The 52,056-nt window shown below is 71.0% G+C and carries 47 protein-coding genes; 23 read left to right on the top strand and 24 right to left on the bottom strand.

From position 1 onward, the window contains the following. The 6 genes from VG899_15505 to VG899_15480 form a co-directional block, all read right to left on the bottom strand. On the bottom strand, positions 1–1,032 hold a 1,032-nt coding region (locus tag VG899_15505), incomplete at its 3' end, for an aldehyde dehydrogenase family protein (protein HWA67767.1). A gap of 110 nt (positions 1,033–1,142) precedes the next feature. Further along, the gene (locus VG899_15500) at positions 1,143–2,027 is read right to left on the bottom strand and encodes a Rieske (2Fe-2S) protein (protein HWA67766.1); all 885 of its coding nucleotides are present in this window, start codon (positions 2,025–2,027) and stop codon (positions 1,143–1,145) included. A gap of 43 nt (positions 2,028–2,070) precedes the next feature. Next, positions 2,071–2,754: a glycosyltransferase gene (locus tag VG899_15495; GenBank protein HWA67765.1), complete on the bottom strand. Its 684-nt coding sequence runs from the start codon at positions 2,752–2,754 to the stop codon at positions 2,071–2,073. Then, on the bottom strand, positions 2,754–3,356 hold the full coding sequence (locus VG899_15490; GenBank protein ID HWA67764.1) for an SAM-dependent methyltransferase: 603 nt from the start codon (positions 3,354–3,356) through the stop codon (positions 2,754–2,756). The genes VG899_15495 and VG899_15490 overlap by 1 nt, the downstream gene beginning before the upstream one ends. Further along, entirely contained in the window at positions 3,353–4,075 is a 723-nt protein-coding gene (locus tag VG899_15485) for a PIG-L family deacetylase (protein HWA67763.1), read from the bottom strand. Before VG899_15485 ends, VG899_15490 begins: the two co-directional genes overlap by 4 nt. Beyond that, entirely contained in the window at positions 4,072–4,986 is a 915-nt protein-coding gene (locus tag VG899_15480; GenBank protein HWA67762.1) for an acyl-CoA dehydrogenase, read from the bottom strand. Before VG899_15480 ends, VG899_15485 begins: the two co-directional genes overlap by 4 nt. Before the next feature lie 349 nt (positions 4,987–5,335). Here VG899_15480 and VG899_15475 point away from each other — a divergent pair, with 349 nt between their 5' ends. From VG899_15475 to VG899_15465, 3 genes are all read left to right on the top strand, one after another. Beyond that, complete coding sequence (locus VG899_15475) at positions 5,336–6,295, top strand: MEDS domain-containing protein (protein HWA67761.1); 960 nt, start codon at positions 5,336–5,338, stop codon at positions 6,293–6,295. A 73-nt stretch (positions 6,296–6,368) separates the two neighbouring features. After that, entirely contained in the window at positions 6,369–7,760 is a 1,392-nt protein-coding gene (locus VG899_15470) for a hypothetical protein (GenBank protein ID HWA67760.1), read from the top strand. Continuing rightward, positions 7,757–8,506 carry an alpha/beta fold hydrolase gene (locus tag VG899_15465; GenBank protein ID HWA67759.1) on the top strand — a complete coding sequence of 250 codons (750 nt, stop codon included), beginning with the start codon at positions 7,757–7,759 and terminating at the stop codon, positions 8,504–8,506. The genes VG899_15470 and VG899_15465 overlap by 4 nt, the downstream gene beginning before the upstream one ends. A gap of 49 nt (positions 8,507–8,555) precedes the next feature. Here VG899_15465 and VG899_15460 read toward each other — a convergent pair whose 3' ends face one another. Both VG899_15460 and VG899_15455 read right to left on the bottom strand, forming a co-directional pair. After that, positions 8,556–8,867, bottom strand: a complete 312-nt coding sequence (locus VG899_15460) for a MerR family transcriptional regulator (GenBank protein HWA67758.1) — start codon at positions 8,865–8,867, stop codon at positions 8,556–8,558. A 3-nt stretch (positions 8,868–8,870) separates the two neighbouring features. Continuing rightward, positions 8,871–9,296, bottom strand: a complete 426-nt coding sequence (locus tag VG899_15455) for an Hsp20/alpha crystallin family protein (protein ID HWA67757.1) — start codon at positions 9,294–9,296, stop codon at positions 8,871–8,873. A gap of 196 nt (positions 9,297–9,492) precedes the next feature. Between VG899_15455 and VG899_15450 the strand changes: the two genes are divergently transcribed. From VG899_15450 to VG899_15440, 3 genes are all read left to right on the top strand, one after another. Beyond that, positions 9,493–10,215: a histidine phosphatase family protein gene (locus VG899_15450; GenBank protein ID HWA67756.1), complete on the top strand. Its 723-nt coding sequence runs from the start codon at positions 9,493–9,495 to the stop codon at positions 10,213–10,215. Beyond that, a complete protein-coding gene (locus tag VG899_15445) occupies positions 10,208–11,071 on the top strand; it encodes an NAD(P)H-hydrate dehydratase (GenBank protein ID HWA67755.1) in 864 nt (287 codons plus the stop codon). Before VG899_15450 ends, VG899_15445 begins: the two co-directional genes overlap by 8 nt. Before the next feature lie 66 nt (positions 11,072–11,137). Next, positions 11,138–11,371 carry a hypothetical protein gene (locus VG899_15440; protein ID HWA67754.1) on the top strand — a complete coding sequence of 78 codons (234 nt, stop codon included), beginning with the start codon at positions 11,138–11,140 and terminating at the stop codon, positions 11,369–11,371. Positions 11,372–11,537: 166 nt separating this feature from the next. Here the strand turns inward: VG899_15440 and VG899_15435 are convergent, their stop codons facing one another. The 3 genes from VG899_15435 to VG899_15425 are packed head-to-tail and all read right to left on the bottom strand — an operon-like array spanning position 11,538 to position 14,589. Further along, positions 11,538–12,365, bottom strand: a complete 828-nt coding sequence (locus tag VG899_15435) for a helix-turn-helix domain-containing protein (GenBank protein HWA67753.1) — start codon at positions 12,363–12,365, stop codon at positions 11,538–11,540. Further along, positions 12,344–13,582 carry a serine hydrolase domain-containing protein gene (locus VG899_15430; GenBank protein ID HWA67752.1) on the bottom strand — a complete coding sequence of 413 codons (1,239 nt, stop codon included), beginning with the start codon at positions 13,580–13,582 and terminating at the stop codon, positions 12,344–12,346. The genes VG899_15435 and VG899_15430 overlap by 22 nt, the downstream gene beginning before the upstream one ends. 11 nt (positions 13,583–13,593) lie before the next feature. Further along, on the bottom strand, positions 13,594–14,589 hold the full coding sequence (locus VG899_15425; GenBank protein HWA67751.1) for a LacI family DNA-binding transcriptional regulator: 996 nt from the start codon (positions 14,587–14,589) through the stop codon (positions 13,594–13,596). Between the two features lie 75 nt (positions 14,590–14,664). On the opposite strand from VG899_15425, the gene VG899_15420 reads away from it, so the two are divergent. Continuing rightward, complete coding sequence (locus VG899_15420) at positions 14,665–16,188, top strand: hypothetical protein (protein HWA67750.1); 1,524 nt, start codon at positions 14,665–14,667, stop codon at positions 16,186–16,188. Here VG899_15420 and VG899_15415 read toward each other — a convergent pair. Genes VG899_15415 through VG899_15400 form a run of 4 tightly spaced genes read right to left on the bottom strand, consistent with a single transcriptional unit; the run spans position 16,185 to position 21,185 of the window. Next, positions 16,185–17,678 (bottom strand): hypothetical protein, encoded by a 1,494-nt coding sequence (locus tag VG899_15415; GenBank protein HWA67749.1) that lies wholly within the window; start codon positions 17,676–17,678, stop codon positions 16,185–16,187. The two genes, VG899_15420 and VG899_15415, sit on opposite strands and share 4 nt — an antisense overlap. Beyond that, positions 17,675–19,141 carry a leucyl aminopeptidase family protein gene (locus tag VG899_15410; protein HWA67748.1) on the bottom strand — a complete coding sequence of 489 codons (1,467 nt, stop codon included), beginning with the start codon at positions 19,139–19,141 and terminating at the stop codon, positions 17,675–17,677. Before VG899_15410 ends, VG899_15415 begins: the two co-directional genes overlap by 4 nt. Next, complete coding sequence (locus VG899_15405; GenBank protein ID HWA67747.1) at positions 19,135–19,959, bottom strand: alpha/beta hydrolase; 825 nt, start codon at positions 19,957–19,959, stop codon at positions 19,135–19,137. Before VG899_15405 ends, VG899_15410 begins: the two co-directional genes overlap by 7 nt. Next, a complete protein-coding gene (locus VG899_15400) occupies positions 19,956–21,185 on the bottom strand; it encodes an alpha-hydroxy acid oxidase (protein HWA67746.1) in 1,230 nt (409 codons plus the stop codon). Before VG899_15400 ends, VG899_15405 begins: the two co-directional genes overlap by 4 nt. A gap of 120 nt (positions 21,186–21,305) precedes the next feature. Between VG899_15400 and VG899_15395 the strand changes: the two genes are divergently transcribed. The 7 genes from VG899_15395 to VG899_15365 all read left to right on the top strand — a co-directional run bounded on the left by VG899_15395 (position 21,306) and on the right by VG899_15365 (position 30,498). Further along, on the top strand, positions 21,306–22,838 hold the full coding sequence (locus tag VG899_15395) for a helix-turn-helix domain-containing protein (GenBank protein ID HWA67745.1): 1,533 nt from the start codon (positions 21,306–21,308) through the stop codon (positions 22,836–22,838). Positions 22,839–22,968: 130 nt separating this feature from the next. Continuing rightward, a complete protein-coding gene (locus VG899_15390; GenBank protein ID HWA67744.1) occupies positions 22,969–23,508 on the top strand; it encodes a hypothetical protein in 540 nt (179 codons plus the stop codon). Next, positions 23,508–25,748: an ATP-binding protein gene (locus VG899_15385; GenBank protein ID HWA67743.1), complete on the top strand. Its 2,241-nt coding sequence runs from the start codon at positions 23,508–23,510 to the stop codon at positions 25,746–25,748. The genes VG899_15390 and VG899_15385 overlap by 1 nt, the downstream gene beginning before the upstream one ends. Further along, positions 25,745–28,708 carry a branched-chain amino acid ABC transporter permease/ATP-binding protein gene (locus VG899_15380; GenBank protein ID HWA67742.1) on the top strand — a complete coding sequence of 988 codons (2,964 nt, stop codon included), beginning with the start codon at positions 25,745–25,747 and terminating at the stop codon, positions 28,706–28,708. Before VG899_15385 ends, VG899_15380 begins: the two co-directional genes overlap by 4 nt. Further along, positions 28,705–29,685: a hypothetical protein gene (locus tag VG899_15375; GenBank protein ID HWA67741.1), complete on the top strand. Its 981-nt coding sequence runs from the start codon at positions 28,705–28,707 to the stop codon at positions 29,683–29,685. Before VG899_15380 ends, VG899_15375 begins: the two co-directional genes overlap by 4 nt. Positions 29,686–29,698: 13 nt before the next feature. After that, the gene (locus VG899_15370; protein HWA67740.1) at positions 29,699–30,091 is read left to right on the top strand and encodes a hypothetical protein; all 393 of its coding nucleotides are present in this window, start codon (positions 29,699–29,701) and stop codon (positions 30,089–30,091) included. Beyond that, a complete protein-coding gene (locus VG899_15365; protein ID HWA67739.1) occupies positions 30,088–30,498 on the top strand; it encodes a hypothetical protein in 411 nt (136 codons plus the stop codon). The genes VG899_15370 and VG899_15365 overlap by 4 nt, the downstream gene beginning before the upstream one ends. On the opposite strand, the gene VG899_15360 is transcribed toward VG899_15365, so the two are convergent. From VG899_15360 to VG899_15350, 3 genes are read right to left on the bottom strand one after another with little or no spacing between them, the layout of a single operon-like run. Further along, positions 30,387–32,252 (bottom strand): CocE/NonD family hydrolase, encoded by a 1,866-nt coding sequence (locus tag VG899_15360; protein ID HWA67738.1) that lies wholly within the window; start codon positions 32,250–32,252, stop codon positions 30,387–30,389. The two genes, VG899_15365 and VG899_15360, sit on opposite strands and share 112 nt — an antisense overlap. 8 nt (positions 32,253–32,260) lie before the next feature. Further along, positions 32,261–33,712: an amidohydrolase family protein gene (locus VG899_15355; GenBank protein HWA67737.1), complete on the bottom strand. Its 1,452-nt coding sequence runs from the start codon at positions 33,710–33,712 to the stop codon at positions 32,261–32,263. After that, entirely contained in the window at positions 33,709–34,800 is a 1,092-nt protein-coding gene (locus tag VG899_15350) for a M20 family metallopeptidase (GenBank protein HWA67736.1), read from the bottom strand. The genes VG899_15355 and VG899_15350 overlap by 4 nt, the downstream gene beginning before the upstream one ends. 117 nt (positions 34,801–34,917) lie before the next feature. Here VG899_15350 and VG899_15345 point away from each other — a divergent pair, with 117 nt between their 5' ends. Next, positions 34,918–35,721, top strand: a complete 804-nt coding sequence (locus VG899_15345; protein ID HWA67735.1) for a hypothetical protein — start codon at positions 34,918–34,920, stop codon at positions 35,719–35,721. After that, positions 35,718–36,827 carry an o-succinylbenzoate synthase gene (menC, locus tag VG899_15340; protein ID HWA67734.1) on the top strand — a complete coding sequence of 370 codons (1,110 nt, stop codon included), beginning with the start codon at positions 35,718–35,720 and terminating at the stop codon, positions 36,825–36,827. Before VG899_15345 ends, menC begins: the two co-directional genes overlap by 4 nt. On the opposite strand, the gene VG899_15335 is transcribed toward menC, so the two are convergent. Genes VG899_15335 through VG899_15320 form a run of 4 tightly spaced genes read right to left on the bottom strand, consistent with a single transcriptional unit; the run spans position 36,824 to position 42,423 of the window. Further along, a complete protein-coding gene (locus tag VG899_15335) occupies positions 36,824–38,254 on the bottom strand; it encodes a helix-turn-helix domain-containing protein (GenBank protein ID HWA67733.1) in 1,431 nt (476 codons plus the stop codon). The genes menC and VG899_15335 overlap by 4 nt on opposite strands. 2 nt (positions 38,255–38,256) lie before the next feature. After that, on the bottom strand, positions 38,257–39,933 hold the full coding sequence (locus VG899_15330; protein HWA67732.1) for a CocE/NonD family hydrolase: 1,677 nt from the start codon (positions 39,931–39,933) through the stop codon (positions 38,257–38,259). 10 nt (positions 39,934–39,943) lie between these two features. Beyond that, entirely contained in the window at positions 39,944–40,885 is a 942-nt protein-coding gene (locus VG899_15325; protein ID HWA67731.1) for a cysteine synthase family protein, read from the bottom strand. After that, on the bottom strand, positions 40,885–42,423 hold the full coding sequence (locus tag VG899_15320; GenBank protein HWA67730.1) for an ABC transporter substrate-binding protein: 1,539 nt from the start codon (positions 42,421–42,423) through the stop codon (positions 40,885–40,887). The genes VG899_15325 and VG899_15320 overlap by 1 nt, the downstream gene beginning before the upstream one ends. A gap of 28 nt (positions 42,424–42,451) precedes the next feature. Here VG899_15320 and VG899_15315 point away from each other — a divergent pair, with 28 nt between their 5' ends. Genes VG899_15315 through VG899_15295 form a run of 5 tightly spaced genes read left to right on the top strand, consistent with a single transcriptional unit; the run spans position 42,452 to position 47,796 of the window. Next, complete coding sequence (locus VG899_15315; protein HWA67729.1) at positions 42,452–43,072, top strand: TetR family transcriptional regulator; 621 nt, start codon at positions 42,452–42,454, stop codon at positions 43,070–43,072. After that, positions 43,069–44,079, top strand: a complete 1,011-nt coding sequence (locus tag VG899_15310) for an alpha/beta hydrolase (protein HWA67728.1) — start codon at positions 43,069–43,071, stop codon at positions 44,077–44,079. Before VG899_15315 ends, VG899_15310 begins: the two co-directional genes overlap by 4 nt. Beyond that, positions 44,076–45,497 (top strand): amidase, encoded by a 1,422-nt coding sequence (locus tag VG899_15305; protein HWA67727.1) that lies wholly within the window; start codon positions 44,076–44,078, stop codon positions 45,495–45,497. Before VG899_15310 ends, VG899_15305 begins: the two co-directional genes overlap by 4 nt. A 47-nt stretch (positions 45,498–45,544) precedes the next feature. Then, the gene (locus tag VG899_15300) at positions 45,545–46,228 is read left to right on the top strand and encodes a hypothetical protein (GenBank protein HWA67726.1); all 684 of its coding nucleotides are present in this window, start codon (positions 45,545–45,547) and stop codon (positions 46,226–46,228) included. Continuing rightward, a complete protein-coding gene (locus VG899_15295) occupies positions 46,228–47,796 on the top strand; it encodes a hypothetical protein (GenBank protein HWA67725.1) in 1,569 nt (522 codons plus the stop codon). Before VG899_15300 ends, VG899_15295 begins: the two co-directional genes overlap by 1 nt. Before the next feature lie 8 nt (positions 47,797–47,804). Here VG899_15295 and VG899_15290 read toward each other — a convergent pair whose 3' ends face one another. Continuing rightward, on the bottom strand, positions 47,805–49,340 hold the full coding sequence (locus VG899_15290) for a carboxylesterase family protein (GenBank protein HWA67724.1): 1,536 nt from the start codon (positions 49,338–49,340) through the stop codon (positions 47,805–47,807). Positions 49,341–49,499: 159 nt separating this feature from the next. Further along, positions 49,500–49,997, bottom strand: coding sequence for an acyl-CoA thioesterase (locus VG899_15285; GenBank protein HWA67723.1), 498 nt, complete (start codon positions 49,995–49,997; stop codon positions 49,500–49,502). 115 nt (positions 49,998–50,112) lie between these two features. On the opposite strand from VG899_15285, the gene VG899_15280 reads away from it, so the two are divergent. Both VG899_15280 and VG899_15275 read left to right on the top strand, forming a co-directional pair. Beyond that, complete coding sequence (locus tag VG899_15280; protein HWA67722.1) at positions 50,113–51,348, top strand: alpha/beta hydrolase; 1,236 nt, start codon at positions 50,113–50,115, stop codon at positions 51,346–51,348. Positions 51,349–51,391: 43 nt separating this feature from the next. Continuing rightward, positions 51,392–52,056 (top strand): alpha/beta fold hydrolase (locus VG899_15275; protein ID HWA67721.1); only part of this gene is annotated, 665 nt, incomplete at its 3' end.

Genomic DNA, 52,056 nt, shown 5'->3' with positions numbered 1-52,056 from the left:
GATCAGGTCGAGCACCTTGTCGCGCTGACGCGCCATCGCAAGTGGACCCATCTGCGTCGCCGGGTCGAACGGGTCGCCGACGACGATCTGCGAGAACGTGCCGGCCAGCGCGTCGACGAACTCGTCGTGGCGCTTGCGCGGGACGACGAGGCGCGTGAGCGAGGAGCAGACCTGGCCGGAGATCATGCACTCCGCGCCGGCGATCGTCGCGGCGGCCTGCGCGAAGTCGGCGTCGTCGAGAATGACGGCGGCGGACTTGCCGCCGAGCTCGAGGGTGTAGCGGGCGATCCGCTCGCCGCAAAGCGCAGCGATCCGGCGCCCGGCCGCGGTCGATCCGGTGAAGGCGATCTTGTCGATGCGCGGGTCGCGGACCAGCATCTCCGAGACCTCTCGGTCGGCGGTCAGCACGTTGAACACGCCGGCGGGCAGGCCTGCGGCTTCGGCGCACTCGGCGAGCAGGTACGCCGCGCCCGGCGCCTCCGGAGACGCCTTGAGGATGACGGTGCAGCCGGCGAGAAGAGCAGGTGCCATCTTGTAGATCGCCAGCTGGATCGGCGCGTTCCACGGGATGATCGCGCCGACCACACCGACCGGCTCGCGCACGATCAGCCCGAACGACCCGCCTCCGGTGGGCTGTGCGCGCTCCTCGAACGCGAAGGTGTCGGCGAGCCCGGCGTAGTAGTCGAAGGTGGTGGCGAACGCCGGCGCGGCGTACTTCGCCATGATCGCGAGGATACCGGATTCCCGTGGCCAGATCTCACCGAGGGCGTCGGCGCGTGCTGACAGCTCCTTGCTCAGCCGGCGCAGGTACTCCGCGCGCTCGCGGTGGGCGAGGAACGGCCACGGCCCGCTGTCGAAGGCGGCGCGCGCTGCGGAGATCGCCCGTTCCATGTCGGCGGCCTGTGCTTCGGCGACCGAGAAGAAGACCTCCTCGTTCGAGGAGTCGATGACGTCGATCGTCGCGGAGGAGGAGGGCATCACCCACTCGCCGTCGATGAAGAAGCGATCGGGGTGGACGACGGGTGCGGTCACGGCAGCCTCCGGCTCGGTGGGGTGACCCTTTTTCTATCGGATCCCGTCGAGCGCCGGCCGTCCCGCCTTCCGCTAGGGGCGACCGATGCGGCTCTCGGCGGTGCGTGCCGCTACGTCCCGACCGGGTTGCGCCGCAGCGACCGGTTCTCGTTGCGCCGGACCTGGATGCGCCCGTCGAGCTCACGCACCTCATAGCTGGCCTGGGAGCGGGTGGCGGGTCCGCGCCGCACCCTGCCGTCGCGCAGCGAGAAGACGCTGGCGTGCCACGGACACACGACGCAGTCGCCGTCGCGGGTGCCGTCGGACAGCGGCGCGCCGCGATGGGTGCAGCGGTCGGCGACCGCAACGACGTGGCCGTCGACCCTGGTCACCAGCAGCGGGACACCTTCGAGGTCGACCTGCTGGAGACGGTCGTCGATGTCTGCGGCTGCCGCGACGTCGGTCCAGTCCGTCGCTGTGGTCTGGAACGCGGTCGTGTCGACCCCGACCCCCAGCGCGAAGGCGAGGTGGCCACCGAGCCAACCGCCCGCTCCGAGCGCCGCCGCGCCGGCCAAGCTGCTCGGCAGGCCGAGCCGGCCGCGCCGGCGGGATCGCCAGGACCGGGTGTAGGCGAGTAGCGCGATGCCGTTGCTGAGCGCGTGCACCAGTCCGACGCGGCTTTCCGCCTCCTCGGTGTCGAGCCAGTCCGACCAGCCACTCGCCGCCGTCGGCAACGCGGCGAGCAGACCGACCGCGACCAGCCGGCGCGCGCCGTCACGGCCGCCGCGTCCGCCGACGACGTCGAGCAGCGTCGCGCCGAGCAGCGATCCGCCGGCCACCAGGGTGAGCGCCGGGTGCAGCGCGTGCCCGATCGGCCTTCCGGACAGCACGTCGCGTGCCCGCGGGTTGCCGAGCACCCGCTGCCCGGCCGCGCGCACGGCGTTGCCGGCCGGGTCGAGCAGCCTCGCCCGCTCGACCTCCTCGATCACTTCGTCCAGGCGCTCGTCGAGGGTCATGTCGGCGGGCTACCCGGCGGTCGCGGTCCGCACACCAGCTCGGTCAGCCGGCGAGTGCCACCAACGTGTCGCCGAACCCGCCACGGGCGCGAGCATCGGTGCGGGCGCTCGTGATGACCGGATGCGCCGCGCTGCGGGCGATGCGTCGTCCGGTGAGCGCCGCGACCAGCGAGACGTCCTCGTCGACGGCGACCGTCGGCCAGCCACCGACTTCGAGGTACGCCGAGGCGCGCACTCCGAGGTTCGCACCGTGCACGTGCGGATGATGGTCGGCAGGGGTGTAGGTCGCGCGCCATCTCGGGCCGGTGTGTGGCGGATGGGCGGACCAGTCGTCGACGTCGACGGTGCCGATCACCAGGTCGTAGCCGGCATCGGCGAGCGCGAGCTGACTGGCCAGCCAATGCGCCGGGACGACTGTGTCGGCATCGGTCGTCGCGATCCAGATCCGCTCCGCCACCGACCGGGCGGTCACACCCAACGCGTAGGCGGTGGCGGCGGCGCGCGCGGCGCCCACGTTGCGAGCCGACAGCTCGACGGTGGCCGCCCACGGTCGAACGGCGACGACCGACGCACTCGCGTCCCGGCAGTCGTCGAGTGCGACGACGACCTCGACCGGCACGTCGACGCACTCGATCGCCAGTCGCACCGCGTCCAGGCAGGCCGGCAGTAGCGACTCCTCGTCGTGCGCCGGGATGACGACGGCCACCTTGTCGATGACGGCGGTCATCAGACGAGGCCTTCGCGTTGGGCCGGTGTCGGGGCGTCGGCCCAGGTCAGCAGATCCAGCCGGAAGTCGGGATCGTCGTAGTGAGCGAGAGATCGCAACCCGGGTTCGGCGAGGAACCGGTCGTGGACTTCGTCGCCGAGCATCGGATAGTCCGCGACCGGATGGCACCAGTGCACCAGGCACAGCTCTGCGTCCCTGTCGAGACTCCCGACGGCGCGAGCCACCAGGGCGTCGAGGTCGTCGGGGGACAGGTAGTAGCCCACCTCCGACAGCACGATGAGGTCGAAGCTGCCCACCGGCCACTGCGCCGGGATGTTCATGACCTCAACCGCCGCTCCCGGCGCGTCGGCCAGGCGGGCCCGGGTCGCCGCGACCGCGGCCGGGGCGACGTCGGCTGCCAGCAAGGAGTCGCAGCGGGTGGCCAGCTGCGCGCTCAGCACGCCGACCGAGCAGCCGGGTTCGAAGGCGTAGCGATATCGCGGCCGGGACAAGCCGGCCATCGTGATCGCGTACTTGCGTTGTTCGTACCAGCGGCTGTCCAGCGACCACGGGTCGGCAGACGTGGCGTACATCCGGTCGAAGTATTCCTGATGCAGGGTCATCCGAACACGACCTCGAAGGGTCGAGTGAAGTGCGCCAGCACCTGCGGCGGGAGGATCGGTGCGTCCGCCGGGTCGGGTCCCAGCGGCTGCACCTGACTGGCGAACTCGCAGATCGCGGCAGCCTTGCGCTCCGTGTCGACGCCGGGCACCAGTCGCAGGCTCTGCCACGGCACTCGCGGGTCGTCCGGACCGGCCCAGTGCCAGGCCCAGATCGGGTACTCCCAGCAGGTGGTGCCCAGCGACCGTGCGGCTCGCCCGGCGGCTTCGTGGTCGGGGTGGCCGTCGTGCGCCCACGGCGCAATCACGATGTCGTACGGGGTGACCAGGCGTTCCAGCTCACGTCGCAGGTCGTGTTCCCGGTCGGCCAGCCCGCTGTCCGGCAGACCGAGATGGCGAGCAGACACCGGGGCGATGCCGAGCCGCGTCAGTGCGCGGCGCGACTCCGCGCGCCGGATCCGCGCCAGCTCGCTGGGAGCTACGGCGGTGGAGTGCGGGTGGGAGGCCTCGCCGTCGGTCGCCCAGACCACGACGATCGGGTGGTGTCGCGCCAGGCGCGAGAGCAGCCCCGCGACCCCCAACACCTCGTCGTCGGGATGCGCGGCGACCACGACCACCCGCCGCCCGGGCTCGACCGCGTCGAGTGCAGGCCAGTCCCGACTGCCGAGCCAGCTCTGCCACTCGCTCTCGGCGGTGCCGTCCTGGGCGATCTCGACCGTCACCACGTGAGCGGGGAGGAGATCAGGCGTTCGCCGAGATCGGCGAGGTCGCGCTCCGCGTGGCTCTGCCGCAGATACAAGGTGAGATCCGCGACGCGCTGCTGATGCTCGGGCTCCGACGCCAGCGGCCCCGGCCCAAGCGCCCGGCCGACCCGGTCGATCACCTCGAGCGCCGACGCCTCGACGACGGCTCGGGTCTCGCGTGCTCGGATCGCGGCGCATCCTGACGCGTCCTGCGGATCGTCGTCGATCGCCGTCGCCGCGTCGCGCAACGCCGCTCGCGCCGCCGCGAGCGATGCACCGACCCCACCGAGATGGGCCCGGCCGATGTCACCGATGTCGCCGCGGCGGCCCGCCTCGAGCAGTCGGCGGCCGACGCCGAGCGCTCCGCCGTACCAGACCGCCGCGACGCCGACCGCGCCGTGCCAGAACCCGGGCCGGGCGACGTAGTGCTGGGCTCGGCCGATCGCCCGTGCGGAGGCGTCACGGAACTCGACCGCCCTGGTGTCGGCAGCCGCGAGGGCCGCGCTCGCCCATTCGTCCGGGCCGGGGCGCACGGCCGGGTCGGCGAGCGCGACCGCGAACAGCCGGGGCCCGTCGGCGGCTGTCGCGGTGACGAGCGCGTGCGAGCACACCGTCGCGCCGCTGCACCACGCCTTGGTGCCGGCCAACGACCAGGACTCGCCCGCGCCGCGGCGCGCCTCGACGCGGGCGGTCGGCGGTTGCGCCGCCCACACCCCCCACAGCCGGCCGGGTTGCGCGAGGTCCGCCGCGTGGAGCTCGTGCAGGATGGCTTCGGCGTCGAAGTGCGCCTCCAGGATCCGCGCCACGGACAGGTCGGCGGCACCCATCGCCGCGAGGGCCTCGAACCGCTCCCAGGTGCGGCCGGTGCCGGGCAATGCCAACGGCGGCATCACCTCCAGCAGCGCGGTGGCCGCAGCGCCCACCCCGAGCGGAGTGGACAGGTCGTGTCCGGCGTTGGTGACCAGGTCCGCCCACTGCTCGCGTACGACGGTCGCGGCCGTGGCGTCCCGCGACGCGAGAGTCTGCACACCGGGCGGATACCCGCCGCCGCGCCGCCCGAATCGGCCGCGTGGCGCAGGCCACAGCGTGGCGAGACACCAGTTGCCAGGTGCTCTCGCGGGCACGCGTTACAGTCGCAGCGGCGGCAGTGGGGGTGACGGAAACGGTTCCACACCCGATGCGCGTGCACCGACCCGCCGCGATCCCCGATATGTCGAACCCGGCGCAGGAGTTCTGTCGATGAGCGCGCACGCCCCCGCGACGCGCGAGGCTGCGCCCGGCTACCTCCACGAGGTCGGCTTCTACGGATCCGACGAGGACTTCCGGGCGTTGATCGTCCCGTTCGCGCAGCAAGGTGCGGCGAACGGCGAGCCGGTGATCTTCGCTTACGACGAGCACAAGACGGCGCTGCTGCGGAACTGGCTGCCCGAGACCCCGACGATCTCCTACATCAGCGACGCGAGTCCGTATGCCACGCCTGCCAAGGCGCTGGGCAGCTGGCGTACCGCCATCCAGCGACGGCTCTCGGCCGGAGCGCCCCGGGTCCGCATTGCCGGCAACGTGCCCCATCCCGGCTACGGCATCTCCTACGTCGGGTGGGACCGCTACGAGGCGGCGGTCGATCGCGCCCTCGGTGACCTGCCGGTGTGGGCGCCCTGCCTGTACGACACGCGGATCGCGCCCGCGGATGTCATCACCCAGGCGCGGAGCCTGCATCAGATCGTGCTCGGTCACGACGGCACGCACCTCACCAATGACAGCTACCGGGAGCCGCGACGGCTCGCTGACTTCCGGTCGGCGCCGGCGGATCCGCTGGAGCTCACGGCACCGGCCGTCGTGCTGGCGGCTCCCGCGCCCTCGGACGTTCGCAGCACCATCCGCGACCTCGTGGGTGATCGCATCGGCCGAGACGGGCTCGACGCGCTGCTTCTCGCGGCAACCGAAGCACTCGTCAACGCGCACCGCCACGGCCGCGCCCCGGTGACCGTGCGCGGCTGGCTCGCCGACGACCGCGTCCTGCTAGCCGTTCACGACCGCGGCGACGGCCCGGCCGACCCGCTGGTCGGGCTGCTCCCGAGCCCGGACGCCGAAGAGGCGGGGCGGGGGCTGTGGATCACCCACCAGCTCGACCTCGACGTCGCGATGATCGCCGACAGCGACGGATTCACCGTGCGCATCGGCGCCGCGCTCGCCGGTTAGTCGGCGGCCGTCTCGCGCGTTTCGCGACCTCCGCGACGGGGAGTGGTCAGGGACAGACGCCGGGGAGCCCGTCATGACCAGCCCGCCGCGGTTCGTCGCGGATTTCGACTCGGCCACCGGCCTGGTTCGGGCCCTCGCGGCGGCGCTGCATCGCGAGCCGTACCGCCGCCTCGGTCGATCCCGGACTGCCGCGCACCTGGTCCGGGCCAGCGGGTTGTTGCCCGAGCAGATCAGGAAGCAGACGTTCTGCCGCTACGGAGCAACCGAGGGTGTCCGGCCTGACCAGCTCGTCGACGTCGACCCGGAGCGGTTCAGCTCGTGGGTGACCGAGAGGTACGGACCGCGGCGCTGCCCGGCCGTTGCGATCGGGTCGTCGAACGGCGCGATCATGCACCTGTGCGCCGCGATGGGCGTGCCGTGGCTGCCGCAGACGTTCCTGGTTCCGGTCAAGCGCCGCGGCGACCCTGACGACTGCCGGTCAGATGCCTCCTTGGCGGCCACCACCTCGCAGCGGTTGCTGGAGCGTGAGCCCGGGCTGCAGATCCACCAGATGCACGACCCGAACCAGGACCGGCTGATGGTGGCAAGGATCGCCTACTTCCGCATGAAGCTGCGCGCGCTGACCGAGGCCTACCGCCGCTACCTGCGTGACACGCTCGTGCCCGGAGGCACCATCCTCGTCGTCGACTGCACCACGGCGTGGCCGGTCACCCGGCGCGGCGAGCGGCACGTCTACCAGCAAGGCGCGGTCGGCGGCCTCGACCCGGAGGAGTACGTCGACGGCAGCGAGCGGGTCAGCCGCTTCCTGAGCGAGCAGCGCGCGTCGGTCGGCACGTGGGATTTCCCGGGTGTCGACGACCACTCACCCGAGGCGGAGTGGGGCTTCGAGCAGGCGCTGGCCGACGACCTGGCGGCGCTCGCCTCCGCCGAGGGCTACCGGCTCGTCCGCATCCGCTTTCCGGACCCCCAGTCGCCCAGCGGTCTGGTCGCTGACATCTACCGCGACTGGTTTGCCGGGATGGGGGAGCGCCCGTCGCGGCTGGTCGCCGAGACCTTCATCTGCGTCGAGCCGACTTGGATGCTCGCCACGCGCAGCGTGCCGCTGTGGCTCACGTTCGGCACCGAGCCGTCACTCGCCACGCTGGACACCTACCTCGCGGCAGCCGATCGACCCGCGCTCGCCGAGCTGCTCGTCACGTTGTTCCCGCACGGCGTACGTTCCGCGGGTTACGCCGCGGCCGAACGTTGGCTCGAGGTCGGCACCGAACGCGGCATGGTGACCGAGCTCGCGGGCGTGGCCGCCCGCCGATGGCCTGCCGACTTCGCCTCGCTGGTGAACTACTCGGACTCGCTGCGCCGTTTCGGCTCGCCTCTGCCGCTGCCCGCGCCGTTGCCGATCGAGCACGTCGAGCAGGCCGTCGTCGCCGGCGGGGAGCGCTACGGCGTGCAGTGGCTCGCGCAATGACTGACCCGCGCAGCTGCCGGCGCACCATCGGCGTGACGACGTGGCACATTCGCTCGGTCGGTCAGCACGGTGGCGATGTTCCGCCGGTCGTGATGGTGCCCGGACTCGGCGCGGGGGACTACCTGATGCCGCACGCGACGGAGCTCGCCGCGACCGGCCGCTTGGTCGTCGTACCGGACATGCCGGGTTTCGGTCACAGCCGCGCGCCGCGGCGATGCCGCACCGTGGACGAGTTCGCCGACGCCTTGCTGGAGTTCCTCGACGGCTACGTCGGCGAGCCGGTCGACCTGATCGGCAACTCGTTCGGCACCGAGATCGTCCTGGCCGCGGCAGCTCGTTCAGCGTCGGCGGCGCGGCGGCTGGTGCTGATCGGCCCGACGTTCGACGCCGCGGCGCGCACGCTGCCGACGGTGTTCGCCCGATGGCTGCGGATCGCGCCGAAGGAACCGCCGTCACTGGCGGTGTCATTGCTGCGCAGCTACGCGCAGAGCGGGGTCCGGACGCCGTGGTTCGCCTTGCTCGCGGGTCTGAACGACCAGCCGGAGCAGCGCATCGGCTGCGTGCGGCAGCCCGTGTTGCTGATCCGGGGCAGCGAGGACCGGATCGCACCGGCGGCGTGGCTCGACCGGCTTGCCGGCCTCGCCGCTGACGCGCAGACCGCGGAGGTCGCGGGCGCGGCCCACACCGTCGACTACGCCGCGCCCGCGGTCGCTGCGGCGCTCACCGCGCGATTCCTCGACGGCTGACGTCGGCGGGGTCCGCGGCGACGGCGTGCGGTCAGATCGTGGCGTGCGGTCAGGACGCGGCGTTGCGAAGCGTGGCGATCTCGGCCTTCATCCGGGCGACCTGCGCTTGCAGCTCCAACACCCGGCGTACGCCGGCGAGCGTGAGACCTTCCTCGACGAGGACCCGGATCTCGTTCACCCGGTCGATGTCGGAGATCGAGTAACGCCGTTGCGCGCCCTCGGAGCGGGCGGGTGAGACCAGGTCGTGGCTGTCGAGGCGACGCAGGAACGCCTGCTGCACATCGAGCATCTCGGCGACCTGGCCGACCGTGAACAGCGGCCGCGAGGGGTCGTCGTAAGGCCGCTGTTCACGGTGAATCATCGGTCAGCTGCCGATTTCCGCGGCAGGCGCGCCGGCTCCGACGGTGATCGTGCGGGGCTTCGCACGTTCGGCGAGCGGCAGGTGGACGGTCAGCACGCCGGCGTTGTAGTCGGCAGTGACGGCCTCGCCGTCGACCCACTCGGGCACCCGTACCCGGCGGCTGATCTCGCCGTCGAACCGCTCCTGCAACAGCACCTGGTCGCCCTCGCCGTAGGCGGTACGACGCGGCGCGGCGATCGTCAGCGTCCGGTTCTCCAGGGTGATCGAGATGTCCTGCTCCACGACGCCCGGCAGATCCATGCGGACGACCAGGTCGTCACCGCTGCGAACGATGTCCATGGGCAGACCGATGCCGTCGGCGGTGCCCAACGTGCGCTGGGCGACTCGGTCGAACTCGGCGAGGAAGGGGTCAAAGCGCTCCAGCAGCATCTGCACACCTCCAAGGGTTCAAGGCGCGCCCGGCAGGCGGCACCTTCCGAACTGAACAACTGGAGTGTAGACAACCTATAACTCGATTCGCAAGTTCTCTCGGGCTGGAATTTCAACGCTGCGGCTCCATCCCGGCGACGCGGGTCGCGTTGACGACAGGGCGTGAAACCGGCACGCACTGGGCACCGGAAGTGACGTGCAGGAGTTCCCCTGGCCGAGGTCGCTCTGGCTCGTCCGGCACGGCGAGAGCACGGCGAACGTCGCCGACTTCGCCGCCGCTCAGGCCCGCTCGCTGCGCCTCGACATCGCCGTCAACGACATCGACGTACCGCTGTCGCAGACCGGCGAGCGGCAAGCCGAGGCGCTGGGTCACTGGTTGAAGGAGCAACCAGCGGACCGAAAGCCCAGCCTGGTCGTCAGCTCGGCGTACCGGCGCGCCCAGCAGACCGCTGAGATCGCCTTGGGGGTGGCGCAGCTCGACGCGTTGCCGCGCCTCGTCGACGAGCGCTTCCGTGACCGTGAGCAGGGCGTGCTGGACCGGCTCACCCGCGCGGGCGTCATGGACGCCTTTCCGGATGAGGCGAGCCGGCACGACTATCTCGGCAAGTTCTGGTACCGCCCGCCGGCAGGGGAGTCGTGGGCGGACGTCGCACTGCGTGTCCGGTCGGCGTTGCTCGAGCTGCGGCTCACCGCTCCCGAGGAGCGGGTGATGGTCTTCACCCACGACGTCACGGTGCTGGTGACGCGTTACGTGGTCGAGCAGCTCGCCGTACCTGACGCAGTCGCGCTGTCGGGGCTCGTCCCGAACTGCTCGGTGACCCGCTACGAGCGCGAAGACGGGCGCCTCGCGCTGGACGCCTTCGCCGACACGACCGCTGTCGAGCAGGCCGCCCGAACCCCGGTCACCTCACATGACTGAACCCGAGCTCGTCGACGGGGTGGCGCTGCGCCAGCGGTGGCCGCTGCCGGACCCGCGCAGAGCCGAGGACAAGAACGATCGCGGGTCGGTCACCGTCATCGGTGGCTCGGTCTCGACGCCGGGCGCTCCGTTGCTCGCCGGCCTCGCGGCACTGCGCGCCGGAGCCGGGCGGCTGACTGTCGCCACGGTCGCGAGTACGGCGGTCGCCGCGGCGGTCGCGCTTCCCGAGGCCGCCGTCATCGGGTTGCCGGAGACCGGCGCCGGCGCCTTGTCCCTTGCTGCCGCGGCCGCAGCGCTCGACGCCGCCGAGCGGGCAGACGTCGTGCTGCTCGGGCCGGGCATGCGCGCCCCGGAATCGGCCCGCCGCTTCGTCGCCGAACTGCTCGACCGGTTGCCGCGGGAGATCCCCGTCGTCCTCGATGCGTTGGCGCTCACCTGCGAGGCGCTCACCGGTGAGACCGCTCGCCCTGCGCTGATCCTGACGCCGAACGCGACCGAGGCCGACATGCTTCTCGAGGACTCTTCGGGGTCGGCCGGCGATGACGGTGATCGCGCCGCCGCCATCGCGCGGCGCTTTCAGGCGGTCGTCGTGCTCGGGTCGACCGTCGCCTCGGCAAGCGGACAAATGTGGCGCACGCCGAAGGGGAACAGCGGCCTGGGCACCTCCGGCTCGGGAGACGTGCTGGCCGGCGCGATCGCCGGGTTCGCCGCCCGCGGCGCGACGCCGACGGCCGCTGCGCTGTGGGGGCTGACCGCGCACGCCGGCGCGGGCGACCGGCTCGCTCACCGGGTCGGCGCGGTCGGCTACCTCGCCCGCGAGCTGCTCGACGAGCTTCCGCGAGTGGTCGAGCAGTAGCCCTCGCCGGTCCGGCCGGACACATGCTCGGGCAGTTCCAGGGAACAACCGGATCGGAGGTACGACATGCCTGGAACCCGTGCGAACGTGAAGAACGAGAAGCAGTACGAGGCGCTCAAGGACAAGGGGATGTCCAAGGAACGCGCGGCGAAGATCGCGAACTCCCCGGGCGCCTCGAGTCGCGGCGGCAAGGCGAGCGGATCAGGCACCCGCCGGTCGGACTCTTCCCAGGGCGGAACGACCGCGCAGAAGCGCGAGGCCGGTCGCAAGGGCGGCAAGGCGACCGCGCGCAAGTCGTAAGCGCCCTCCGCCACGAGTGCCCGCCGCGCGCGCCCGCCGCGCCGGTGCGCCCCCTCCCCGAAGTAGCACACAACCCGTATCGATTTGCCCGCTCCGCCCCTTTTGTCCCCGTCCCGGGGCCGGGTTGTGTGCTACTTCGAACGGCGGACGGAGATATTCGAAGGATTCAGTCGCCGGTCAGTGCGAGCAGAGTGACCAGTCGCTGGAGCGGGTCGGCGAAGTCGATGCCGGTGACCTCAGCCGCGCGGCGAAGCCGGTAACGCAGGCTGTTCGGGTGCAGGTGCAGCTGTTGGGCCGCGCCGCGGACGTCGCCGTCGTGGCGCAGCCAGGTGGTCAATGTCGCGCGCAGCTCGGCGCCGCCCTTCCCGAGTTCATCGAGCCGCGCGAGGGGCCCGCCGACGGCGAGGCTGTCCGCCAGGCTGTCGCGGAGCCGGGAGATCGCGACGGCGAACCAGACGTCGTCGGCGTAAACCGCGCAGCCCTGGGGGCATTCGCGCAGGGCGCGGCTGGCCTCGTCGAGCGCCCGGGCGGCGTGCGCAAGTCGGTCGACCGGTGAGCTCACCCCCACGAGGGCCGACGGCGCTACCCGATGGATGCGACTCACCGTCCGGCAGATGCTCGCGTGGGAGGCGATGTCCGCGTTGCGCGGCAAACCGGGGACGAGGACGACGAGCGCATCGTGCCACCCGTCGACCAGCAACCGCGGGGTACGACGAAGCTCGGCTCGGACGGCGAACAGCTCGGATCCGGTCGCCTCGACCAGGCAGAGTCGAGCCGACTCGAACCGCCCGCGTAGCACCGTTTCGTCCTGCGCTCGAGGCGTTCCCCGAAGCGCCCGGCGGAGCGCAGCGACGTCCTCGCCGACCGGCTCGTCGTTGACGCTCAGGTTGGCGTGCAGCAGTTCGACGAGCTCGGCCATCAGGTCCTCGGGCGCCGACGCCGGACCGCTGCGGACCCGGCCGGCGGAGCTGCTCAGCTGCGACCGTCCAAGCACTCGTAGAACTTCGCGATCAGCTGGTTGCCGAAGTCGGGCTTGTGGGACAAGGCGGTGCGCACGAAGCCGCAGCTGACCCGTCGTACCGGGTCGGCGAATCCCACCTGCCCGCCGGCACCCATGCCGCCGACGGCGGTCGGGGTCGGGCCGAATGGCCGGGGGCCGCGAGCCGGTGGGTTGTTGTAGAGGTAGCCGAGCGTGCGGGTCGACCTGCTCAGCCGCTCCAGCCGTAACGCCGTCACGAGCCAGGACGGGAACGCGCTCGTCGAGACGTAGTCGCTCGAGGTGACCTCGGGGATCGTCCACTTGCGCACCGAGTCGGCGGACACGATGCGTTTGCCGTCGACCTCGCCGCCGAGGGCGAGGATCCCGAAGAACTTCGCCAACGCGGGCGCGGTCGCGAGGCCGCTGCTCGCGAGCACCTCGGCGCGCAGGATGCCGCCGTGAGCGACCAGATCGACGACGCGGGAGATGACCGAGTCGGTGCCGTTGCCGGCGAATGCCATGCCCGCCGGCGTGGTCGGATCGCACATCTTCCGAGAGAGCGTCTCCATCATCTTGCGCATGGGGTACGGCAGCGCGGCCGTGTCGAACTCCGTGACCAGTGCGACGCGGGCGAGGTCGGCGTCGTCGGCACCGATCACGATGTCGAGGTCGAGTGGCTTGACGACCTCGTTGCGGAAGAAGTCCCCAGCGCTGCGTCCGGTGATGCGGCGGACGATCTCAGCGACCAGCCAGCCGAAGGTGAGGGCGTGGTAGCCGTGCTTGGTTCCCGGCGGCCAGGCCGGTGGCTGGGCGGCGATCGCCTCGGCGATGGCGTCGTAGGCGTCCCAGCCGTTGCCGTCACCCGCGAGCAGCTCCAGCTGCGGCGGGACGGTGATTGCGCCGGCGCTGTGCCGCATGACCTGCCGCACCGTCACCTCGGCCTTGCCGGCGGCCGCGAACTCGGGCCAGTACCTCGCGACCTTGGCGTCGAGATCGATCTCCCCGCGGTCGTCGAGGATCTGGATGCACATTGCGGCGAACGACTTCGTGATCGACATCAGCACGGCGAGGTTGTCGGGCCGCCACGGGACCCCTGGTCGGGACACCCCGGCGTGGGCGTCCACGACGAGCTCACCATCGACGTACGCCGCGAAGGCGGCACCGCCATCGCGAAGCATCGGGGAGTTGTCGAGCAGTTCGCGGACCGGCTCGAATCCTGCTGCGACGTGCATCGGGGCTCCTGTCAGGTCGTCGTGCGCTCGACGAGCGCGAGGTCGAGGGTGGTCGTGCGGGTGGGCAGCACCGGATCGGCCATCCGCTCGAGCAACGCCCTTGCGGCGACCTGACCGCTTGCCTCGAAGGGCTGGCGAATGGTTGTCAGGCCGAGCGCGACCGCGATCTCCGAGTCGTCGAAGCCGATCACCGCCACGTCTGACGGCACCGCGAGTCCGCGTGAACCGGCGGCTTGCAGGACCGCGGCGGCGAGCAGGTCGTCATGGGCGAACACCGCCGTCGGGCGGTCGGTCCCGGTGAGGAGCTCGTGTGCGGCGGTGCGGGCACTGTCGATGTCGTGTGCGGTGAAGCGCACGTGCGCGTCGTCGACCGGATGACCGGCGGCCGCGCTCGCCGCCCGCAATCCGGCGAGGCGCAGCTCGCACTGCGACTGGTGGGCGTGGTCGGCAACCCATCCCTCACCGAGGAAGCCGATCCGGGTGTGCCCGCGTTCCAGCAAATGCTGGGCGGCGAGCCGTCCGCCCGCGGCGTCGTCGGTGGTCACGACGTCGAAGCCGTCCTGGGCGATGTCGAGCAACACGGCCGGGATCGCTTGTTCCTGGAGCCGGCGGCACACCTGCTCGTCGATCGGCAACGACACCACGAGCAGGCCGTCGACGCGGCCGGTGAGCGGCAGGCTCGCCAGCAACGGCGAGACCGCCGCCGAGGCGTGGTCGTAGACGACCACCTCGAGATTGCTGGCGGCGAGCTCGGTGAGGACTCCGTTGAGGCGCCGGGCGAAGGAGGGGTAGGAGGTGAACGGCGCGATCACCCCGATCCGGCCGACCGCTCGGCGGGCCCGGCTGACCGCGTCGGCTTTGGGCACGTAGCCCAGCGAGTCCGCCGCCGCGAGGACCCGGTCGCGGGTCGCCGACGCCACGCGCGAGGGGTTGTTGAGGCACAGCGACACCGTCGAGATGCTCACCCCGGCGCTCGTGGCGACGTCGTAGATTGTGGGCGACGCCATGGCGGCACCATAGGGCATCGAAGTCCTTCGATCCAAGCGCTTGACAGACGCCCGTTCCGGCGGTTTCGTAGCCGGGTGTTGCTGACCCGGTCTGTTGTCGCGCTGGCTGCCGTTGGGGTGCTGTGCGGGTGCGGCAGCACCATCGAGGCGAGCTACCAGAGCCCGGCCGCAGGCGGCAACGCCGCCGCCGCGCCGGCGGCCGGGTCCAGCCCGTTGGTCGGCGGATCGACGCCGAGCAGCGCGGCCGGATCGATGCCGAGCGCTGCTGCCCCCGCCCGCGGCGCTGGTGCGGGCACGCGCGCCGGTGGTGTCGCCGGCGGTACGCCGGGGATCTCGCCGAGCGGTGGCACGGCGGCTGCGCCAGGCGGCCGGGCGACCGGTTCTAGTGCGACGGCAAAGCCTGCCGACACCTCGCCGATCGACATCGGCTTCATCGTCACCAAGGTGTCGAACCTGGGCTCGTTCGGGATCGCCAACTCGGGTCAGACGATCGCCGACGAGGACATCGACAACGCGATGGTCGCCGCGATGAACAAGCGCGGCGGGATCGACGGCCGCAAGATCGTGCCGATCTACGGCGTGACCGACACCGCGGCATCGAACTGGTCGGGGGCCTTCCAGGCGGCGTGCGCGGACTTCACCCAGGACCATCACGTCGCCGCAGTCGTCGGCTACATCTTCGTCTACCTGGAGTCCTTCGAGAGCTGCCTGGCGAAGGCGGGCGTCCCGCACCTCTACGGGGGCTACGCGCCCGGTGACATCGCCGACCAGAGCCAGTTCCCGACGCTGGTGTCCACCACCAACCCGAGCGTGGATCTGCACTACAAGATCGGGATCAGTGGCGCGATCGCCGCGGGCTTGCTCACCCCGAAGACCAAGCTCGGCGTCATGCTCGACACCTGTGCCGATGACAACGTGGGCTTCAGCCACCTCGCCGCGCCGTACCTCACCGCACACCACATCAACTTCGTGACGTTCACTCTCGACTGCGCCCAGGGTTCGGGGGATGACGCAAAGGAGGTCGGGCAGGTCGGCAGCGCCGAGCTGCGCTTCCGGGCCGAAGGGGTCACCACCGTCTTCGCCGAGGGGCCGGCCGCGCTGTTCTTCGCGCTTGCCGCTGAGACCCAGGGTTGGCACCCGCAGTATTTGATGACGTCCGCGGGCGCGGCGTTCGAGGGCAACCTTCCCGCCACGACGCTGTCGCATTTCCACGGCTTCGGCTGGGAGCCATCGGCCGACGTCGATGCGAACCATCAGCCCTACGCCTGGACCCCCGCCGAGAGGCGCTGCTTGGACATGGCGAAGTCGGAGGGGCTGCGCCCGAGCGGCTACAACGACTACATGGGGATCTTCACGTCCTGCGACGGCCTCGAGCTGTACGCGGCTGCGTTGGCTGCGGACGGCGGGCAGACCTCCGCCGGTCCGGTCGTTGCGGCGCTGAAGTCGGTCATCGGCAAGACGCAGCTCGCGTCGGTGTACGGCGGGCGTGGTCGCGAGGCCGCCGACGAGCGCGGCGGGCCATCCGTCTACCGGCAGTGGGGCTGGGCGCCGAAGTGCTCCTGCTTCGAGTACATGGGCCCCACCTATTCCGTCAGCTAGCCGACCGCCGGAAGCGCCCGGTTGCCGCTGGTGTACTGGAAGCAGCCGCAGCTGGTTTCGTAGCTGACGTCGCGATACGCCGAGACGCCGTCCGCCCGCCCGGGTTCGAGTCGGATCGCGAAGGCGTCCGCGGGCGGGAAGCCGAATCGGGCTTGTCGGGCGAGGGTGAGCATGTCGGGCCCGAGCCCGAACCGCTTGCTGGCGGCTTGGAGGAACAACAAGTCGTTGCACAGCGCGGTCTGGAATGTTTTCACGGTGTTGCTCGACGACTGTTGACCGGCCGCCGCCATGATCTTGAAGCAGAGTGTCTCGTTGCCGCTGACCGGGCCTGGCATCTTGCCGGCGCCGATGTCGAGGTATTTGTCCCAGCCGATGCCGGCGGCGCCCGTGAGCTGCGCTTTGGGAGCGGTGGACTCGACCAACGCGCCCGGTCCGAAGATCGACGTCACGGCGTACTCGGGGTGATAGCCCTGGGTCTGAGCCGCCTCCATGAAGAACAGTGGGCTGGTGGCGATCGGGATGATCCGGTTGACGCCCTTGGTGCGGAACTGCAGCACCGATCCGGCCTGGTTGGCGCCACTCGTGCCCTGGCTGACGTACGCCGTCGCGGCAAGCGCCAAGCCGTGCCGAGACAGCGCGGGCGCCAGGTAGTGGCTGGCGAAGTCCTGGCCGTCGGGTGTGTCCCAGGTGAGCGCGCCGACCTTGCTCTTGGAGTTCAGCCACCCTCGACGCCACAGATCGTCGACCAGTGCCACTGTTGCGCGGCCGACCGCGAGCTCTCCGGGAGCGGCGAACGTGTTCTCGTCGGCGTTCGCCGTGCTGTCGGGCACTTCCGCCTGGTCGTCGAGGACGGTCACTCCCGCGTGGACGTAGCAGGCGAGGTCTATGGCGGACAGGTTCGTATAGCTGACGACGAAGCTCACCTTGTCGTCCTGCACCAGGCCGGCACACGCTGCGGCGTACGCCGAGTCGGTGTTGGCGGCGGTGAGCGACACATTGACCGGCTCGGGATAGAGCGCGATGGGTCGCCCGGCAAGGCCGCCGTGGGGGTTGATGTAGTCGGCGATCGCCTTCGCTTGGGCCGAGGGGTCGCCGGTCGACAGGCCGGGGATGCCGAGAGCGGATGCGAGCGCGCTCACGCCACCGACGTACAGGACGCCGACCCGCACCGGGCCGGAGCCGGTCGTGACCGGTGCGGTCGTCGGCGCAGCCTTGGTGGGTGAACCGGTCGCACCAGCGTGCAGTGAGGTGGGAGGCGTAGGCGTCTCGGCGTGTGCGGGCGAGCCGCTGAGACCGGGCACCGCGCCCGTCTGCTGTGGTGGCGTCCGCGCCGGCGGGTGGCCGACCGTGATCGGTGGCGGCGCGGTGGTCACCTCGAGGTTCTCGCCGGCCGGCGTGCCGCCCGGCGCATCGGAAACGTTCAGCGTCGTACCGCACGCGCCGGTGAACGCGACGCAGCTGAGGACTGTGGCGAGGGTGCGCCGTCTCACCACGGCCGGTTCAGCAACTCGACGAGAGTGGCGACGCCGAAGCCGGTTCCGGCGGCGGGTACGTGGTCGTAGGCCTCGCCGTGGTTGTACGCCGGGCCCGCGATGTCGAAATGCGCGAACGGCAGGTCATCGGGAGCGAACCGGCTCAGGAACGCCGCGGCCACCATGGTCTGGCCGTTCTGGGCGTCCCCGAGGTTGTTGAGGTCGGCGATCTTCGACTCGAGGGTCTTCCCGAAGTGGGCACGCATCGGCATGCGCCAGACGTCCTCATGACCGGCTGCGGCGGCGGCGAGGACCCGCTCGGCGAGTGCGTCATCCGCCGACATCAACGCGGCGGTCCTCGCTCCGAGGGCACGCCATGCCGCGCCGGTCAGCGTCGCGATCGTGACGAGCGCAACCGGGCGCTCGTCGGCCGCAAGGCTCATCGCGTCGGCAAGCACCAGCCTGCCTTCGGCGTCTGTGTTCATGACCTCAACCGTCAGCCCGCTGCGCATGCGCAGCACGTCGCCGCCGCGGTAGGCGTTGCCGGACGTGACGTTCTCGCAGAGCGGCAGCCACACCGTCAGGCCGGCTCGGCCCGGGTGCGCGGCGAGGTACAACGCGGCGGCGGCTGCGGCCGCCGCGCCGCCGATGTCCAGCTTCATGGACTCGAGCATCGCGAGCTTGAGGTTGAGCCCGCCCGCGTCGTAGGTGAGTCCCTTGCCCACCACCGCGACCCGCGCGTCACCCGCGCCGGGCGCGTCGAGGCGAACCAGCCGGGGCGGATGCGCCGATGCCCTGCTGACCGCGAGCAGTCCGCCCATGCCCAGGTCACGGATTTCAGCCTCGTCGTAGATGCGGCACTCCGCGCCGACCTGCGCCGCAGCCGTCTGGATGATCTCGGCGACGCGCTCCGGAGTCTTGTCGGCCGGTGCGAGGGTCACCAGGTCGCGGGCGAAGCAGACCGCCGCAGCCAGGTCGGCGATGCGTTCGGAGTCTGGCGCGCCGTCGGCGACGAGCGCCACGTCGCGGGTCGCCCCATCGGCGAGGGCCGGCCGGTACTCCGTGAAGCGGTACGTCGCGAGAGCGGCGCGCAGCAGCCCCGCCGCTGCGTCCACGTCGACGTCGACGACGAGGCGCTCGGCACCGCTGCTGGCGCGTACCCCGCTGCCGATCGCGCCGAGGAGCTCCTCCTCGCTCGGCTGGGCCGAGACGCCGACGACGGTCGCGCCGCTCGGCCCATCGGATGCCGACAACGGGATCCGGGCGAGCTGACCCGGCTTGCCCGCGAACCCGACCGCACCGAGCGAGCCGGCGATCTGCTCGCGCAGCTGGGCAGTTGCCGCCCGCGTCGGCAGCAGGGCCGGGCCGTCATCGCTCGTGGTTGCGAGTAGGACGAGGGCGTCGACGCCGGCCAACGGCTCGCCGCTGGCGACGAAGCGGGAGCGCGCGCGATGACTGGCGCCGGTCGAGATGCTCAACATGACTCCAACAGCTCGCGGGTGCGGGTGACGACGAGGTCGGGCTTCTGCAGGTGGAGGCTGTGCTGGGTCTTCGGCCAGATCTCGAGCCGTGCGCCGAGCATCGCGGCGAGCTCGGTGTGAGCGATTCGGGCCTTGTTGGTCGGCTTGCGGTCCGCGCTGACCAGGAGCGCCGGCACCCGGGTCGGCGACACCTCCCGTGCGCAGAACGCGTCGGCGTCCTCGATGAGCAACCGGACCGAGGCTGCGGTGTCCTCGAGCCACGAGCCGGAGAAGGTGCGGTCGAAGGACTGACGCGCGCTCGGACGGAGCCGGCGGGGCCGACCGCTGCGCTTGAGCAGCGCCTCGAATCCGCCGCCGACGAGCGGCAGCCGGCACAACCGCGCCAGCGCGGCCGCACCCTTCGATGCCCGCGTGCACAGCGGCCGGTCGTTGAGGGGCGTCGGGTCGAGCAGCAGGACGCCCGCGACCCGCTCCGGGTGATCGAGCAGCACCTGCGCTGCCAGCGCCCCGCCGAGGCTGTGGCCGACCAGCAGGGCGCGCTCGATCCCGAGCCCGTCGAGCAGCGTGGCGGTGTCATCGCTCCAGCTGCGGACCGAGATCGGTTCGGCAGTTCGCGACGTCCCCGTGCCGAGCCGGTCGTGGACGATGACCGTCTGGCCGGCGAGTCCCTCGACCAGGTCGGGGAAGTACCCGGAGCACGCGACGGCGCCGCCTGGCATCAGGACGACCGGTACGCCAGAAGTGCCGTAGATGCTCACGTCGACGTCGACGTCACGAATCCGGACGACCTCTCGGCGTACGTCGGGGGATGTGGTCATCGGAGCACCTCTGGCTGGAAGGAGACGCAGTCGGCGTCGAGTGCGGATACGTCGGAGACACCGAGCAGCTGGAGGGTGCGGACCAGCTCGGCACGCAAGATCGTCAGTGCGCGATCGACGCCCGCTTCGCCGGCCGCGGTCAGCCCGTACAGATAGGCGCGGCCGATGAGGACGGCCTCCGCGCCGAGCGCGACCGCCGCCGCGACGTCGGCGCCACTGCGCACCCCACCGTCGAGCAGGACCGCCAGCCGGTCGCCGACCTCGTCTCGAATCTGCGGCAGCAGCGTGAGCGGGCACGGCGACCGGTCGAGCTGGCGACCCCCGTGGTTGGAGATGACGAGCCCGTCGACACCGACGCCGGCCAGGTCCTTCGCGTCACGGACGTCCTGCACCCCTTTGACGACGATGCGACCCGGCCACACCTCACGGATCCATTCGAGGTCGGCCATCGTGACGCTCGGGTCGAACATCTTGCCGATGAGACCGGCCAGGTCGCCGGGTGCACCGTCGACGGTCGCGAACCGCAGCGGCTCGCCGGTCAGGAAATCGAACCACCAAGCGGGATGGCGGACCGCCTGGATTGCGCTGGGCCACCGCACGGTCGGCGGGATCGTCATGCCGTGACGTACGTCGCGCAGCCGACCGCCCGCAACGGGTACGTCGACCGTGAGGACCAGCACGTCCATCCCGGCGTCGCGGGCCCGGGCGAGCTGCTCACCGCTGCGAGCGCGGTCGCGAACGACGTAGAGCTGGTACCAGTTCCATCCCTGTGGCGCGGCCGCGGCGACGTCGGCGGCACTGGTCGTGCCCATGGTCGACAGCGTGTACGGGACGCCGGCGCGAGCCGCGGCTGCCGCGACCGCGGGTTCGCCCTCCTGGTGCATCATCCGGGTGAAGCCGGTCGGCCCGAGCACCAGCGGCATCGCGACGGTGCGCCCGAACAGCTCGGTGGTCGTGACGACCTCCGAGACGTCGCGCAGCACGCGGGGCCGGAACCGCACCTGGTCGAACACCGCGATCGACTCTCGCATCGACCGCTCGTCCTCGGCCGCCCCGTCCACGTAGTCGAACACCATCCGGGGCGCCCGGCGCTGCGCCAGCAGGCGCAAGTCCGAGATGTCGGCGGCGCGGGCGAGCCGTGCCTGGTTGGTCGGCAGCGTCGGGCGTCCCGGCACCAGCTCGCGCAGCTCGGCGGGACGGGGTATGCGGCGCGTTCGCTTGGCCACCGCGCCAACGTAGAGGTGCGCAAACGGTCCCGTAACCGCCCGCGCCGCCAGACTGAGCCGGTCCTCGTTGTAGCAGGCGACAATGGACGCCACCCCAGCTGAGAACCCAGGAGGCACGGCGTGCTGACGGTTGCCGAGGTCGCCGACCGGCTCGGGCCGGCTCTGGTGCTCGGCCGGTCGGGCCGGCTGTCCGCCGCGGTCGGGGACGTCGTCGTGACCGACCCCGCCTTTCCCGTGGCGCCGCCCCGCGGTGCCCTGGTGGTCGCGCCCGGCTTCCGGTACGACGACGGCGCGGCTGCCGAGCTGCTCGTCGCGGCAACGGCGGCCGGTACGACGGGGGTGGTCTTCAAGGGCGCCGCCTGCGATCCGCGACCGGAGGACGCAGTGGCGGTCCTGATGGTCGAACCGACCGCCGACTGGGCGCATCTCGTGGCGCTGCTACGAACCCTCACGTCGGTCGGCGGCGGCGCCCTCGGCCAGGAGGACTCACTGTTCGGGCTGGCCGACGCCATCGCCTCGCTGTGTGGCGGATCGGTGGTGTTGCACGATCCGGCTTGGCAGCTGCTCGCCTACTCCGGGGGCCGGCCGATGGACGAGGTGCGCAGCGAGACGATCCTCGGTCGGCGGGCCCCGGCGCAGGCGCTGGACCAGCTGCGGGCGGCGGGCATCCTGGACCAGCTGCAACGCGGCGAGGTCGCTGCGATCCCTGACGGCCGGATCGCGGGGATGCGGCGGCGCTACGCGGTCGCCGCGCGCGCCGGCGCCGAGCTGCTCGCGACCATCTGGCTCCAACCGGAGGATGAGCTGCCGGCTTCGGAGATCGAGCAGCGGCTTCGCCGAGCGGCCGACGTGGCGGCGATCTCGCTGCTTCGCCACGCCGCAGCGGGGCCCGGCGGGGTCGGGGCGGACGATGCGGCTTTCGACGCGCTGCTCGGCGGGGCGCGGACCGAACGGATTGTCGCCGAGCGGTTGTCGGTGGCGATCGACAACGGCTTCGTGCTGGCGGGGCTGCGCCCGATCGCCACCGACGAACGTGATCGCGCTGCGACGGCGCGCCGGCTGATGTCACTGGCGCGGGGCTACTGCGACGCCTATCGGGTGCAGGCCCGCGTGGCGGTCGGCGCCGACACGGCGTACCTGCTGTTCGCCTGCGCCGAGCCCGCACAGCGGCAGAGCGCGCTGCGGATCGTGTCCGACATGCACACCCGGCTGCAGTCGGCCGCCCCGCACCGAGCGATGTTGAGCAGCACCTACCGGGCCCTCACCGAAACCCCTCAGGTCCGCGAGTCGGTCGACTCGCTGCTCGCCCTCGCCGAGCGACGCGGGTGGAGCGGGTTGACCGACAGCGAGCACGTGCAGGCGAGCTACCGCCTGGAGCAGTTCCGCGAGGTCGCGCTGGCCCATCCGGCCCTGCTCGCCGGACCGGTGATCACCCTGGCCGACCACGACCGCGCCCAGGGCAGCGAGCTGGTGGCGACGCTGCGGGCGTACTTCGCGAACGTCGGCGACATGAAGGCCGCCGGTGCCCAGCTCGGGCTCCACGTCAACACGGTCCGTTACCGGATCGCGAAGGCTCAGGAGATCGGCGGCTTCAGCCTGGAGGACCCCGACGAGCGGCTGCTGGCAGAGCTGCAGGTCCGGCTGCTGGCGTGACGAAGGTTCCGGTGTGTGGGCCGCCAGCACAGTGAATCGGTCACCACTTGGTACGGCGGCACGACGACGTTCCCGGTCGGCAGCGGCCACCATGAGGGTTTCCACCCGTCGAACGAGCCAGGAGGCGCCGGTGCGCCCCGCGCGCGCGAGCCGGCGGCTTGCCGCTGCCGCGGTAGCCGCCGTCCTCGGGCTGTCCGGGTGCGGGCTCACCCACATCCACGATCTGAACTTCCGGGTGGACAAACGGCTGCACTTCGTCAGTCCCAAGAGCCGCTCGACCGTGACGCAGCCGGTGACGGTGTCGTGGACGATGTCGGACTTCCAGATCGCGGCCGAGGATAGTCAGCCGCCGAGCCGCGACGCCGGCTATTTCGCGATCTTCGTCGACCAGGCGCCGATCAAGCCGGGCGCGACGATGAAGAGCGTCGCGGACGGGGATGCGGCGTGTCAGAGCGATCCGAAATGCCCGAACCGGGCTTATCTGAGCGAGCATGACGTCTTCACGACGACGAAAACCTCGATCCGGCTCCCGCAGATCCCCGATCTCACGAACAGCAAGCAGACGCTGCAGGTCCACACGATCACGATCGTGCTGATGGACACGTCGGGTCACCGCATCGGCGAAAGTGCATGGGAGCTCGACGTGCGCATCCACAAGGCGAGCTACTGATGGCTCGCCGCAGCAGCCCAGTGAGCGCCCCCTCGCTCGAGGCGGCGGCGCCGGCGCCGGCAGAGGCGCTGTCGGACATCGAGCAGACCCGGGCGTCGCTGCACGACGTCGCCCGCAGCCAGCTCGGCGTCATCGGCGACGCGAACACCGAGTCCTTCCGCCGGATCCTGCGGACCCACGGGCTGTCGTACTACCCGGTCATCGCGCTCGGCCTGCTCTACATCTCGGACAACTTCCAGGCGTTCGCCTTCACCGTCCTCACGCCTGAGATCAGCCGCACCCTCGGCATCTCGATCGGTGCCATCGGCGCGGCGATCGGGCTGCGTGCGCTCGCGGTCGCTGTCGCCCCGCTGCCGATCGCCGCGCTCACCCAAGGCCGGGCTCGCCGAGCGCTGCTCTGCATCGTGACGGGGTTCCTGTGGAGCGTCCTGACCCTGTTCACCGGCTTCGTGACGTCGCTGCTAGGCCTGATCGGCATCCTGGTGTGCGACGGACTGAGCACCGGCAGCGCGCAGTCGCTGCACTATCCGCTCGTCGTCGACAGCTACCCGCCGGCTGCGCGGGTGCGGGCGGTGTCGACCTACCAGGCCTTCGGCACCTTCGGCAACGTCCTCGCCCCGGCGCTCGTGGGCCTGCTCGCAGGCATCGCCGGGTTCACCTGGCGGGGGGTCTTCCTGCTGCTCGGCGTGACCTCGATCGCGATGACGCTGGTGTCCCTCGGGCTGCGTGACCCCGGGTTCGGCAAGTGGGACACCGAGCAGCTGCGGGCGCGCGTGCGGGAGGCGCACGGTGCGACCCGTCCGATTGCCGAGCTGGAGGAGTCCGATGTCGCGCTCGGATTCTGGGAGATCTGCCGGCGAGTGCTGCTGGTGCCCACGAACCGGCGCATCTGCGCCGGCTTCGCCGTACTCGGCATCCTCATCGTGCCGTTGCTGACGTTCATCTCCTTCTTCCTCGACCAGAAGTGGAACCTCGGTCCCGGAAAGCGCGGACTGTTCTTCGCGTATTACGCCGCCGCCGGCGTGGTGGCGCTGCTGGCCTACGGCAGGTTGGGGGAGAAGCAGTTCCGGGCCGACCCGCCGCGGTTGCTGCGGGTCGGCGGTTACCTGCTCGGCCTGGGCGTGATCTTCATCGCGCTCGGCGGCGTGATGCCGTGGTTCTGGCCGATGGTCGTGTGCTTCGGCATCTCCGGCGGCTGCATCGCCGTACTGACCCCTGCGCTCGGGGTGTCGCTGCTGTCGATCGTCCCCGCCAACATGCGAGCGCACGCGCAGTCCCTGGCCAGCATCTTCGCCGCCATCGGCGGCACGGTCGGCGCGCTCCTGCTGTCGGGCATCCAGACCCAGTACGGCGTCGCCGGAACGATGGTGTCGATCGCGATTCCCGGTGTGCTCGCCGCTTATGTCATCGGGACCGCCGGATCGCTGATCCAGACCGACATGGACCAGATGATCGACGCGGTCCTCGAAGACGAGGAGATCCGCCGGCTCAAGGCCAGCGGCGCCCACCTGCCGATGCTGTCGGTGCGCGGAGTCGACTTCGCCTACCGTCAGCTCCAGGTGCTCTTCGATGTCGACTTCACCGTCGATGACGGCGAGATGGTCGCGTTGCTCGGAGTGAACGGCGCAGGCAAGTCGACTCTGCTGAAGGTGATCTCCGGGATCGGTCTGCCCAGTCGCGGCAGTGTGCGCTACCGCGGGCAGGAGATCACCTACCTCGACGCCGAGCGACGGCTCCGGCTGGGCATCACGCAGATCCCCGGTGGCCGCGCGGTGTTCGGACCGATGACGATCGTGGAGAACCTGCGCACGTACGGGTTCACGTTGGGTCGCGACCGGGCTGCCGTGGACCGCGCGATCGAGGCGTCGTTCGAGGCGTTCCCTCGGCTGTACGAACGCCGTAACTCGCTGGCCGCCACCCTTTCGGGTGGTGAGCAGCAGATGCTCGGACTGTCGAAAGCCCTGATGATCCGTCCGCGGTTGTTGCTGATCGACGAGTTGTCGCTCGGGCTGGCGCCGGTCATCGTGGGGCAGCTGCTTGACATGGTGCGGCGGATCAACGACGACGGCACCGCGGTCGTCCTGGTCGAGCAGTCGGTCAACATCGCGCTCAACCTCGTCGAGCACGCCTATTTCATGGAGAAGGGCGAGATGCGCTTCGACGGGCGCGCCGAGGATCTGCTGGCCAGGGACGACCTGTTGCGTGCGGTCTTCCTGCAGGGCGCCGGAGCGGCATCGTGAGCGCGAGCGTCCCCGCCTTCGACGGCGCTCCCGGCCGGCGCATCCCGATGCCGACGCGCAGGGGATCGCTCGCCTTCGCGGCCTTCGTCCTCGCCGTCGTCGTGGCGAAGGTGGGCAGCGCGTTGCTCGCCCGCCACGGTGTGATTCACGCGTCGACGCCGTTCCCGGTGATCGTGCTCGGGACCATCACGGGCCTCACCTACGGCTTGCTGGGCGTGGGCCTGGTCCTGATCTACCGGACGAACCGGATCATCAACTTCGCTCACGGTCAGGTCGGCGCTTTCGGGTCCGCCTTCTTCGGCGTCGCAGCGGTCAAGTGGCACATCCCGTACTGGGTGGCCTTCCCCATGGCCTTGATCGTCGCGGCGCTCACCGGCGCCACAGCCGAGACCGGGGTCGTGCGCCGGCTTCGTGACGCGCCGCGGCTGATGAGCGTCGTCGCGACGCTCGGCGTCGGGCAGTTCCTCGTCGTCTTCGCGCTGGTCATCAACTCGACGGCGTCGGCCGGTTCGCTGTATCCGCAGCCGTCGTTCCTGCCGGCGTTCAACATCGGCGCGTTGCGCGTCACGCAGGCGTATTCGGGCATGTTGATCATCTGCCCGGTCGTGGTGCTGGCGCTTGCGGTGTTCCTCAAGCGCAGCCGTTTCGGCCTGGCGCTGCGGGCGGCCGCGGCGAACCCGGAAGCGGCCCGAATGTCGGGTGTCTTCGCCGCGCGGATGTCGACGCTCGCTTGGGCGATCGCCGGCGCGCTGAGCGCGCTGACCGCGATCCTCACCGCGCCAACCCAAGGCTTCACCAGCGGGGACAGCTTCGGGCCGGAGCTGCTGCTGCGGGCGATGACGGCGGCGGTCGTCGGCCGGATGCAGAACCTGCCGATGGCGCTCGCCGGCGGGGTCGGGCTCGGCATCCTCGAGCAGATCCTGCTGTGGAACTACCCGCAGTCAGGCCTGGTCGAGATCACCCTGTTCGTGATCATCCTGCTCGCGCTGCTCTTCCAGCGGCAGCGGGGCGGCCGCGACGAGGAGAAGGGCAGCTGGGCGGCGGTCCAGGGGCTGCGCCCGATCCCGCATCGGCTGCAGCAGCTGCCGATGGTTCGCGCGCTCGCGCCGACCGTCGCGGTGGTGGTGGTCGCGGTGCTGGCGTTGCTGCCGCTGATGGTCGACAACAGCGTCTCGGTCGACTTCACCCAGATCCTCTGTTTCGCGATCGTCGGCCTGTCGATCTGCGTGCTCACCGGCTTGGCGGGGCAGCTGACGCTCGGGCAGTTCGCAGTGGCGGCCATCGGCGCCGTCGTGTCGTACAAGGTGTCGGGCCGGATCGGGGACTTCCCGCTCGCGTTGCTCTACGCCGGGCTGGCGGCGGGCTTGGTCTCGGTGATCATCGGCCTGCCGTCGCTTCGGATCCGCGGGCTGATGCTGACCCTGACCACCCTCGGTTTCGCCCTCGCCACGCCGGCCTGGCTGCTTCCGCAGTCGTGGATGCTCGGTGACGGCCGGGATCCCGGTGCTCCGGTCGTCTTCGGCCACGCCCTGGACACCGGTCACTCCTACTACTACTTCGCGTTGACGCTGTTCGTGCTCTCGATCGTGGTGGTGCGCAACATCCGCCGTAGCGGGTTCGGGCGGTTGCTCGTCGCGATCCGAGACAACGAGGACAACGCCCGCGCGTTCACGATCAAGGCGAGTGCGGTCAAGATGCAGGGCTATTTGATCGCAGGCTTCATCGCGGGCATCGGGGGCGCGGCGTACGGTCATTCGTTGTCCTCGATCGGTGCCACGACCTTCCCGACCGACGCCAGCGTCAACGTCGTCGTCATGACCGTCCTCGGCGGGGTGTTCACCCTGTCCGGCCCCTTGCTCGGCGCGCTGTGGATCATCGGCCTGCCCTTGCTGAACATCGGCAACATCGCGCTGGCCGCGACGAACCTCGGCGTCCTCGGCGTGATCCTGTGGAAGCCGGGTGGGCTCATTCAGCTGGTCGAGCCGCTACGAGACCGGATCGTGAAGATGATCGCGCGTTGGCACGGCATCGACCCGGAGCCGCTGTACGCCGGTGAGGACACGACGGCGGGTCCCACCGCGTCCACGATCTCGCAGCTGCGTGCCCGCGACCGAGCCGCGGTTCCGGTGCAGCGCCGCCCGACGAGCGGGACGACGCTGCTGGAAGCGCGTCACCTCCGCAAGAGCTTCGGCGGGGTGCACGCGGTCCGCGACGTCTCGATCGTCGTGCGCGCCGGTGAGACGGTCGGGCTGATCGGGCCCAACGGTGCGGGCAAGACCACGACGTTCGAGCTGCTCGGCGGCTTCACCCGACCTGACGCCGGCCAGGTGCGGTTCGACCGTCGTGACGTCTCCCATCTGGGCCCGGAGGAGCGGGCGAAGCTGGGCCTGATCCGGTCGTTCCAGGACGCTGCGCTGTTCCCGACGATGACGGTCAAGGAGACCGTCATGCTGGCCTTCGAGCGGGTCCAGCCGACGCGGTTCCTGACCTCGACGGCAGGCGTCGCCCTGGGCGAGCGGAGCAAGGAACGCCGCGCCCGTGCACTGGTCGCGGCCATGGGGCTGGAGCGTTACCGGGACAAGCAGATCCAGGAGCTCTCGACCGGGACCCGGCGAATCACCGAGATCGCCTGCCTGGTCGCGCTCGAGCCGGTCTGCCTGCTCCTCGACGAGCCGTCCTCCGGGATCGCGCAGCGCGAAACCGAGGCACTGGGCGCGCTGCTGGTGGATCTGAAACGCCAGCTCGACCTGACGCTGGTCGTGATCGAGCACGACATCCCGCTCATCATGGGGATCTCGGACCGCATCGTCGCGATGGCCGACGGCGTCGTCATCGCCGACGGGCCGCCCGAACAGGTTCGTAACGAGCCTGCCGTCGTCGACGCCTACCTCGGTGGCAGCGTCACGGCGATCGAGCGATCCGGCGGCACCGCGGCAAGTGACAACCGGGCGGCCCGATGAGCCGGCGCCGCGCGACCCTGCTCGCGCTCGGGGCGACGATGTCGGTGTCCTGGTTGCTCGTCGGCGCTGCCGCGTCGGCTTTTCCGGTCACCGACACGGGGCAGCCGGCGTCGAAGACCGTCATGGTCGCAGACTCGGCCGAAGGGTGGTACGCACCCTCGATCATCAACCTGTGCGCCCTGCCCGTCGGCTGTCCGCCGGCGCTGCCGCTGTCGCTGTACCCGGCCAACACCCTTCACGTCGGCGTCCTGCTTGGCCAACAGACCGCGCAGACCTACCTCGAACCCGACCTCGGATCGCTGCCGGCGGGTGCCGACGTACGCCGGGCAACGATGACGCTGCCGCTGGCTTCGGGTGCCACCGCGGGCAACGAGTCACCCGCGTCGGCGACGGCGGAGGCCTGCCTGGTCACGTCGGCGTTCGCCGATGGCGCCGCGGGAACGCCCGCGACGTTGCCGGCCGTCAACTGCGCCAACGCCGCGAAGCTGCACTACGACGCTGCGAAGAACGACTTCACCGTGGATCTCACGCCGTTCGTCGCCGCCTGGGCCAAGGGGGAGCCGGAGGACGGCATCGCCATTCTGGCCGGGCCGGGCAAGATCGCGCTCACCGCCGCCTGGTCGGTGGCCTTCGACGGCCGCAAGCTCGCGGGCGCGCCGCACATCTCGACGTCGATCGAGTTCGCGCCGGGGCCCGACGAATCAGGGCCTGCCGGCTCGCCCTCAGCGTCGCCGTCGCCCACCGCGACGGCCGCGGCGCCGCCACAGCTGACGTTGCCACCTGGGGACTCGACGGTGCCGGTGCAGCCTGCCGCTCCGGACATCGCAGCGCCTGCGACCACGGCGACGACGCCAGTGGCGTTCTCGCGCGGGTTCAAGTACCCGATGGCGTTTCTCTTCCCGATCGCACTGCTCGCGGTCGCGGTGTTCCTGACAAGGTTGTTCACGAGTGACGCGACTCCGATGAGACACGGATGACGAAGGAGATGGGATGAGCACGGTCACGCCGTCACCCGAGGTGCGGGAAACCGCCGGCCTGCCCGGTCCTGAGTCGGTCGGCGCGATCGACTTCGCGGCGCGGCCCGCCCGGCTCAGAGGCCTCAGCGACCCCGCCTCACTGCTGCCCACCTACTTGGGCGTGGTGCTCACGCTCGCCGGCTTCGCCCTGCTCGGCATCGCCTGGTCCAAGATCGCCGGGCTGGCCGACGTGTGGCGGCAGATGCCGTATCTCGTCTCGGCCGCGCTGCCCGGGCTCGGCCTGGTCATGACCGGCCTCGTGGTCATCAACGTCAGCTCCAGACGGCAAGACGGTGCGGCGCGCGCCCGGCAGATGGAGACGATCGCCGAAGCGCTGCACGACCTACAGCGGTCTATCGACCGGTGACCGACCAGGATCCCCCCGACGGGCTGGCCGCGCTCGACGCGCGAACGGTCAGCATCGTCCTGCCCGGCTGGCTGGTGCCGTTCCGTGACCGTGGGGTACGCGCGATCGCGCTTCTGGTGGGGCTGGCGGTCGTCGCGGGCGTGATGTTCGGGCTGGCGTGGCGTGGCACCGCGCGTACCTATTACGTGCCGCTGCAAATGCCGTGGCTGGTCTCCGGTGGGCTGATGGCGATCGGTCTGCTCGGTCTGGCGCTCGGCGCGTGGAGCATCCACCTCTCGCGCCGCCAGGACGCCGCCTATCGCGCGGCGGTCGACGAGTTCGTGCGTGAGGCGGCGGAGCTGGCCGAGGACCTGCGGACCGGCCGGAAGTCCTTCCCGTCGCGTCCCAAGCGCCGCACGCGCCGCTGAGCCACCAGAGCTCCGGTCACAAGCCCGCGCGCGGTGCCGCCCACCGTCGGGAGCAACAGGTCTGACGCGTCGAGGCCGCCCACCCGGACCGAGTCGACGCCCGCCGGGGAGGGCAGCTGCTCCGCGGGTGCGCCGAGGATGTAGACCCGGATGCGGTCGCCGGCCGCGAAGTGGTTGCCGATCGGCAACAGCTCGACCTGATAGCGACGCATCGCGCCGGGAGCGGCAGGGTCGCGGACCGCGAACCGGTTGTACGGGTCGACGATCTGCCCGTGCCGGTCGGTCAACGAACGCGCGACGTCGACCGACGGGTACGCCGTCCGCAATGCGCCGGTACCCACCGGGAACGCCTGACCGTCCGGTCGGACGTCGGCAAGGACCACGTAGAGATCGGTGACCGGTGCGAGTGAGGACAGCCAGATGTCGGCCGCTGCCGGCCCCACCGCAGTGACGGCGTGCCGCAACGGCGGCGTCGTGTAGGTCAGTGAGGTGGGCGCTGACAGGCTCAGGTCGGTGATCGCCGGAACGACCTGGGCGGCCTGGTCCAGCCCTGCGCCCGCAATGACGCCGATCGTGTGCACCGAGGTCTCGGTCGGCTCGGACGGCAGGTACGGGTAGGACTGCACCGTCGAGCCGGTAGGGCGGCCGAGGGTCAGCGAGCCGTCGTTGATCGAGCCGACGCTGTGGCTGCGCGCCGGCGAGAGATACAGCGGCGTCCATCGCGTGCCGGGCAACGGCCAGCGCGATCCGGTCAGATGGGTCACGTGGTCGGCGAGGAACTGTTCGCGGCTGCCGTCGGAGGCGTACAGGCTCACCTTCGGGCGGTTTGCAGTGCTCAGCGGCAAGCCGCGCAGGTAGTGGTCGAACCAGTTGCGGAACTGCGGAAACGGTCCGGGCGTCCCCGCGGGATGGCCGTCGTGCGCGCCGTCGACGAGCAGGTGGGTGCCGTACTTCTCGGTCTGGCGAAACGCGAGGAACGGCCCGCGTGGCTCGACGTCGTAGAAGCTGGTATCCGCGAGGATCGGGATCCGGTCGCGGTCCCCGCGGAACGTGCGCTGCCGCCAGAACCCGTCCTCCGTCGGGTTGCCGAGCACGTCGAGCGCGGCTGCCGGATAGGCGGCGAGCGTCTGCGGGATGGTCTGGGGCGCGGTCTCGAGGCGCTTGGTGCCGGACAGCAAGGTGGTCCCGCCGATTGCGGCCTCGACGAAGGCGCCGGCGCCGAGGTTCGGGATGCCGCCGATGTCGAGCAGGTCGCGGTACAGGTCGACACTGCCGGCCATCAGGGAGAACGCCTTCACGCACGGCATCGGCAGGTGCATCGAGTTGTAGGCGACGATCGCGCTCGCCGAGAACCCGTACACGCCGAGCCGCCCGTTGCTCCACGGCTGGCGGCACGCCCAGCCGAGGAACGACGAGAGATCTCGCTGGTCATTCGGCCCGGTGGTGTCGAGCGCCCCCGCCGACAGGCCGGTCCCGCGCCATTGCAGCTCGACGACGTTGTACGCCGGACCGAGCCAGCTCAGCGTGTTCACCGGGCTCGAGTAGGGCCCGTCCTCGACGATGACGGGCCGCGGCTTCAGCTCGCCGTACCAGCCGACGGCGGCGTGCAGCACCGTCCCGTCGAAGGACCGGAAGCTGATGGCCTCGGAGGCGAACTTCGGGGCGGCGGCATCTGCCGGCGCGGTCGCCATCGCGCCAGTCGCGGTGAGGGCAGCCACCAACGTGCCGACGGTGATCCGCCGAAGGGTGCGCATGAGATCTCCTAGTTGCGAACGGGACGACCGGGTCGGGCGTCCGGCACGAGCTCGCCGTCGCGGATGACGGGCTCACCGTTGACGAGCAGGTGGCGTACGCCTGAAGCCGTGGCCGTCGAGTCGTGGAAAGTTGCCTGGTCGGTGACGACCGTCGGGTCCAGTACGACGACGTCGGCGTCGGCCCCCACCCCGAGGTGGCCCTTGCGGGTCATCGCCGGGCAGTACTCCAGCACCCGGGCCGGCAGGGCGGCGCAGCGCCGGAAGGCTTCGCGCCAGGTCCACTCGCCGCCGCCGACCATCAGCCGAATCGTCTTGGTGAAGGTGCCGGCCGTCCTTGGATGCGTCGAACCGCCGGGCGGCAGGGGCCAGTCCTCGCTCTCCCAGCGCCCGTCCGGCCACAGCACCGGCATCGCGTCGCTGGCAATGATCGCGTCGGGAAAGCTGAGCGACCGTCGCAGAAGCAGCCGGTCGGCCTCGACGTGCTCGTCGAGGAACTCGACGAGCACGGTCGTGCCGGGGTCGTTCGCCCGCAGCTCACGCAGCCGAGCCTCGGTCGCGATCCGCTCGCCGGTCGCGACCACGACCAGTGACTGCGGGACCAGACCCCAAGCGGCCAGTCGCTGCGGCGCGAGGAAGAACGCGCCGATGCCGGTGCTGCCTGCGCCGTACGGGTAAGCCTCGACGGTCACTCGCGCGCCGGCTTGCTGCGAGTCGGCGATCGTCGCGAGCACCCGGTCGATGTGACGCCGTGACGTCGAGTTGACGTGGCAGTGGTGCATGCGTGCGCCGGTCTCGGCCGCGACAGTGGTCAGTTCGGTCGACCCGTCCGCCGGCGTGGTCGGGTCGGCCTCGACGAGCTCACGGACGTGGGTGTACGTCGCGACGTTCGAGCGTTCGGCGAGTCGGCCGACCGCCACGAGCTCGGCCGGATCGGAGCGGGGCGCGTACCCCATCAGCACACCGATGCCGAGCCCGCCGTCGGCAAGCTCGCGTTCGAGCAGGTCGAGCCATGAGGCGAGCTCCGGCGGGGTCGATGACCGCTGCCAGCGCGGGTCGCCCAGCACATCGAGCGCCTTGTGGAAGTCGGCGTCCTGCTCGACCCCGGCGAGCACGCGCGAGCGAGCGCCACCCCAGCTCGCGGCGAACCCGTAGTTGAGCGGCCGCCCCGCTCGAGCAGCGTCGGCGTAGGCCTTCGCGACAGGGAACAGGCCCGCCTCCAGGTCGAGCGCGGTGGTCACCCCGTCGAAGGCCTGCAGGCGGTGCCCGGCCACCGAGTGGGTGTGGCTGTGCAGGTCGACGAAGCCCGGGCCGACGATCAGCCCGCTGACGTCGATCGCAGAGTCACCGGTCAGGTCGGGGCCGGTTGCGACGACCTTCCCGCCATCGATCGCAACGTCGGCGAGCTCGTCGATCCCGTTGGCCGGGTCGACGAGCCGCCCGCCCCGCAACACCGTCGTCACCGCCCGTCGCCCCCGCGAACGTCGTCGACGAGCGCCGCCAGCAGCGCGGCTCGAGGCTCGATCGCGGAGACAACGACGTGCTCGCCTTCGGCGTGCGCTCCGTCGCCGACCGCCCCCAGCCCGTCCAGCGTCGGTACGCCGATGCCCGCGGTGAAGTTGCCGTCCGAGCCGCCGCCGACCGCCTTGCCGGTTATCGCCGGGTCGATGCGCCGGAGCCGGGTGAACAGCGACGCTGACGCGTCCGGGTGCAGCGGCGGCCGGTTGACGCCTCCGGTCAGTTCGAGGCTCACGCCGGGAACTCGCTTCGAGCAGTCGGCCAGCACCTCGCGCAGCGACCGGTCGACACGGTCCAGCTCGGCCTCCTCGACCGCGCGCACGTCGATCGCGAACCGCCCTTCGGCCGGCACGGTGTTGCTCGTCGTCCCGGCTTCCAGCCGCGTCGGCGTCACGGTCGTGCCGCGCTGCGGGTCACCGAGGTCGGTCACCGCGACCAGCGCGTGCGCCAGGCCGAGGCCGGCGTTGGCGCCCTTCTCCGGCTCGAGCCCGGCATGCGCCGCCCGGCCGGTCGCGGTCACCTCATAGAGCGCGATGCCTTTGCGGGCAGTCTTGACCGCGCCGTCGACGGACGGTTCGCAGACCAGCGCCGCCCGCAGTCCGCGAGCGCTGTCCTTGACGAGCTCGGCCGACGTCGGCGAGCCGAGCTCCTCATCCGTGGTCACCAGCAGCCGGATCCCGTCGAGCCGGCTCAGCCGCGAGAGCGCGAGCACCGCCTGGATCAGCCCGCACTTCATGTCGAACACGCCGGGCCCACTCGCCCGATCTCCGTCGACGGCGAAGGGCCACCGGTCGATCGTCCCGGCCGGCCACACCGTGTCGACATGGCCGACGACCAACAGCACCGGCTCGCCCCACGTCCAGCAAAGGTGGGTACGCCCGCTCACCTCGATGCGGTCGGGTGATTGCGGGTCGAGGTGACGGCGTACGACGTCCGCGAACGCCTCTACGGCTTGCCGTGTCGCGTCGCTGTCCCCGGATGGCGACTCGACGGTCACGAGCTCCGCGAGTGAGTCGAGCACCCAGCCGTCCATCGGGTCAGTTTGGCGCTCCGCAGGCAGCGGCGGTTTGTCCGGACGGGCCAAACGAACCCGCCGAGTTCTGTTCCGCCGCACGGCGCGTGAGCGGGACGCAGACGAGACAGTTGGCAGGTGACGTTGGCCAGTGAGGCGACCGTGGTGGACGCCGCGGCCGATCTGGCCGCCCGGAGCGCGACTGACGCCGGCGTACGGATCATGGAGATCGACACCGCGCAGGAGACGCTGCGGGCCGCCGCGCTGCTTCAGGAGATCTGGCGGGCGTCGCAGCCGCCGGTTCCCGCCAACCTGCTGCGGGCGGTGCAGGACAGCGGTGGTTACGTCTACGCCGCTTACGACGGCACCGGACAGCTGGTTGCCGCATCGTTGGCGTTCCTTGCCGCGAACGCGTCGCTGCACAGCCACATCACCGGAGTCGTCGCGGGGGGCAGACGGCGCGGGCTCGGCCTGGCGCTGAAGCGACACCAGCGCGCATGGGCGCTCAGGCACGGGTTGGCCACGATCAGCTGGACCAGTGACCCGTTGGTCCTTCGCAACGTCACGTTCAACTCGCACGCGCTCGGCGCGGAGGTTGTGGGCTATCGGGTCGATCACTACGGGCCGATGACCGACGGCCTCAACGCGCACGACCGCAGCGATCGCATCGTCTGGCGGTGGGATCTCACCGGCACCCGCACCGTCGAGGCGGCGGCGGGGCGCATCCGGTTGCTCGACGGCCCGCTGCCGATCGGTGCGCGCACGATCGCGCTGCCGGCTGACATCGAAGCGCTGCGGGCGAGTGACCCGTCGGCCGGGCTGGAATGGCGGCTCGCCGTCCGGGCATCGCTCGCCGACGCCCTCGACCACGGGTACTCGATGGGCGGTGTCACCACCGACGGCGCGCTGGTGGTCACACCTCCCGGCGAGGTCACCGGATGAAGATCGAGTCGCTGGAGCTGCTGCGGTTGGCCGTCCCTCTCCTGGCGCCGTTCCGCACCTCGTTCGGCACCCAGACCCAACGCGACGTACTTCTCGTCCACGTGCGCAGCGCCGACGCGGAAGGGTGGGCGGAGTGCGTCGCGTTGAGCGACCCGCTCTACAGCAGCGAGTACGTCGACGGTGTGGACCACGTCCTACGGCATCATCTGGTGCCCCGGCTGCTCGCGGCGAGCGAGCTGACGGCGGCCGGAGTCGGCGACGTGCTGCGTCCCATCAAAGGGCATCGCATGGCGAAGGCGGCGCTCGAGACCGCGGTGCTCGACGCGGAGCTGCGCGCGGCCAACACGTCGCTCGCCAGCCGGCTCGGTGGGGTGCGCGAGCGGATACCGGCCGGCGTTTCGGTCGGGATCATGGACTCCCTCGCCGAGCTCCTCGACGCGGTCCGTGGCTACCTCGACGAGGGGTACGTGCGGATCAAGCTCAAGATCGAGCCCGGCTGGGACTTCGAGCCCGTGAAGGCGGTCCGTGAGGCGTTCGGCGACGTCACGTTGCAGACCGACGCGAACGCGGCCTACACCGTCGCGGACTGGGAGCAGCTCGCCCGATTGGACGACTTCGACCTGCTCTTCCACGAGCAGCCGCTGGACGAGGAGGACGTGCGGGGCCACGCCGAGCTGGCGCGGCGGTTGCGCACTCCGATCTGCCTCGACGAGTCGATCGTCTCTGCGGCATCGGCAGCCGACGCCATCGCGATCGGGGCGTGCTCGGTCATCAACATCAAGCCCGGTCGGGTCGGCGGCTATCTGGAGGCGACGCGGGTGCACGACGTTGCCCTCTCCCACGGTGTGCCGGTCTGGTGCGGCGGGATGCTGGAAACCGGGATCGGTCGAGCAGCCAACGCTGCGCTGGCATCGCTGCCCGGCTTCACGTTGCCAGGCGACGTCTCGGCGTCGAACCGCTACTACGCGGCGGACATCACGACCCCGTTCGTCCTCGACGACGGGCAGCTGACGGTGCCGACCGGACCGGGCATCGGCGTCGACCCGCTCCCCGAAATGCTGGCGGAGCTGCTCGTCGATCGCAGCGAGCTGGTGGGTCGGCGCTAACGGGCTCGCAGCGTCAGCCAGATCGCGAGGCGGCTGTCCGGGTCGTCGAGGTCGAGCTCGAACAGCTCCCGCGCCCGCTGGAGGCGGTAGCGGAAGGTGTTCGGGTGCACGTAGATCGACCGGGCCGCCTCACCGACCGCGCCGTTGCTCGCGACGTAGGCGAGCACCGTCTCGGCGTACGCCGTGCCCTCGCGGGCGTCGGCGTCGAGCATGCGGTCCACACACCCGACGCGTAGTCGGGGCGTGGCGGCAAGGTGGCGCCCGAGCTCGAGCAGGACGAGCTGCGCCATCCGGTCTTCGACCAGTCCGACCGCAGCCGGCGGCTGGATCGCCAGCACGCTGTCGGCGTCCGCTCGGGAGCACGCCGCCTCGGCCAGTGAGGAGACGGTGGCGCCGACGGCTGCGGACAGGGGAGCCGCGGTCACCGCAGTGGCACGCTCCAGCACCGTCGTCGCCAGGTCGCGCAGTGCAGCTCGGGTCACGTCGCCCGGGATCGCCGCGTAGACGGTGGCGAGCTCGACGAGGACGGTGGTCCGCGGCGCGATCGCGGCGGCCTGCACGTGAATGAGGTCGGCGATGGCTTCCGCGCTCACCTCGTCCGCGCCGCTCGTGCCGATTCCGAAGGCGATGACCGTTACTGGCGTGGAAGACGCCACGCCAAGTCGAGCGCCCGCCAGGTGCGGCGAGGAGCGTCCGTCGAGCAGCCCGCGAAGGATCTCGCCACGCGCCCGGCGTTCGGCGTGCATGAGGGACCGCGCGCGGAGCAGATGGAGTGCGGCGAGCCGGCCAGCGGCTGCAAGGGCTGTGACATCGAGGGCCCCGTCGTCGATCACCCAGATCGAGCCGAGAACCTCCGGGCCGGAGCGAACCGCGACGGCGAGTCTCGCCAGCACCTCGCCGTCCGCCGGCACTCTCACGACCTCGTTGCTGCGGTAGACGGACCGGTAGACCTTGTCGTTGCGACCGAAGTGGGGGACCGCCCGGCCGAGGATTCCCTGCCGGCGAGCGTCGTCGATCGCATGGTCGAGGGAGGAATAGGCGAGGACCCTGCGGTCGCGGTCTTCGATCGCCACCGCACCGCCGACGGCTGCCGCCACGGCGTTGGCGAAGGCGAACAGGTCGGTCGCCGCGTCGGTGCTGCCCGTCACGACCGCTTCGAGCAGGTGCAGCAGCTGGTTCCACGGCACCGCGGGATCGGCAACCAGCACCGGTACGTCGATCACCGGGGGATCGCCCTTGACGAGTACGGCGGCGGCAGAGGTCGGCATGACCTCGCCGAAGCAGACGACGAGAGCGCCAGGCGACTCGGCGGGATCATCGCCGGGGCCGAGCACGACCACTTCGGTGAGCTCGGTTGTCCGGTCGGCCGGTCCTGGCGCGGACACCAGCGGCGCCAGGGACGCGAGCACCGACCCGATGGTGGTCACGGTCAGTCGAGCAGGCCGGGCGGCGCGATCGGCAGCGTCACCGACGATGCCTCGTCCGGGGTGTGCCGGACGCGGTTCGTCGCGACGCGCAGCTTCGTCCCGTCGGCGATCGCATCGCCGGTGTTGAGGTTGCGGTCCCACACCGGGAAGTCGCTGCTGGTGACCGTGAGCCGGAGCCGATGTCCCGGGCGCACCACGTGGCCGATCGCGCCGGTGCGGATGGTGTAGGCGTAGACCCGGCCGGGCTCGCGCAGCCTGGGTGTCGCGAGGTCTTCGGCGTACCTCGCCCGCAGCCGGCCGTCACTGAGCACCATCGAGGTGCCGTTCGGCGCGACGTCGTGCAGTGCCACGAACCAGTCGGTGTCCGGTCCGTCAGTAGCCGCGTGTAGCTGCACCTCGGCATGGCCGACGACCGCCAGCTCGTCGCTGACGGGATCGCTGGTGTAGACCAGCACGTCGTCGCGGCGGTGCTTGAACCGGTGGTCGAGAGGGGTCTCGACGACCGTCGGGGAGTAGAAGTTCTCGTCGATCACCGCAGGCACCGGGTCCGCCGGGTCGTAGCGGTAGACGTCCTCCTCCGCGCCGCATGCCGGTGCCGGGCCCATCGTCCCGTCGCCCATGAGGCTGTTGGCGCGGCCGCCGCTGTCCAGATGCCACACGAGCGGCGCGGTGCCCGGCGGCGGGAAGGAGACCGTCTCCACCCACTGGTAGCGCCCCGTCAGGTACAGCCGGACCGGTGCGGTCGTGTCGTCTGTCTGCTTCAACCATCTGTCGAACCAGCGTCGATGGATGTCGAGGACGTCGTGGACCGCGTCGGGTCCCATGTCGACGCCGCCGAGCACCTGCCGCGGCAGCCGGGTCCCGGCGTGGTCCCACGCGCCGATCATCAGCGCCTGGTCTGGCGAGCCGGGTGAGCCCGAGACCATTCCGCGGTACATCGACAGGGCGCCCGGCTGGTCGTCGTCCCACCAGCCGGTGATGTGCAGGACCGGCGTGTCGATGTGCGCGAACGCGTCGTCGAGGCGAAGCTCGCGCCAGTACTCGTCGAGCGACGGGTGGTCGAGCCACTCGCTCCACAGCGGGAGGTCGCGGCCGAGGACCGTCGGCATCTCGCGCAGCGGCAGGTGGCGGAACACTTCGTGCCAGTTCTGGACGAGCTGCGGGTTCTGCATCACCCGGCCGCTCGCGAAGCTCAGCCAGCCGAGCATCACGAGCATCACGCAGCCGTTGTTGAAGGGAAGCTCCTCCAACCAGGCCCCGCACGACGCGGTGCTCACCATGGCCGTGAGATGCGGCGGCTTCTCGCGAGCCAGCGACCACTGGACCCACCCGCCGTACGAGCCGCCCATCGTGCCGACTCGCCCGGTCGACCACGGCTGGGCGGCGCACCACTCGACGGTGTCGTAGCCGTCTCTGCCTTCGTTGCCGAACGGCTCCCAGCTCCCCTCGGAGTCGTGCCTCCCGCGGGTGTCCTGCAGCACACAGGCGTAGCCGTGTTCGCAGAGGTAGCGGGCACCATCGACGTACACCGGGTTCTGTTTGCCGTACGGCGTGCGCGCCAGCACGACCGGGTACGGCCCGCCGTCGACCCCGCCGGGCGGGAAGTACACGTCTGCCCGCAGCACGACGCCGTCCCGCATCGCGACGTCGACGTTCCACCGTTGCCGGCTCGCGGTCATGTCGGCCCCCTCACTCGGACAGGTATTTGAGGCCGGTGTCGCACAACACTGTCACGACAGTGAGGTCGTGCTCTTGTGCGGCCAGCCAGTCGGTTGCCGCGGCGACGTTGGCCGCGGCGGTGTAGCCGACGTGCAGGCCGCAGCGTTCGCCGAGCCACCGCCGCGTCGCCGTTGCGCTCTCGTCCGTCACGGCCAGGTAGCCGTCGACGAGCGACGGGTCGAAGTGCGCAGGCACGATGCCGTAGCCGCTGCCCTGCAGCGCATGTCGTGGGTCCGAGATCGGTCGGCCGGCGAGCGGCCGGGAGGTCGCCGGCTCGACGGCGAGGATCGCGATTTGCGCCCGATGTGCCTTCAACGCGTGAGCACAGCCCATCAACGAGCCGGCGGAACCGACACATGCCACGAAGGCGTCGATGGCGCCGTCGGTCTGCTGCCAGATCTCCTCGCCCGTGCGCTCATGGGCGTGCACCGAGCCCGAGTTGTGGAACTGGTCGACATACCACGCGCCTGTTGCGGCGGCGTCGTGACGGGCCTGTGCCGCGGCCGCTTCGATGTCGGGCCCGGTCACCTGGCCGGGCCGGCCGTCGACCTGGTCGACGAGGACGACGCTCGCACCGAGTGCGCGCATCATCACGGCGCGCTGCGGAGAGTTCCCTGCCGACACGTAGGCCGTGAACGGATGACCGAGCACGCCGCACACGACCGCCAACCCGGCGCCCATGTTGCCGCTCGTCATCTCGACGACGGCTTGACCGGCGGACAGCTCACCCGAAGCCAGCCCGTGCTCGACGCAGCCGAGCGCGGCGCGGTCCTTGATGCTGCCGCCGGGTTGCAGGTACTCCGCCTTGGCCAGCAACCTGCCGGGGATGCCCGCAGGCAGCGGGATGGGCAGCAGGGGAGTGTTGCCGATCGCTGCGAGCGCGGCGAGCGCCCCGTCGGATCCGCGGGCCATCAGTCGGTCAGGTGGGTCGCACCGACGTAGTCGAAGCACGAGCAGCCGTGGTCGTAGGCCAGGTCGCGATAGCCGTGTGCTTCATCGTGGCGGTCCGCGGTGAAGCGCATCGCAAACGTGCTGGCGGACTGGTAGGAGGAGCCGAGGCTGTCGAAGCCCTTGGCGAGAGCGGTTGCCGAGTCCAGCGTCTGCGGGTCCCGCTTGGCCAGCCGGATCAGCGGGAACCAGTCGTCGCAGGCGGCTCGCACCAATGCGTTGGCGAGCCCGGACTCGTTGAGCCCGAGCTTGCGGCCGAACGCGAGGCAGGACTTCCCGGCGGCGGTCTGCGCCGTCGGGTCCTGGGCCGAGGCGACGTCGAGGCCCGGCTCGTAGCCGATGCCGATCGTGTTGGCCAGCTCGCTCTTCGGCGCGACCTTCTCGAGCACGTACGGCGAGTCCGCGCTCCAGATGCCGTACTTCGGGTCGTAGTGCTGGATGTTCGCGGTCGTCATGAAGAACAGCTCCGCCGCGCCGCCGGGTGTCATGAACAGCACCAGGTTGATGCCCTCGGCGGCGAACCGCAGCTCCGCACTGGACGCAGAGCTCGCAATCGCACTGTCGTCGGTCGTCGAGCCGGTCGTGTAGCGGGCGTTGATCTCCAGGCCGACGGACTTCAGCGCCGGTGCAAGGCCGTTGTCGACGGCGTTCGTGTAGACCTGGCCCGGGTACTGGATGACGCCGACCTTCTTGACGCCGTTGAGGTAGCCACGGGACTTCAGGTTCGCGACCAGCGCTTCCAGACCGGTGGTGAAGTTCATCTGGTCGGGCTCGTAGTCGTAGTTGCGATAGCGCGCGAAGTAGCTGGCGTCCCCGCCACCACCGGATCCGATCAGCGGCACGCCGTGGCTGGCCAGACACGGCAACAGCTCGCCGGCGCCCGCATTCTCCCCGCCGATGACGAAGGCGACATGGTGGTCCTGGGTGAACGCCGAGCATGCTGCCGCGTCCTGGGTCTGCGGGTTCGCGCCTTCGTGATAGGTGAAGTACACCGGCACGATCTTGCGGCCGCCCAGGCCGCCATGAGCGTTGGTGTAGCGGACGAACGCGTCGAACACCGGCCGGTTGTCGGGGATCACCAGGCCACTGAGTCCCAGGCTGGACAGCGCGCCGTTGCCGCCGTCGAGTGAGTACGTGCCGACCTCGATCGGCGCGTGGGAGCGGGTGCCGCGCGGGGTGCCGGGCGCAACGCTCGGCGAGCCCGCGGGGTTGCTTGGGCGCGGCCCAGTGCCGGACGGCGCGCCGGCGGTGGCGGGCGCCGTGTCGTTCGGCTGCGGTGTGCCGGGCGGTGCCGTGGCCCCGGCATTGGATGAACCGCCCGCAGGCAGTGTCGGCACGGTCAATCCGAGGTCGGGGTCCGAGCTCTGGGTCTGGGCGAGCGCGCCGGGCCACTCCCGGGAGGGGATCGTGGTGCCACAGCCCGCGATCGCGACCATCCCGACCACGGTTGCGGCGCACACCGCACGGACGTGGCCGCGGCCCATCCGCGGGACCATTGACATATCGGGCAGTATCCAGATACTGGCGAGTATGTCAACCGGGGATGACGAGGCGATCGCGCGCCCGCCGACCCGCAAGGAGCGTCAGCAGCAGACCAGGCGTGCCCTGCTCGACGCTGCCCGCAAAGTGGTGGCGGAGCGAGGGATCCTGGGCGCCACGCACGCCGAGATCGCGAGTGCCGCCGGAGTGACCGTGGGGGCCATTTACTCCAACTTCGCCAGCAAGGCCGAGTTGATGGTGACCCTTCTCGAGGACACGGGCAGCGAGGGGACCGTCTTCGACCCGGACGCGCCGACGGTGCGGGAATGCGTCGCCGATCTCGGCCGTCGCATCGTCGAGCAGTCTGACACCCAGCCGGAACTGACCGTGCTGTCGCTGGAGTTCGTGCTCGCCGCGATCCGCGACCCGGAGACGCGGCAACGCCGGCTGCCTCAGCGCCAGCGCGAGCACCGGGAGCAGGCGAAGGTGTTGGAGGCGATCGCCGCGCGCTCGGGCGAGGTGCTCCCGCTCCCCGCGATCGACCTTGTCGAGGTGATCACGGACCTGTGCTGGTCGATGCTGTGCACGCGCGCCATGCTCGGTCCAGAGGTGATCACCGAGCGGCTCGTCCTCGCCGCGCTCGACCAGTGCGTGCTGGGCGGCATGGCGTGACGATCGCCCTCACCGTCGTGGCGGCGGTCGCGGTCTGCTTGGTCGGCGCGGCGCTGTTACAGCGGTGGCTCGAAGCGCGAGACCGGCGCCGTTTCGCGCCACCCGGCCGGCTGGTCCAGGTCGGCGACGAGCTCGTCCACGTCGTGGTCGAGGGCAGCGGTCCCACCGTGCTGATCGACTCCGGGCTGGGCGGCTCGAGCATCGAGTGGGCCGCGGTGTCCGCCGACCTCGCCGCTGACTTCACCGTCGTCCGTTACGACCGGCCGGGCTTCGCCTGGTCGCCGCCGGGTGGTCGCCACACCCCGGTCGCGGCCGCGAACCGCATCGAGCGGCTGCTCACCGAGCTCGACGTACCCGCACCCTGGATCCTCGTCGGTCACTCGATGGGCGGCCTCACCGTCCGGCTGGTCGCTTCGCTGTTCCCTGATCACGTCGCCGGCCTGGTGCTGGTGGACCCCTCCCACGAGGCGATGCTCGACGACGACGCGGCCCGCAGGTCCTCCGACCGGTTCGCACGTGCGGTCCGTGCGGTGGTCGCGACAGCGCGGTTCGGCACCGCGCGGGTGGTCGGACGGGCGTACGCGAAGGTCGTCGCCGCGCAAGCTCGTCAGCCGATCGCGGACGGGACTCTGCTGGCCACCTCGACCCGGCTTACGCTGTGCACCGTGCACGGCTTGCGAGCGGTGGCGGCAGAGCTCGTCGGCTTGCCGGCCGCGCTCGCGGAGGTCGCGGCGACCACCGCGCAACATCCGCTGCCGCCGGTCCCGCTCACCGTGATCACTGCCGCCGCGCCGGCGCGGACCGCGGCGGAGGAGAAGGCGCGCGACACCATCGGCAAGCTGCACGCGCAGCAGGCGGCGGCGGTCCCGCTCGGCCGCCAGGTGTTGGCGACGCGCAGCGGGCACCTCGTGCCACTGGATCAGCCGGAGCTGGTCGCCGCGGTCGTGCGCCAGACCGCCGTGGCAGCGACGTCCGGCGCGTGGGGTGTCGAGGTCACGGCATCGTGAGCGAGCTGCACGACCTGACGATCACCGAGCAGGTCGCGGCGCTGGCCTCAGGCGAGACCTCGTCATTCGAGCTCACCTCGCACTATCTCGATCGCATCGATCGGCTCGACGGCCGGCTGCGCTGCTTCATCACGGTCGTGGCCGACGAGGCGCTGGAGGCCGCCCGAGCTCGTGACAAGGAGCGGGCGGCTGGGGCTGCAGCCGGCCTGCTGCACGGCGTCCCGGTGGCGCTGAAGGACCTTTATCCGGCGGCGGACATGCGTACGACGTTCGGCAGCGCGGCACTCGCCGACCTGGTGACACCCGCGGACGGCCCGGTGGTCGCGGCGTTGCGTGCGGCCGGCCCGGTGTTCGTCGGCAAGACGAACACACCGGAGTTCGGCCCGGTCTGCTACACCGACACGGCACTCATCGGTGACACCGAGACGCCGTACGGCGAAGGGTTGTCGGCGAGCGGCTCGAGCGGCGGAGCGGCAGCAGCCGTCGCGGCCGGTCTCGTCGGGGTAGGCCACGGCAGTGACGGGCTCGGGTCGCTGCGGACGCCCGCGGCGAACTGCGGGCTGGTCGGGTTCAAGGTGACGCGCGGGCGCAGCGCAGGCTCCGGCATCGGCTGGCTCGCGCTCGCCACCGAGGGGGCGTTGACCAGGACCGTCGCCGACACCGCCCTGTTCCTCGACGCCGTCGGTCCGGCGGTCGGCGTCGACCTGTGGCACGCCGCCGCGACGTCGGACGGGTTCCGTCGAGCGGTCGGGCGGGAGCCGGGCGCGCTTCGCATCGGTGTGCTGGAAGCGCCCAGCGCTGACATCGAGGTCGCGCCGGACTGCCTCGACGCGGTGCGGCGTACCGCAGGGGTGCTCGAGAATCTCGGACATCAGCTCGTGCCCTTGGATCTCGCGGCACTACCGGCTGCCGACGAGGTGCGCCCGGCGGCGAAGGTGATCCTCGCGACCAGCATGGCGGTCCTGCTCGCCACGGTCATCCCGGCCGAGCTGCACGACAAGCTGATGCCGTACACCCGGTGGCTCGCCCAGCTCGGCCCGTACTCCGCGGTCGACCTCTCGCAGGCCCAGACCACGCTCTACAACGCAGCGGTGCGCTATCGCAGCCTGCTCGCGGACTACGACGTCGTGCTCTCCCCGACGACGACCGCGCCGCCGCAGCCGACGTCGGAACTGCGCCTCGACGACGGCGAGGAGTCCTTCCAGGCGATGGGCCGGTGGAGTGCTTTCACTCCGATGGCCAACATCTCTGGGACGCCGGCGGTGAGCCTGCCGGTGCACGCGACCTCGACCGGCCTGCCCATCGGCGTGCAGCTGTCCGGTCCCGCCGCCGCGGACGAGCGGCTGATCTCATTGGCCGCGCAGCTCGAGCAGGCAATCGGTTGGGCCGATCGCCACCCCGAGGTTTGGAGCGCATAGCCGGTCAGGCGTCATAATGCTCACACTGTGAGCATTCGAGAGCTCCGATGAGCGCGCGGCCGGCGGCGCGGGTCTACGGCGCGGCGACCCCATCGCTCGACCGCATCGTGACCGTGGCGCTCGCGATCATCGACGACCACGGTTTCGAAGGCCTGTCGATGCGTCGCTTGGCGGTGGCGCTCGACAGCTATCCGGCGAACCTCTACCGCCGCTTCACCCATCTCGACGAGCTCCTCGGGCTGGTCGCCGTCCGGATCATCGACGAGGCCGGAGGTACGCCGTCGCCCGACCTTGCGCCCGAAGCGAGCCTGCTCGACTTCGCGCTTCGGATCCGCGCCGGGTGGCTCAGGCATCCTCGCGCCACGCCGCTGCTGTTCGCCGAGGGCAGCGACCCACTGGCCGCGGTGATGGAGGCGGTGCTGACCTGTTTCGAGTCGATGGCCGTCGATCCGGTCGCCGCGGTGCAGGCGGCGTACGAGTTCGTCATCGTGCTCTTCGGCGCCATCTTTGCCGGCGCCTCGACCGCCATCAAGCACGCGCAGGCGGACGCCCGGCTGCCCGACGCGGCGAAGTTCCCGGCGACGGCGCGCGCCAACGCGGTGCTCGCTGAGCTCAGCGGCGCGCCACCGCACGATCAGGCGGCCGCGACCCTGCCGCAGTTCGAGCGAGCGATCAGGAACGTGCTCGGGCGAGCCGCTCACCCGTCAGCGTCGAACCCGAGGAGGCGTTGATGTACAGGACGGTTCGTCGTGGCGGCATGCCGGCGGTCGGGGCAGTGCTCGTCTGTGTCCTTGGTGCCTGCGGAACGACGCTGCAGGTCGGCGATCGGCCGGCCGCCACGTCCGAAGCCGGGCAGCTGTCGGCGCCCGGCTCGGGACCCGCGGTGACGGCGCCCTCGGACCCGACCGGCCCGGCCGCGAGGCCGCTGCGCCCGACGTCGGGCGGTGCGCCGGCCGGAAACACCGGACGTCGCGTCCCACCGACCGCGACCGCGAGCACTGCCGCCGGCGCGAGCGCTGGCCCTCCCCGGGACGCCGGCCGCCCGCCGTCCGACCCCGCGGCGATCCCGGCGACCGGGCCGGGCTGGGACAAGGATGACGTGTACCTCGGCATCCCGACCGAGAACGACGCACCCGGGACGCTGCCCGGCGTCGGCATCGACTTCAGCCCGGGCAACCTCAACGACGACGTTGCGGCCCTGCTCGCGGCGTTCAACAAGGCGGGCGGGGTCCTCGGCCGCAAGATCGTCGCGGTCTTTCACAACACGTCCACTCTGTCCATCGAAGCCAACGCGACCTCGGCCGCGCAGAGCGACTGTGAGTACTTCAGCCAGGACCATCGGGTGAGCGAGGCGATCAACTTCTTGCCAGCCGTCCCGTTGCCGGTGTGTCTGAAGCCGACCGGCATCCCCGACATCGAGGCCGGTTCCCCGCTGATCGGGGCCGCGGAGTATCAGCAGTGGGGCCCGTATCTCTACACGTTGGCCGAGCCGAACGTCGACGTGATCGCCCACACGATGGTGCAGCGACTGTCGGCCGACGGCTTCTTCGACAAGTGGAACGCGCACACCGGATCGACGTCGGGCGGCACGACGGTGAAGGTCGGGATCCTCGAGCCCGACACGCCGGCCGGCTCCGAGCTGGCGGAACGCCTCGCCAGCGATGTCCGAAGCGCCGGGTACGACGTCGCGAAGGCCTTCTCCTACAAGGATTCACTCGACGGTTACACCACCGAGATGGGCTCGGCGGTGCTCCAGTTCGCGGCGGCCGGCGTGACGCACGTGCTCAACATCCCGCCGATCGCCCTCGAGGAGCTGTTCTTCTACGACGCGGCAAGTCAGCAGCACTACTTCCCGCGGTCGGGAGTCACGTCGTTCTCGCTGCCTAACCAACAGGTGGCCGACCTGCCCCACAAGGAACTTGTCGGCGAGGTCGGGATCAGCTGGACCCCGACCGACGCCTCACCTGTCCCGGCGCCCAGTGCGCAGGCTCGGCAGTGTGACGCCTATGCCAAGGCCGCGGGGATTCGCGACACCACTGGGCTTCAGGTCGAGAACTTCCGCGGCGTGTGCGACGCGATCCGGCTGTTCGTCGCGGCAGCGCAGGCGGGCGGCGGCTTCACTGCCGCGGATCTCGCCGCCGGGATGGCGAAGGTCGGGGCGCGCTTTGCCCCGGCCTCGACGTACAGCTCCGAGCTGTCGGCTAGCAACCATGGGCTGCCCGGCGAGGTCCGTGACTTTCGCTTCGACTCCTCGTGCACGTGCATGAAGTACTTCGGCGGCCTGCACCCGATCGACTGATCCTGCGGTCAGGTCGCCGTCGTCGGGGTGCGACGCAACTCAGCGACCCGGTCGTCGGGGGGCTCGATCACGAACTTGGCCTCGCCGCCGAACTGTCGCGTTGCGCCGGGTTGGTGGGTCGGCCAGCCCGGGTCGCCCGTTGCGGCGAAGCTTCGCCAGGCGGCGTGCAGCTCGTCGCGGACCGCGAGCCGCTGCGGGTCGGCGACGCCCATCATCGCGATCAGGTCGAACAGGTAGAGCACGTCGGCGCCGTGACACGCCCCGACCGCTGGGCCCAGCGGAGCATCGGAGAACAGCGCGCTCCACGCGCGCCCGCCCGCCGCGACCTGGGTCTGCGCCATTCGGGTCGCCGGCTCCCGGTAGATCTGGTCGGTGAGGAACGCCGCGCGCACCTCGGTAAGGCCGGTGGGTACGCCCGTCGCCGACAGCCGCTCGCGGTAGGCGTCGTACATGGCGCGTGTCTCGGCGAAGCCGGCACGTTCGATCTCTGCGAGCAGCGCCGCCTCGTCGGTGGGCGGGAAGGTGTCGGGTTGCGTCGCCTGGAACAGCCGCATCTCGTCACGGTTCGCGCTGACCAGCAGGGCGACGTCGCGAGCCGCCCCGCGTGCCAGCGCGTCGTGCGGGTGCTCGGGCAGCACGGTCCCGTCGAGCACGACGCCCCATGACCGGCCGCCGGGGAGGTTGCGCAAGCCGATGTCGGAGTCGATGACGGACAGCTGTACGTCGAGGATCTGTTGCGCCTCGACTTGCCGCAGGTCGTCGAGGTCATCGACACGAAGCGCCTCGAGCAGGCCTTGCGCGATGCGGGTCGCGGTCGCCGCCGGGAAGATGCGCTGCGTGCTGCCGCTGCTCAGGATCGCCCGCTTGAACAGCCCGGATGCTGAGGGCGTGGCGAGCATGGCGCCGATGCAGAACGCACCGGCCGACACGCCGGCGACGGTGACGTTGGCCGGGTTGCCGCCGAACGCCGCGACGTTGCGGCGGCACCACCGCAGTGCCGCGACCTGGTCCTGCAGACCGAGGTTCGTCGACCCCGACCACTCCGCGCCGCCGAGGTCGGCGAGGTGGGCGAACCCGAGTGCGCCGACGCGGTACGTCGGTGCGACGACGACGCAGCCGGTCGCTTTCGCCAGTGCGGCGCCGTTGCTGATCGGCGGGCTTGCGGAGCCTCCCTCGAACCCTCCGCCGTACAGCCAGACGATGACCGGCGCGCGGTCCGCGCCGACGGGCGCCCACACGTTGAGATAGAGGCAGTCTTCCGACCACGGCCGTCCGCCTCCGGCCAATGCCGCGAACCCGGCCAAGGCCCCGCTCGGCGTGGGCTGCGGCTCATCCGATTGTCGGCGTGCACCGCCGTGCGGTGCGTCCGGCGCGAACTCGGTCGCCTCCTTGATGCCGGGCCAGGCATCGACCGGCTGCGGCGGGGCAAACCGCAGTTCGCCGACGGGTGGCTGCGCGAAGGGAACACCCGCGAAGGTCGCGACGTCGCCGGCGCGGCTGCCACGCAACGCGCCGCTGTCGGTCTCGACGATGGGCTCGGTCACCGGCCCCGATCCCAGTTCGGCTCCCGCTGCGGCGAGTCCTCCACGTAGCGCGAGCCTACGGCGCAGCGAAAAGGGCAAGCCCTCCCCGAAGTAGCACACAACCCGTATCGATTTTCCCGCTCCGCCCCTTTTGTCCCCTTCCCGGAGCCGGGTTGTGTGCTACTTCGGAACAGGCGGAGGACCGGGCGTCTCCGCCTCGGCCGCGTGGTGCCTGCGGGTCGGGTCCGCGAGCCGCTCCAGTGCGGCGCGCGCCTCGTCGGGCCAGGCGGCGGCGCCGTCCGCGGATCGGCAGACCGCGACGACCTCAGCGAGCGCGACGCATTCTTCGTCTTGCCAGGCGGCCTGTTCGTAGGTGGCTGACGTCGTCCCGATCGAGGCGACGCGCAGCCGGACGTGCAGCGGCTTGCGGTAACGCGCCTCTCGCACGTAGTCGATCGCGACGCGGGCAATGAGGTTGTGCATGCCGAGTGCGTGCAGGAGGTGCGGTACGCCGGCGCGGAAATGGGTGTCGACGCGGCTCTCCTCGAAGAACCGGCCCATCATGACGTTGTTCACGTGCATGTTCGTGTCGAGATCGCCGAACAACACGGGCAGGTCGAGCCCAGGGCCCGGATAGCACCTGCGATCGGTGCGGTCCGGCGTCCATCGTTCAGCCATCGTGAGCCCTTCGAGTGATGTCGGCGACACGCGACCACGACGCGCGGTCTGCGGCTCTCAGAGATACACCGCGGGGGAGCGGGGCGTCGCGGCGGGGGGCTGCGAGAATGAACGGATGCCCCGACGGTTCCTGCGCGCGTCTGCACTCGGCGCAGCGTTGACCGCCAATGCGCTACGCCCCGCGGTCGGAGCCAACCCGCTCGCGATCCCGAGCTTCTTCGGCGGCTGGCTGACCAGCGAGCTCGCGCCGCAGAACCTCGCGGTCACTGCGGTGGGAAGCGCGGCGTACGTCGCCGGCCGCCGCGGTCGACTCACGCACAGCGACCGCGTCGCGCTCGGCCTCAACGCGGCCTCCGCCGCCGGCCTGGCCGTCATGATCCGGCAAGCGATGCGGTCACGCGGCGTCGTGGAGGACGCACTCCGCGAGACGCTCGGCGGCGACTACCTCACGCGCCTCGATGCGCCGCCGACCGAATCGGACCTCGTCACGCCGTGGAAGACGGTGCTGCGGCCATGGGACATCAAAGAGCCCCGGGTGCGCCGCATCACCGACATCGACTACGTCGGCGACGGCCAGTTCCGGCACAAGCTCGACGTCTACGTTCCGCGCGCCGGCGGTCGCAACCTGCCGGTCGTCATCCAGGTGCACGGCGGCGCGTGGATCCTCAGCCAGAAGAACCAACAGGGCATTCCGCTGATGAACCACCTCGCGGCACGCGACTTCGTGTGTGTCGCGCCCAACTACCCGCTCTCGCCGAAGGCGAAATGGCCTGACCACCTCGTTGCGCTGAAGCGCGCCGTCGCCTGGACCCGCGCCAACATCGCGCAATACGGCGGTGACCCGTCGTTCCTCACGGTGACCGGCGGATCGGCCGGCGGCCATCTCGCGGCGATGCTCGGACTGACCGCCAACGATCCGGCGTTCCAGCCCGGCTTCGAAGCCGCCGACACCTCGCTGCAGGCGTGCGTGCCGTTCTACGGGGTGTACGACATCGCCAACACGCTCGACACCAGGGCCGGCAAGCAGCGGCTGGACTGGTTCCTCAGGCGCGCGATGTTCGGCGGCCGAGACGTCGAGCGCTACAACAGCGCCACCGCGCTGCTGCAGGTAAGTGCCGACGCGCCGCCGTTCTTCGTGGTGCACGGCGCGCACGACTCACTGGTGCCGGTCGCCGAGGCACGCGAACTGGTCCGTCGGCTGCGGGAGGTCAGCAAGGAGCCGGTGGTCTACGCCGAGCTGCCCGGCACGCAGCACGGCTTCGACGTCTTCCACTCGATCCGTGGCGCGCACGTGATCCGCGCGGTCGAACGCTTCGTCCGCTGGGTCCACGCCGCCCACGAGCAGCGATGAACGTCGAGCCGATGAACCTGGCGCCGACGAGTGGGGCGGGCAGATGCTGACGTCACCTCGCCTGGAGGGCAACGCATGGTTGCCCGACGGGCGCAAGATGTCCTTCGCCGAGTACGGCAACCCGGGCGGCCGTCCGGTGATCTGGCTGCACGGCACGCCCGGCGGACGCCGCCAGATCCCGCAGGAGGCCCGGGTCGCCGCCAAGGAGACGAACCTCCGGCTGATCGCCATCGACCGGCCGGGATGCGGTCACTCCACGCCGTACCAGTACGACACCGTGCTCGAGTTCGCGACCGACCTCGAGGTCGTCGTGGATCTGCTGGGCATCGACGAGTTCGCGATGGTGGGGCTCTCCGGCGGCGGTCCGTATGTTTTGGCCTCGGCGTACGCGCTCGCGCCTCGGGTGGCAGCGGCGGCGGTGCTCGGCGGCGTCGCGCCGTCGGTCGGGCCCGAGGCGGCAGACGGCGGACCGGTGAAGCTGACGGCACAGCTTCAGCCGCTGCTCGTCCATCTGCGGGAGCCGCTCGCCGTCACGCTGACGAGCCTCGTCGGCGTACTCCGCCCGCTGGGTACGCCGGCGATCATCGCCTACGGCTGGCTGTCACCGGCGGGCGATCGGCGGGTGCTGAACCGACCCGAGATGCGCGCGATGTTCCTCGACGACATCTTCAGCCCCGGCCGGCTGCACGCCGCGGTCTACGACCTGGG

Source organism: Mycobacteriales bacterium, from assembly GCA_035550055.1.
Lineage (GTDB): Bacteria > Actinomycetota > Actinomycetes > JAFAQI01 > JAFAQI01 > DASZTV01.
Note: the sequence above shows the minus strand (reverse complement) of the source record. Positions and strands in the feature narration are given on the sequence as shown.

Bases quoted from the DNA above. Each gene is read 5' to 3' on its own strand.
- VG899_15500 (HWA67766.1), bottom strand. From the start codon at position 2,027: ATGACCCTCGACGAGCGCCTGGACGAAGTGATCGAGGAGGTCGAGCGG.
- VG899_15495 (HWA67765.1), bottom strand. From the start codon at position 2,754: ATGACCGCCGTCATCGACAAGGTGGCCGTCGTCATCCCGGCGCACGAC.
- VG899_15490 (HWA67764.1), bottom strand. From the start codon at position 3,356: ATGACCCTGCATCAGGAATACTTCGACCGGATGTACGCCACGTCTGCC.
- VG899_15480 (HWA67762.1), bottom strand. From the start codon at position 4,986: ATGCCGCCGTTGGCATTGCCCGGCACCGGCCGCACCTGGGAGCGGTTC.
- VG899_15475 (HWA67761.1), top strand. From the start codon at position 5,336: ATGAGCGCGCACGCCCCCGCGACGCGCGAGGCTGCGCCCGGCTACCTC.
- VG899_15470 (HWA67760.1), top strand. From the start codon at position 6,369: ATGACCAGCCCGCCGCGGTTCGTCGCGGATTTCGACTCGGCCACCGGC.
- VG899_15465 (HWA67759.1), top strand. From the start codon at position 7,757: ATGACTGACCCGCGCAGCTGCCGGCGCACCATCGGCGTGACGACGTGG.
- VG899_15460 (HWA67758.1), bottom strand. From the start codon at position 8,867: ATGATTCACCGTGAACAGCGGCCTTACGACGACCCCTCGCGGCCGCTG.
- VG899_15455 (HWA67757.1), bottom strand. From the start codon at position 9,296: ATGCTGCTGGAGCGCTTTGACCCCTTCCTCGCCGAGTTCGACCGAGTC.
- VG899_15445 (HWA67755.1), top strand. From the start codon at position 10,208: ATGACTGAACCCGAGCTCGTCGACGGGGTGGCGCTGCGCCAGCGGTGG.
- VG899_15440 (HWA67754.1), top strand. From the start codon at position 11,138: ATGCCTGGAACCCGTGCGAACGTGAAGAACGAGAAGCAGTACGAGGCG.
- VG899_15430 (HWA67752.1), bottom strand. From the start codon at position 13,582: ATGCACGTCGCAGCAGGATTCGAGCCGGTCCGCGAACTGCTCGACAAC.
- VG899_15425 (HWA67751.1), bottom strand. From the start codon at position 14,589: ATGGCGTCGCCCACAATCTACGACGTCGCCACGAGCGCCGGGGTGAGC.
- VG899_15410 (HWA67748.1), bottom strand. From the start codon at position 19,141: ATGTTGAGCATCTCGACCGGCGCCAGTCATCGCGCGCGCTCCCGCTTC.
- VG899_15405 (HWA67747.1), bottom strand. From the start codon at position 19,959: ATGACCACATCCCCCGACGTACGCCGAGAGGTCGTCCGGATTCGTGAC.
- VG899_15385 (HWA67743.1), top strand. From the start codon at position 23,508: ATGGCTCGCCGCAGCAGCCCAGTGAGCGCCCCCTCGCTCGAGGCGGCG.
- VG899_15375 (HWA67741.1), top strand. From the start codon at position 28,705: ATGAGCCGGCGCCGCGCGACCCTGCTCGCGCTCGGGGCGACGATGTCG.
- VG899_15370 (HWA67740.1), top strand. From the start codon at position 29,699: ATGAGCACGGTCACGCCGTCACCCGAGGTGCGGGAAACCGCCGGCCTG.
- VG899_15360 (HWA67738.1), bottom strand. From the start codon at position 32,252: ATGCGCACCCTTCGGCGGATCACCGTCGGCACGTTGGTGGCTGCCCTC.
- VG899_15350 (HWA67736.1), bottom strand. From the start codon at position 34,800: ATGGACGGCTGGGTGCTCGACTCACTCGCGGAGCTCGTGACCGTCGAG.
- menC (HWA67734.1), top strand. From the start codon at position 35,718: ATGAAGATCGAGTCGCTGGAGCTGCTGCGGTTGGCCGTCCCTCTCCTG.
- VG899_15330 (HWA67732.1), bottom strand. From the start codon at position 39,933: ATGACCGCGAGCCGGCAACGGTGGAACGTCGACGTCGCGATGCGGGAC.
- VG899_15325 (HWA67731.1), bottom strand. From the start codon at position 40,885: ATGGCCCGCGGATCCGACGGGGCGCTCGCCGCGCTCGCAGCGATCGGC.
- VG899_15320 (HWA67730.1), bottom strand. From the start codon at position 42,423: ATGTCAATGGTCCCGCGGATGGGCCGCGGCCACGTCCGTGCGGTGTGC.
- VG899_15315 (HWA67729.1), top strand. From the start codon at position 42,452: ATGTCAACCGGGGATGACGAGGCGATCGCGCGCCCGCCGACCCGCAAG.
- VG899_15300 (HWA67726.1), top strand. From the start codon at position 45,545: ATGAGCGCGCGGCCGGCGGCGCGGGTCTACGGCGCGGCGACCCCATCG.
- VG899_15295 (HWA67725.1), top strand. From the start codon at position 46,228: ATGTACAGGACGGTTCGTCGTGGCGGCATGCCGGCGGTCGGGGCAGTG.
- VG899_15285 (HWA67723.1), bottom strand. From the start codon at position 49,997: ATGGCTGAACGATGGACGCCGGACCGCACCGATCGCAGGTGCTATCCG.
- VG899_15280 (HWA67722.1), top strand. From the start codon at position 50,113: ATGCCCCGACGGTTCCTGCGCGCGTCTGCACTCGGCGCAGCGTTGACC.